The 57,671-nt window shown below is 66.3% G+C and carries 46 protein-coding genes (1 of these 46 running past the window's edge); 28 read left to right on the forward strand and 18 right to left on the reverse strand.

The features are described 5' to 3' along the window. The first annotated feature begins 115 nt into the window (after positions 1 to 115). Together JNB89_RS00005 and JNB89_RS00010 are read left to right on the forward strand one after the other, a co-directional pair. On the forward strand, positions 116 to 832 hold the full coding sequence (locus tag JNB89_RS00005; protein WP_220360788.1) for a DUF3455 domain-containing protein: 717 nt from the start codon (positions 116 to 118) through the stop codon (positions 830 to 832). A 96-nt stretch (positions 833 to 928) separates the two neighbouring features. Beyond that, positions 929 to 4,810 (forward strand): hypothetical protein, encoded by a 3,882-nt coding sequence (locus JNB89_RS00010; RefSeq protein WP_220360789.1) that lies wholly within the window; start codon positions 929 to 931, stop codon positions 4,808 to 4,810. 80 nt (positions 4,811 to 4,890) lie between these two features. Here JNB89_RS00010 and JNB89_RS00015 read toward each other — a convergent pair whose 3' ends face one another. Continuing rightward, complete coding sequence (locus JNB89_RS00015; protein WP_135892151.1) at positions 4,891 to 5,961, reverse strand: aromatic ring-hydroxylating dioxygenase subunit alpha; 1,071 nt, start codon at positions 5,959 to 5,961, stop codon at positions 4,891 to 4,893. A gap of 630 nt (positions 5,962 to 6,591) precedes the next feature. On the opposite strand from JNB89_RS00015, the gene JNB89_RS00020 reads away from it, so the two are divergent. Next, positions 6,592 to 7,635 carry a response regulator transcription factor gene (locus JNB89_RS00020; protein ID WP_220360790.1) on the forward strand — a complete coding sequence of 348 codons (1,044 nt, stop codon included), beginning with the start codon at positions 6,592 to 6,594 and terminating at the stop codon, positions 7,633 to 7,635. 95 nt (positions 7,636 to 7,730) lie between these two features. Here JNB89_RS00020 and sctC read toward each other — a convergent pair whose 3' ends face one another. The 9 genes from sctC to JNB89_RS00070 form a co-directional block, all read right to left on the reverse strand. Beyond that, positions 7,731 to 9,563: a type III secretion system outer membrane ring subunit SctC gene (gene sctC / locus JNB89_RS00025; RefSeq protein WP_220360791.1), complete on the reverse strand. Its 1,833-nt coding sequence runs from the start codon at positions 9,561 to 9,563 to the stop codon at positions 7,731 to 7,733. 193 nt (positions 9,564 to 9,756) lie between these two features. Next, positions 9,757 to 10,572 carry a type III secretion system export apparatus subunit SctT gene (gene sctT / locus JNB89_RS00030; protein WP_220360792.1) on the reverse strand — a complete coding sequence of 272 codons (816 nt, stop codon included), beginning with the start codon at positions 10,570 to 10,572 and terminating at the stop codon, positions 9,757 to 9,759. A 39-nt stretch (positions 10,573 to 10,611) separates the two neighbouring features. Next, entirely contained in the window at positions 10,612 to 11,151 is a 540-nt protein-coding gene (locus JNB89_RS00035) for a type III secretion protein (protein WP_223216658.1), read from the reverse strand. Positions 11,152 to 11,155: 4 nt separating this feature from the next. Beyond that, positions 11,156 to 12,559, reverse strand: a complete 1,404-nt coding sequence (gene sctN, locus JNB89_RS00040) for a type III secretion system ATPase SctN (RefSeq protein WP_220360793.1) — start codon at positions 12,557 to 12,559, stop codon at positions 11,156 to 11,158. After that, a complete protein-coding gene (sctL, locus tag JNB89_RS00045) occupies positions 12,556 to 13,548 on the reverse strand; it encodes a type III secretion system stator protein SctL (RefSeq protein WP_220360794.1) in 993 nt (330 codons plus the stop codon). The genes sctN and sctL overlap by 4 nt, the downstream gene beginning before the upstream one ends. After that, the gene (locus JNB89_RS30945) at positions 13,533 to 15,086 is read right to left on the reverse strand and encodes a type III secretion protein HrpB4 (protein ID WP_346656175.1); all 1,554 of its coding nucleotides are present in this window, start codon (positions 15,084 to 15,086) and stop codon (positions 13,533 to 13,535) included. Before JNB89_RS30945 ends, sctL begins: the two co-directional genes overlap by 16 nt. Continuing rightward, positions 15,053 to 15,859 (reverse strand): type III secretion system inner membrane ring lipoprotein SctJ, encoded by an 807-nt coding sequence (sctJ, locus tag JNB89_RS00060; RefSeq protein WP_220361241.1) that lies wholly within the window; start codon positions 15,857 to 15,859, stop codon positions 15,053 to 15,055. The genes JNB89_RS30945 and sctJ overlap by 34 nt, the downstream gene beginning before the upstream one ends. A gap of 57 nt (positions 15,860 to 15,916) precedes the next feature. After that, entirely contained in the window at positions 15,917 to 16,306 is a 390-nt protein-coding gene (locus JNB89_RS00065; protein WP_220360795.1) for a type III secretion protein HrpB2, read from the reverse strand. Between the two features lie 87 nt (positions 16,307 to 16,393). Beyond that, positions 16,394 to 16,969: an HrpB1 family type III secretion system apparatus protein gene (locus JNB89_RS00070; RefSeq protein ID WP_220360796.1), complete on the reverse strand. Its 576-nt coding sequence runs from the start codon at positions 16,967 to 16,969 to the stop codon at positions 16,394 to 16,396. A gap of 374 nt (positions 16,970 to 17,343) precedes the next feature. On the opposite strand from JNB89_RS00070, the gene sctU reads away from it, so the two are divergent. The 11 genes from sctU (at position 17,344) to JNB89_RS00125 (ending at position 27,485) form a co-directional block, all read left to right on the forward strand. Further along, a complete protein-coding gene (gene sctU / locus JNB89_RS00075) occupies positions 17,344 to 18,444 on the forward strand; it encodes a type III secretion system export apparatus subunit SctU (RefSeq protein ID WP_220360797.1) in 1,101 nt (366 codons plus the stop codon). Next, the gene (gene sctV / locus JNB89_RS00080; protein ID WP_220360798.1) at positions 18,428 to 20,524 is read left to right on the forward strand and encodes a type III secretion system export apparatus subunit SctV; all 2,097 of its coding nucleotides are present in this window, start codon (positions 18,428 to 18,430) and stop codon (positions 20,522 to 20,524) included. The genes sctU and sctV overlap by 17 nt, the downstream gene beginning before the upstream one ends. A 28-nt stretch (positions 20,525 to 20,552) precedes the next feature. After that, positions 20,553 to 21,257 carry a type III secretion system protein SctP gene (sctP, locus tag JNB89_RS00085; RefSeq protein WP_220360799.1) on the forward strand — a complete coding sequence of 235 codons (705 nt, stop codon included), beginning with the start codon at positions 20,553 to 20,555 and terminating at the stop codon, positions 21,255 to 21,257. A gap of 58 nt (positions 21,258 to 21,315) precedes the next feature. Next, positions 21,316 to 22,851 (forward strand): type III secretion system cytoplasmic ring protein SctQ, encoded by a 1,536-nt coding sequence (sctQ, locus tag JNB89_RS00090; protein WP_220360800.1) that lies wholly within the window; start codon positions 21,316 to 21,318, stop codon positions 22,849 to 22,851. Then, the gene (gene sctR, locus JNB89_RS00095) at positions 22,835 to 23,485 is read left to right on the forward strand and encodes a type III secretion system export apparatus subunit SctR (protein ID WP_013341120.1); all 651 of its coding nucleotides are present in this window, start codon (positions 22,835 to 22,837) and stop codon (positions 23,483 to 23,485) included. Before sctQ ends, sctR begins: the two co-directional genes overlap by 17 nt. Positions 23,486 to 23,524: 39 nt before the next feature. Beyond that, positions 23,525 to 23,788 (forward strand): type III secretion system export apparatus subunit SctS, encoded by a 264-nt coding sequence (gene sctS / locus JNB89_RS00100; protein WP_220360801.1) that lies wholly within the window; start codon positions 23,525 to 23,527, stop codon positions 23,786 to 23,788. Further along, a complete protein-coding gene (locus tag JNB89_RS00105) occupies positions 23,785 to 24,714 on the forward strand; it encodes a hypothetical protein (protein WP_220360802.1) in 930 nt (309 codons plus the stop codon). Before sctS ends, JNB89_RS00105 begins: the two co-directional genes overlap by 4 nt. Positions 24,715 to 24,859: 145 nt before the next feature. Further along, positions 24,860 to 26,242 carry a secretion protein gene (locus JNB89_RS00110; protein WP_220360803.1) on the forward strand — a complete coding sequence of 461 codons (1,383 nt, stop codon included), beginning with the start codon at positions 24,860 to 24,862 and terminating at the stop codon, positions 26,240 to 26,242. An 8-nt stretch (positions 26,243 to 26,250) separates the two neighbouring features. Then, on the forward strand, positions 26,251 to 26,511 hold the full coding sequence (locus JNB89_RS00115; RefSeq protein ID WP_135892138.1) for a type III secretion protein: 261 nt from the start codon (positions 26,251 to 26,253) through the stop codon (positions 26,509 to 26,511). Between the two features lie 107 nt (positions 26,512 to 26,618). Further along, positions 26,619 to 26,783: a hypothetical protein gene (locus tag JNB89_RS00120; protein ID WP_006047110.1), complete on the forward strand. Its 165-nt coding sequence runs from the start codon at positions 26,619 to 26,621 to the stop codon at positions 26,781 to 26,783. A gap of 234 nt (positions 26,784 to 27,017) precedes the next feature. Next, positions 27,018 to 27,485: a CesT family type III secretion system chaperone gene (locus JNB89_RS00125; protein WP_013341125.1), complete on the forward strand. Its 468-nt coding sequence runs from the start codon at positions 27,018 to 27,020 to the stop codon at positions 27,483 to 27,485. A gap of 119 nt (positions 27,486 to 27,604) precedes the next feature. On the opposite strand, the gene JNB89_RS00130 is transcribed toward JNB89_RS00125, so the two are convergent. Further along, positions 27,605 to 28,057 (reverse strand): hypothetical protein, encoded by a 453-nt coding sequence (locus JNB89_RS00130; RefSeq protein ID WP_346656176.1) that lies wholly within the window; start codon positions 28,055 to 28,057, stop codon positions 27,605 to 27,607. Positions 28,058 to 28,610: 553 nt separating this feature from the next. Here JNB89_RS00130 and JNB89_RS00135 point away from each other — a divergent pair. The 4 genes from JNB89_RS00135 (at position 28,611) to JNB89_RS00150 (ending at position 35,247) form a co-directional block, all read left to right on the forward strand. Next, positions 28,611 to 29,309 (forward strand): GNAT family N-acetyltransferase, encoded by a 699-nt coding sequence (locus JNB89_RS00135; RefSeq protein WP_220360805.1) that lies wholly within the window; start codon positions 28,611 to 28,613, stop codon positions 29,307 to 29,309. A 95-nt stretch (positions 29,310 to 29,404) separates the two neighbouring features. Next, positions 29,405 to 32,863, forward strand: a complete 3,459-nt coding sequence (locus JNB89_RS00140) for an autotransporter (protein ID WP_220360806.1) — start codon at positions 29,405 to 29,407, stop codon at positions 32,861 to 32,863. Between the two features lie 620 nt (positions 32,864 to 33,483). Continuing rightward, the gene (locus tag JNB89_RS30950; protein ID WP_223216659.1) at positions 33,484 to 34,179 is read left to right on the forward strand and encodes a hypothetical protein; all 696 of its coding nucleotides are present in this window, start codon (positions 33,484 to 33,486) and stop codon (positions 34,177 to 34,179) included. A 105-nt stretch (positions 34,180 to 34,284) separates the two neighbouring features. Next, positions 34,285 to 35,247 (forward strand): alpha/beta hydrolase, encoded by a 963-nt coding sequence (locus tag JNB89_RS00150; RefSeq protein WP_220360808.1) that lies wholly within the window; start codon positions 34,285 to 34,287, stop codon positions 35,245 to 35,247. Here the strand turns inward: JNB89_RS00150 and JNB89_RS00155 are convergent. Beyond that, positions 35,227 to 35,802: a lytic transglycosylase domain-containing protein gene (locus JNB89_RS00155; protein WP_220360809.1), complete on the reverse strand. Its 576-nt coding sequence runs from the start codon at positions 35,800 to 35,802 to the stop codon at positions 35,227 to 35,229. The genes JNB89_RS00150 and JNB89_RS00155 overlap by 21 nt on opposite strands. Before the next feature lie 226 nt (positions 35,803 to 36,028). Here JNB89_RS00155 and JNB89_RS00160 point away from each other — a divergent pair, with 226 nt between their 5' ends. From JNB89_RS00160 to JNB89_RS00170, 3 genes are all read left to right on the forward strand, one after another. Then, the gene (locus JNB89_RS00160) at positions 36,029 to 37,015 is read left to right on the forward strand and encodes a sulfonate ABC transporter substrate-binding protein (protein WP_220360810.1); all 987 of its coding nucleotides are present in this window, start codon (positions 36,029 to 36,031) and stop codon (positions 37,013 to 37,015) included. Positions 37,016 to 37,252: 237 nt separating this feature from the next. Beyond that, positions 37,253 to 38,659 (forward strand): selenium-binding protein SBP56-related protein, encoded by a 1,407-nt coding sequence (locus JNB89_RS00165; RefSeq protein WP_220360811.1) that lies wholly within the window; start codon positions 37,253 to 37,255, stop codon positions 38,657 to 38,659. Continuing rightward, a complete protein-coding gene (locus tag JNB89_RS00170) occupies positions 38,656 to 39,333 on the forward strand; it encodes a hypothetical protein (protein ID WP_220360812.1) in 678 nt (225 codons plus the stop codon). Before JNB89_RS00165 ends, JNB89_RS00170 begins: the two co-directional genes overlap by 4 nt. Positions 39,334 to 39,480: 147 nt before the next feature. Here the strand turns inward: JNB89_RS00170 and JNB89_RS00175 are convergent, their stop codons facing one another. Next, on the reverse strand, positions 39,481 to 39,714 hold the full coding sequence (locus tag JNB89_RS00175) for a DUF2795 domain-containing protein (protein ID WP_135892128.1): 234 nt from the start codon (positions 39,712 to 39,714) through the stop codon (positions 39,481 to 39,483). Positions 39,715 to 39,864: 150 nt separating this feature from the next. Between JNB89_RS00175 and JNB89_RS00180 the strand changes: the two genes are divergently transcribed. The 4 genes from JNB89_RS00180 to JNB89_RS00195 all read left to right on the forward strand — a co-directional run bounded on the left by JNB89_RS00180 (position 39,865) and on the right by JNB89_RS00195 (position 45,628). After that, positions 39,865 to 41,895 (forward strand): hypothetical protein, encoded by a 2,031-nt coding sequence (locus tag JNB89_RS00180; protein WP_220360813.1) that lies wholly within the window; start codon positions 39,865 to 39,867, stop codon positions 41,893 to 41,895. 209 nt (positions 41,896 to 42,104) lie between these two features. After that, positions 42,105 to 44,309, forward strand: coding sequence for a VTT domain-containing protein (locus JNB89_RS00185; protein ID WP_220360814.1), 2,205 nt, complete (start codon positions 42,105 to 42,107; stop codon positions 44,307 to 44,309). Continuing rightward, positions 44,306 to 45,082: an endonuclease/exonuclease/phosphatase family protein gene (locus JNB89_RS00190; protein WP_013341138.1), complete on the forward strand. Its 777-nt coding sequence runs from the start codon at positions 44,306 to 44,308 to the stop codon at positions 45,080 to 45,082. Before JNB89_RS00185 ends, JNB89_RS00190 begins: the two co-directional genes overlap by 4 nt. 216 nt (positions 45,083 to 45,298) lie before the next feature. Next, the gene (locus JNB89_RS00195) at positions 45,299 to 45,628 is read left to right on the forward strand and encodes a hypothetical protein (RefSeq protein WP_013341139.1); all 330 of its coding nucleotides are present in this window, start codon (positions 45,299 to 45,301) and stop codon (positions 45,626 to 45,628) included. Between the two features lie 57 nt (positions 45,629 to 45,685). Here JNB89_RS00195 and JNB89_RS00200 read toward each other — a convergent pair whose 3' ends face one another. The 3 genes from JNB89_RS00200 to JNB89_RS00210 form a co-directional block, all read right to left on the reverse strand. After that, positions 45,686 to 47,812, reverse strand: a complete 2,127-nt coding sequence (locus tag JNB89_RS00200; protein ID WP_220360815.1) for a DNA-binding protein — start codon at positions 47,810 to 47,812, stop codon at positions 45,686 to 45,688. A gap of 139 nt (positions 47,813 to 47,951) precedes the next feature. Further along, on the reverse strand, positions 47,952 to 49,298 hold the full coding sequence (locus JNB89_RS00205; RefSeq protein WP_220360816.1) for a PQQ-dependent sugar dehydrogenase: 1,347 nt from the start codon (positions 49,296 to 49,298) through the stop codon (positions 47,952 to 47,954). Positions 49,299 to 49,335: 37 nt separating this feature from the next. Beyond that, complete coding sequence (locus JNB89_RS00210; protein WP_013341142.1) at positions 49,336 to 51,000, reverse strand: alpha-amylase family protein; 1,665 nt, start codon at positions 50,998 to 51,000, stop codon at positions 49,336 to 49,338. A gap of 48 nt (positions 51,001 to 51,048) precedes the next feature. On the opposite strand from JNB89_RS00210, the gene JNB89_RS00215 reads away from it, so the two are divergent. After that, the gene (locus tag JNB89_RS00215; RefSeq protein ID WP_220360817.1) at positions 51,049 to 52,623 is read left to right on the forward strand and encodes an alpha-amylase family glycosyl hydrolase; all 1,575 of its coding nucleotides are present in this window, start codon (positions 51,049 to 51,051) and stop codon (positions 52,621 to 52,623) included. A 3-nt stretch (positions 52,624 to 52,626) separates the two neighbouring features. Here the strand turns inward: JNB89_RS00215 and JNB89_RS00220 are convergent, their stop codons facing one another. Beyond that, complete coding sequence (locus tag JNB89_RS00220; protein WP_220360818.1) at positions 52,627 to 54,384, reverse strand: ATP-binding protein; 1,758 nt, start codon at positions 54,382 to 54,384, stop codon at positions 52,627 to 52,629. 31 nt (positions 54,385 to 54,415) lie between these two features. After that, on the reverse strand, positions 54,416 to 55,558 hold the full coding sequence (locus tag JNB89_RS00225; RefSeq protein WP_220360819.1) for a substrate-binding domain-containing protein: 1,143 nt from the start codon (positions 55,556 to 55,558) through the stop codon (positions 54,416 to 54,418). 363 nt (positions 55,559 to 55,921) lie between these two features. On the opposite strand from JNB89_RS00225, the gene JNB89_RS00230 reads away from it, so the two are divergent. Next, positions 55,922 to 57,340, forward strand: a complete 1,419-nt coding sequence (locus tag JNB89_RS00230) for an ATP-binding protein (RefSeq protein WP_220360820.1) — start codon at positions 55,922 to 55,924, stop codon at positions 57,338 to 57,340. Between the two features lie 9 nt (positions 57,341 to 57,349). Next, a protein-coding gene (locus tag JNB89_RS00235) for a response regulator (RefSeq protein WP_013341147.1) crosses the window boundary here: on the forward strand, positions 57,350 to 57,671 show its 5' portion. 47 nt of this gene lie beyond the right edge of the window; 322 of the gene's 369 nt are visible here — the first part of the coding sequence; its start codon is at positions 57,350 to 57,352; its stop codon lies off the right edge, out of view.

Raw genomic sequence — 57,671 nt, forward strand, 5'->3', positions numbered from 1 at the left:
CCCTCCCCCCCGCATCGAACCGGTTCTGCGCAAATCCATCCAGCACTTCGCAGCGCATAGGCGTGCCCGTTGTGCTTCGGGTCTACTGGCGCCATTGCATCGTGTCGAGACCGCCGTGCCGAAACATGCCCTTGCCGATCCGAGTCCCGTCGCCGCCCCGCTCGTGCGCCCTGCTCCCGCTGCGACCAACGTTGCCAATGTCGCGGTGCGCGCGGCCCTTGCGCTTGCGCTGGCGAGCCTCATGGCCGCCTGCGCCGATCCCGCGCCAGGCGGCGCGCAACTGAAAATCGCGCAACAGCAGAAACTCGTACCACCCGCCAATGAAACCTTGCCGCTGTCGCTGCGGGCCGATTCGCAGGAAGTCCTGCAAGACGTGCTGAGCGCAGTCGGCGACGAGGTGTGGAACTGCCGCCGAAGCGACGCCACGCTGCAATGGACCTCGGCAGGCGCCGAAGCTACGCTCGTCGACCAGGCGCGCAAGAGCGTCGGCACCGTCATGCCCAATCGCATGTTCAGCGCGTATGACGGCAGCTATGTGATCGGACGCGTCACGGCCGACGAAACCGTCACGCCCGGCGCGCTGCCGTGGCAACGCGTGACCGCGCGCTTCAATGCCGGCGAGCGCATGGGCGACGGACGCTTCGCGCGGACCACGTCGGTGCAGCGCGTGCTCACCTCGGGCGGCCTTCCGCCGAACCCGCTTTGCACTCAGGAAGGCGTATCGCTCTTCGTGCCGTATTCCGCGACCTATCTGTTCTATCGCGCGAGCGACCCGGGCGCGGTCGTGCCCGCGCCCGAGCCGCCGCTGGATGCCGCTTCCGCTACGCAATAGAGTCGCGGCGCTGCGCGCGCTTTAACAGCGCACGCCAGTTCGCCGGCGACTGGCTGCCGGCCGTGCGCAACGCCGCTGCACGCTTCGGAGGACCCGATGAACTTTCGTCTGACCGCGCTCGCGTCGCTCCTGCCGGGACGCGAGAGCGCCGCTGCACCCACCGCTCATCCACAACAGCCGGACGAGGCGCCACAACCCCAGCCGGACCCAAGCGCCGATTCAGAAACGCCGCTCAGCGGTCTTGCGCGTCTGTCGGATCGCGTACGGCACAACCCCGTCACGCGGATGTTCCGCGCGTCGAACACCACGGTCACCGTACTCGAATCGACGCTGAGCGCGGCCGGCAGCGTCGCCAACCCTGCCGGCGATGCACGCTTTCCGCGCCCGCCGCAACGCAGACCGCCGCAGCCGGCAGCAGCGCAAGCCGGGGAGCATCCGACGTCGATGGAAAACGAACACGTGACGAACGTGCCGGAAATAGCGATAGGCGCCCACGGTGCAAAGCTCGCCGACGCCTCCATAGCACGCACGACCGCCTTCCTCGCCGCGGGCGATGCAACGCGCGGGGCGCTGCCGGTGCCCAAGTTCATGAATCCCCGCGCGATTCGCGACACGCTGCGCCGCCTGCGCAACCGCGAGGCAAACGCCGCCGCCCGCGAATGGGCCGACACGCTCGATGAGCACTTCATGCAGCCGGTGATCGCGGTGAACCGGCTGTTTCCGGTGCCTGCAAATGCAAGCCGAGAAGTCGCGGATGCACGGCAGGCCGCCATCGACAGCCTGCTCGACGGTCTCACGCTGCGCAGGCCGCGGCCCGCCCAAGCTGATCCGTCGTTGCCCGTAACCGTCGAGCGCCTGCCGCAGGAGTGCGTGGTGCCCGTCGCCGACGCGCTCGCCGAGGCAAGCGGTGGCGACCCGACATTGGCCGCGCGAATTCTGCACCGCTTGCAGCAGCCGCTCGACATCAGCGGCTTGAGCGGCGTAAGCGCTATTGGCGACACAAGTAGCGCTCGCGACACTGCCGGCACCGCCGAGACTAGCGGCATTAGCGGCATTAGCGGCACGAGCGGCACCAGCGGCACCAGCAGCACCAACAACACCAACAACGCCAGAAACACCACCAACACCAGCAACACCAGCAACACCAGCAACACCAGCAACACCAGCAACACCAGCAACACCAGCAACACAACCAGCATACGCGCCGCGCGAGCCCAACACCCATCGCAGGCGGCGCCCGCCGATCTGGAACAGCGCGCCTGGCGCTGCGCGCAAAACCTCGCGCACGCACGTTGCGCCGCGCTCGAAGGCTTGCTGCGCCTGCAATATGGTGACAGCGCGCGGCACGCGGAGCGCGGCAACGGCATGGCCGCACGGCTCGTGGTCTATCTGCAGGCCGCCCACAAGCTGCGTTCGATGGACGCCGATCTCGGCGCCACACCCGCCGATCTGAACGACGACGCCACCTACCGCATGTTCATCGACGACCCATATGCCCGCCATGCGCTGCTCGCGCTCGACGCGGCCCGCCGTCTGCCGCCCGACGCCGCGAGCGTTCACGACACCGGCGACTGCGAAATCGAAGCGAGCACCGCTTACCGGTTATGGCAGATGGGGTTCGACGAAAGCGGCCCAGGTTCGGATCTGGAGCGCGCGGCGCAATTGCTGTTCGACGGCGGGACCACGTGGGTCGCGCGCGGCGCCGAGCGGCAAGCTCGGAAGGACCGCGCGCTGGGACCGATCGACGGCGCCCCGCCGGCCCAGCGCTTCGCGCAGGCGCGGGCGCGCGTCCGACTCGCGGTGCACGACGTGCCGCGCGCGTTCGGCAGGAACCGCACGCCGATCGACACGTCGAGTCTGCTTGGCGCCGACAGGCCGTTCTTCGACACCACGCGCGGGCAATATGACAGCGCGCTGATCGCCGCGCGCGAAGCGCTGCTCGACTACAGCAACGAGCAGTTGCCGTGCGCCGCGACACCGGGCCGTATGCTGACGCACGCACTGAATGCGCAGCGCCTGCAGGCCTGGACCGATGCGCGCCCTGATGTCCCGGCGCACGCAAAACCGCGCGAGCTGCAAAAACGCCGGCCCGAATCGTTCGCGCCCGAGCGGCGCGAGGCCCGCCGCATGTGGGACGCCGCGCGCGCCCGCGTCGCCGGTTTGCGCTCAGAAGGCGATCAGCGCACGCAACGCAACGTCGAGCGCGCGTTGCGCATGTTCGACGATCCGCAGCGCCGCCGCCGCTTCGTAGACGACGTGACAAGCGGCGGCTTCACGCTGGCCGCGCTGGAGCGCTGCTTCAACGCAAGCGGGATGGCCGCCGACCACCCTGTCCGCGCACAGCCCGCGCAGCGCAATCTGCAGGCAGCGCACGATCTGCTGGGCAACCCCGGCATTGCGCCGCTGCAACGTATCACGACGCACAACCTGCGCGAACAGCATCTCGCGTTGATGGCGCAGAACATTCCGGGCACGGGTTTTACGTCGTATGACGGCAATGCGCTCGGTATCGACGCGAGCGCGTGGGGCAACCTGCCTGCACGGCTGCTGGTGTCGGCGGGACCGATCGTCACGGTGCTGGGCGGGCGCGATTCGATGTATTCGATCGGCACCGCGTACGAAGGCGGACAGATGATGTTCGGCACCCGCAGTCGCGTGAACGGCACGCTGGGCGCACAGGGCTTCGTCGGCGCGACGCTGGACGTGGCCGGCGTCGCGGGCATGGCGGGCGCGTGGGCCGCGTCGAGCGTGGGCGGTTATCTGGCGCGCGAGGAGTCGGTCGTACTGCGGGCGCGGCGGCTCGCGCCCACGCCGGCCACCGCCGAGCTCGAAGCCGAGCTCTGGCACAAGGACAGCCAGCAGATGGTCAACGCGTACTGGGACGCAGCCGAGCAGGCGCAAACGCCCGACGAGTTCATGCAGATTCTGGCCGCGGGCATTGCGGATAACGAACGGATTTCGCTGTCGTCGCAGAACAATAACGCGACCACGGTGACGGCCACGCCGCTTACCGTGGGCGGCGTCGCGCGCGCGAACGTGCCGGGCGCGAATTCGCCCGAGCGTGTCGGCGCATATGCGGGCGTGAGCTCGGGGGTGACGCTCTACTCCGCCGCCGATCTCAACGAGAGCGGCGCGCTCGCCAGCACGATCGGCGCGACCGCTGTGCAGGGCACGCTGAGCGCCAGCGCGGGCACGCAGTTCGCGCCGCGCGCGCTCATGCTTGGCGACGGTGCGGGCGAAATCGGATCGGTGAGTCCGGGCGCGAAGACGCTCGCGGGCGCGGCGGTCGAAGCGACGCCGTTTGGGCGCTCTTCATTCGTGTTCGCCATGCGCGATAACCGCGGGTTCGTCGCGGAATACACGATGCAGGACCGCATGTTCCGCAATGCCGACGACTGGGCCCGCTCGGTTCGCGCGAACCCCGCGTGGGTGCAGGGCATCGGCGCGCAACGTCTGCAACAGGTGATCGAGCAGACGCAGCTCGAATCGTCGGGCGAGTTTTCGTTCGGCGAACGCTGGGTTATCGCGGACGAATACGTGCCGCGCCTGAATCAGTATCTAACGCTCTCGAATCAGTTGAGGGCGCGTCTCGACGATGCGTCGCCGCCTGCGCCGACTCGCGCCGAACGCGCGCTGATCGAGGCCAGGCTGCGGGTGCTCGAGCGCAAGATGCAGCGCACATTCGAGGATCCGTCCGCCTGGCGACCTCTCGGTCTCTTCGGTCTACGCGAGGTTTCGCGCAGCAGCTCACAAGGCTGGAAGTATGGCGTGCGCGCTTCGCACGAACAAAGCCGGATTGGCAGGAGCCTGACGTTCTGGACGCCGCTGTCGGAGCCGGAGCTTGAATCGACTGGGACGGCAGGCGGCAGCGCGGCTACGGGCAGCCTTGCTTCGGAGATGAACGAGGCTCAGAAGCTGGCAGGCGCAGGCGCTGTAGGCAGCGCGGCCTCATCAGCGGGGCCTGGCGGCGGCGTTTGAATGCGGGCAGCGGTTGGTTGCCTGAGCCGCGAGCAACGGCGGCGTCCCGCGTGCCGCTGCCGCCCTCCGGCTGCCCGCGACTACGACGCCTGCTGCACGGAAGAGACGCCCTCGCGGCCGCCCTGCCGTGCTTCGTCCGCGATCAGCCGCTCCATGATCCGGCGGGCGTGCAACGCGCCCGCGTCGATAGGCAACATGGCCGGGCGCAGCGACCAGAAATCGCGCTCGCCGATCATACGTTGTTGCGCTTCCAGCATGGGAATGTCTTCGTCGCGAAACGGCGCGAGCAGACTCTGCGCGGTGCGGTTCACAAGCTCCGCTCCATGCGCGCCGATAGCGCGCGGCAAACCGAACGCAAAAAAGTAATGCGAACTCGCGGCGGTTTCCGGCGTGAGCCAGTGCGCCGAGACCGCTTCGCGCGTGGTCTCCGGCCAGCCGCTTTCGCAAACCCGCACGGCGATAGTGAGTAGCCCCGGCGGCATCCACTGCACGTCGAGTTCGCGGTCGGCGCGCTCGCCGTACAGCAGCTCGAAGCTTTGCGTGAGCATCGGCCGCAACAATTCGCCCTTCATCTCGCGATGCACCGACACGGTGTCGCCCGCAACCGTCGCGCGTACCACGCCGCTCGCCATCTGCTCGCTGCCGAGCGTGTCGGGATGCAGATACTGGAAATGGCTGAGATCGAGAAGATTGTCGGCGCTCAACTGGTAATTCGCACGCGTGTGCAAATAGCGCTCGCTCGTGAAGTGATCGCGTGGATCGAGATAGTCGAATGCGGGCAGCGGCGTGCTGAGCGCGCGCTGTGGATCGCCCGGCCAGAACCAGACCGCCCCATAACGCTCGTGCACCGGATAGCGACGCGCCTGCGCGCGCGCCGGCACGCGCCCGTCGCCGTGCGGGTTGAACACGCAATGCCCGTGCGCGCCGAAACGCAGGCCGTGGTACGGACATTCCAGCGTACCGTCGACAATGCGGCCGCTCGACAGCGGCGCAAAGCGATGCGGACAGCGGTCTGCGAGCGCGACGGCCTCGCCACCGGCAGTACGGTAAAGCACCACCGGTTCATCAAGCAAAGTGCGGCCGAGCGGCGCATGCGCCGTAACCTCGCTGGACAGCGCGGCGACATACCAGGCATTGAGCAGATAAGGCACGGCGAGACTCCCATCGAACACGGCGATTCAGCGCGGCGGCGTGCCCATATTAGGCAATACACAAATAAGCACGCTCAACAATCCTCATAGCGGTAAATAGCAGCATTCTTGCAATTGCATTCGCGGGAATCGGAAATAAATGCGAATTCCTAATAGGGCGAGCATGCGGATGGAAATTTGCCGACAGATGCGTGCGAAGTCCGCGAGCCGTTCTTCGCAGAAGCACACGGCAACATTACATTATCATTACTTTACTGTAAGGTTGGCGGAGAGAATGCCGAAAATATTGGGATTCCGGCGGTTCGCGCCGCTTCGCATCTGTAAGGTTAGGCGCCTCTCATACCTGCATTATTTTTTCGACGCTGTGCAAAAAACGTCTAATGCACACGGCGACCTACGAAAAACAGGTGGAAGAAAAATGTCAAATTCGTGTTCCATTTTTCAATCAGCCGATTGAATCCCGATGACGAAACAAAACGTTACATCCTTGATGGGCCGCGCCCTCTACTGTCGAGTCATTCGAAATGCGTATTCGCATCCACGCGCAGACGCATCGACCCACCGGTTCCACGAATAACGTTCGCCCTACGTTCGCACTCTCGCGGGCGCCCGGCATCGCACGGAGGAAAAATGAAACTTGCAGTGATGACCAGAAGCGCAACACTGTTCGGGTTGATCTGCCGTTGTTTCGAAGCCGACGGCGCCGTCTGCCACCGGTTCGCCGATGACGTGGCCTTCGCGCGCGCAATCTACCGCGACGAATACAGCGCGATCCTGATCGACGCCGACACTGGGCTCAATCCGCTGCGCCCCGTGCTCGCGCGGCGCGCCTGTTACGCGGACCGTCGCGCGCCGTTGATCGTGATCGGCGCGGGTCACGATCGCGAAGCCATCGGGCGTCTGTTCGACGCGGGTGCGGACGACGTAGTGCTCTCGCCGGTCGACGCCCGCGAGGTGATGCTGCGGGTTCATCTCGCACTGTTGCGTGCGCAACTACAAAGCGCGGATTCCAGCGACATGCTCGAATGCGGAGTATACCGGCTCGATCGCCGCACCTGCACGGTCCACGTGGACAGCCACGCGGTGCGGCTCACGCCGCGCGAATTCGCGATTGCGTGGCTGCTGTTCTCGCGCCGCGGCGAATATGTGAGCCGACGCCAGATTGCCGGCGCGGTATGGAGCCGTTCCGAGGACATCATTGGCCGCACACTCGAACAGCACATCTACAAACTGCGCAAGAAACTCGAACTGAACGGCCCTTGGGGCGTGCATCTGCGTACGTTGTATGCGCATGGCTACCGCATAGAGATGGTGGACACAGCGGATGCCGCGCTCGACGAAAGCACCCGGGGCACACAGAGCATGCAGACGATGGAAAGCCTGGATAGCCCGGCAAGCGTGGAAAGCATGGAAAGCACCGCGTTCGCCCCGCTGCGCGGCGAGGCGCGGGCAGCGGCGGCCGTGCCCTGCATCGGGCCCATGCCGCGCGCCTCTGTGCCGGTCTCGCCGCCGCGTGCCGAAGTGCATCCCGCTGATAGCGCCGTGGCGCGCAATGCGCCGTCCTGGGGCGAGTCGCAAGCGGCCTTCGCCGCCTCCGCGGGCGGCGTGCCGAATACGCCGTATGCGCTGCTGAGCGCGGCCGCCCTCGCCGCGCGCACGCGCGGCAATGGCTAAGAACTCGTGAGACCCGTGCGGCGCGCCTAAACACCGTTGCGCGCCGCTTCCCCAACCGCTATGGACCGATGAACCGCCCGCCGGCACTCGCGCGCTCAGAACTCGATAATGCGCGGCGACAGCAGAAAGAGCCGCTCCATATGGCTGCGCTGATCGTCGCGATAGCGGAACAGCGCGCCGATCAGCGGAATCTTCGACAGACCCGGCACGCCGGTTTCGCCGTTCGTCGACGTATCGACACGATAGCCCGCAATCAGCAGGCTCTCGCCCTGGCCCACGAACGATTCGGTATTGATCGTGCTCGTCGTGATCACCGGAATGTTGTCCACCTGCTGCGATGTAATTGCGCCGTCCTCGATATGAACGTTCAGCTTGATGTCCGTTCTGCCGTTCTCTTCGACCACGAGCGGCAGCACGCGCAGCGACACGCCGGTCGACACGCTGTACAGATCCGCCGACGTGTAGCCCGACACGCGCACGAAAAAGCGCGTTTTCTGGTCCATCACGGCCTCCACGTTGTTGAGCGTGGCGACTTTCGGGCTCGCGTCGATCTTCGCGAGATTGCTCTGTTGCAGCGCGTTCACGCGCGCGAGCAGATAGCGGCCCGCGTTGCCGAGCACGGCTGTGAGCGAGCCGCCGACCGGCGTCGTGTTGATGACGGTCGTGCCGTCCGCAAGCGTCTGCGTGCCGAAAATCGGATCGATGTTGCCGTTATAGCCGTTCTGCTGCGTGGTGCCGTTGCCCGTCTGGATGTCGATGTGGCTGTTGTGCGCGCGCCAGTCCACGCCAATCTGCTTGAGCGCGTTGTCGTCGATTTCGATGATATGCGCTTCGATCTCGATCAGGCGCGGCCGCACGTCGAGTTTGTCAATCAGGCTCTGGTATTGCGCGAGGCGTTGCGGCACGTCGCGAATCAACACGGAGTTGGTGCGCGGATCGGCTTCGATCACCGGCAGTGTCTGGCTGCCGCTCACCGACGTATCGGCAGCGCTGTCGCCGTCGCCGCTACTGGAGGAGCCGATCGACTGCATGCCCGGTCCACCGCCCGCCGCCATGCCGTTGAGCAATCCGCCGATGCCGGGCGCCACGCCGCCGTTCGCGGCAATGCCGGCCGGCAGCGGCGGATTCACGCCGCTCTGATAACCGCCGCCGTCGGTGCTGCCGGTCACGTCGCGCATCGGCTGCAGGCGGCGCATTGTCGGTTCGCGCGCGGCGCGGTTGGCGGCCTGCTCGTAGCTGTCGGCGCCGTTACGGCCGCGCTGATCGCGCGGATGGTACATGGCCGACAGCACGTTTGCGACGCCCGACACCGTCACCGTCTTGCCGTCTATCTCGACGTTGTGATCCGCCGCCCACGCGTGATGCAGCTGGAACACGCGGATCATCGAGCCCGAACGCTGCGCGGCGTTGTCATCGAGACGGCGCGCGACCTCGGACACGAGCTGCACATACGCTTGCGGCCCGCTGACGAGCGCGGTTCCCTGGGTCTCGTCGTAGGTGATCGGAAAGCGCGCATTCTCGATGCGCAGTTGCGTGAGCGCCGAGCGCAGGTCGGCGGCACTCGCATGATCGAGCTTGATCACGCGCCGCGTGACGGTGTTGACGTCGCTGATGGACAGCACGCTGCCGTCGTAAAACCACACGAAGCCGAAGCTCGACGCCAGCGTGTCGAGAAAGCGCTGCGGCGGCATGTCGAAGCGGCCGCTCACGCTGCCGTGCACGTCGCCCGAAATGGTTGTGGGCACACCTTGTCCAGCGGTGAAATCGCGCAGCACGTCCTTCACGTCCTGCCCTTCGGCGCTGACGTGAACCACCGAGCTGCGCCAGTGAATGGCCGCGGCTTCGGCGGGCGACGCGAGCAGAGTGGGCAATGCGAAGGCAAGAGACGCTGCCAGCCGGGCAGCAAGCAAGAGCCGTTTGTTGTTCATGGGTTGCACGATGTCCACGATGGTCAAGGAATGGGCCGCGCGTCATGCAACGCGAGCCGGCGATGCCCAATGTATCGAAGCGTGTGAAGCACATCCTCAACAAATCTGACGGTTCGCGCGCATTTGAGGAGTGTTGAGAATTGGCGCGGCCTGCATGGGCACGGCCTGTATTGGCGCGGCCTGCGCGCCGTGTCTATTTGCGCACTGCGCCGGCAATGGCGCGCAACTGCTCGCCGAGCCCGGTGAGCACCAGCTGGTCACGCACCTGATCGACAAAAATGCCGACGAAAAGCGCGAGCATCATCACCGTGAGCGCGCCCTTCACGGGCTGACTGAGCGTCATCAGTTCGAGCTTTTGCGCGGACTTCGCCGCAAAGCCGAATGCAAAATCGACCAGCAGCAACATCAGCATCATTGGCGCAGCGAGCTTGGCGGTGGTCTGCATCAGCGAGTCCGTCTGTTGGAGCACGAAGCTCTCCAGCACGTTCGCGGGCACCGGCGTGGCCGACGTAAGCGGCCACCAGTGGTACGACTCGTAGAGCGCGCCGAGCAGGAAGGTCATGCCGCCGAAGGTCCAGAACGCGACGCTTGCCACCTGTGCGAGCAGCGTGCCGGTCGGCGTGGATTGTTCCTCGCGCAGTGGATTGGTGATCTGCACGTTGTTGTAGCCGGCCAGATCGTCGACATAGATGCCCGCGCCTTCGGCCACCCAGAATACCGTGGATGCCGCGAATCCAAGCAACAGCCCAATGGCCGCCTCGCGCAGGCCGATTACGACCAGCGCGGTGCCGCTCAGCGACGTGTACAGCGAAACCGGCTGGCCATAAGCGATGAACGAGCTGAACAGCAACACTACGCCGTTGCGCACCACGCCTTGCAGGATACCGTCTGCGGTGGGCGGAAACAGGTAAAGCACCACGAAAAGCCGCACGGAACACACGCCGAGCACGGTCAGCGAGCGGATCAATGTGGCGCCGAACTGCGGCAGCGTGCTGATGGTGTCGTACATTATGGAAGACTAATCAAATCACAAAACGTTGCCGCCCTGTCATGCCGCTGGGCGCTGCGCCCGAGCAGAGAAGCGCAAACGTGCGAGCGCCGCTTCTTCCGCTTCCTCGTCGCCGGCGTCGGCTGCCTCGCGCTCGAGGGCCGCGCGCAGGCCGGCCATGCGCTTGCTACATAGATCGATGCGTCCGCGGTTTTGCGCAAGCGCGTGAGTCGCAGCGGCGAGTTGATCAGCCTTGCCGCGCAAGGCTGCCTCCAGCGCCGCGAGTTCGTTTTCCATCTGCGAGACCCGCACGGCGACAACTTCCGCATAGCGCATCGTCGCATTCAGTTCGGCCAACTGAAACGCGGTGCCGGCCGTCATCATCTTTGAGATACGGGTGTGAAAACCGTGCAACTGGGCCCGCTCCGCATCCGTGCGCGCGAGTTGCGCGTCGCGCTGCGAAAGCGCCGCGGCGTGCGCTTCGCGCGCGGCAACCACGCCTGATTGCAGACGGCGCTCCAGCCGTTCGCGGCGGCCAATGGTCAACTGCAGCGCGGCCATGCGCCGACGTGTCGTCTCGGGGCTTTGCGTCGTGGTCATGGGTTCAGCCGGTCGCCGCTTGCGCCAGTTCAAATAACCGCGCCTCGGTGTCCTGCGGCGCCGCCATTTCGTGGGTCGCCTGATTGAAGAATGCGCGCATCGCGTCGATCTTGCGGATCGCCTCGTCCGCAAGCGGATTGCCGCCCGGCTGATATTCGCCTATCTGCAGCAGCAGCTCGACCTCGCGATGCTTCGCGAGCAGTTCGCGCAAGCGGGCCGCCGCGCGCACGTACTCGGGCGTCATGACCTGCGGCATCACACGCGAGAGGCTCGCAAGCACGTCGATGGCCGGATACTGGTTTTTGGCGGCAATTTCGCGCGACAGGATCATGTGCCCGTCGACAATCCCGCGCACTTCCTCGGCAATCGGATCGTTGCCCGATTCGTCTTCAGCAAGCACGGTGTAGAGCGCGGTGATCGAGCCGTGCTCGCCCATGCCGGCCCGCTCCAGCAGGCGCGGCAGCTCCGCGAAAATCGACGGCGGAAAGCCGCGCCGCGCGGGCGGCTCGCCGGCGGCAAGGCCGATCTCGCGCTGCGCGCGCGCAAAGCGCGTGAGCGAGTCCATCATCAGCAGCACGCGCTGCCCGCGGTCGCGAAAGTGCTCGGCAATCGCGGTGGCCACATAGGCCGCCTTCGCGCGCTCGATCGACGAGCGGTCCGAGGTTGCACACACCACAACGGAGCGCGCCATGCTCTCGGGCCCGAGGATCAGTTCGACGAACTCGCGCACCTCGCGGCCGCGCTCGCCGATCAGCGCGATCACGGCCACGTCGCATTGCGCGCCGCGCGCGAACATGCCGAGCAAGGTGCTTTTGCCGACGCCTGCCGGCGCGAAAATTCCCATGCGCTGCCCTTCGGCGAGCGTCATCATGCCGTCGACCACGCGCACGCCGGTGGCAAGCGGCGTGTCGATCATGCGCCGGCTCATCGGCGAAGGCGGATTCGCAAACACCGGGCGTTGTTCGGTCGCCCCGAGCGGCCCGAGTCCGTCAATCGGCTCGCCGAGGCTGTCGATCACGCGGCCGAGCAACGTGTCGCCGACCGGCACAGTCAGCGAACGGCCAAGCCCCACGACGCGCGTGGAGCGCGAAATGTCCGCGAGCCGCGAGAACGGCGAGAGCAACGCGACGTCGCGGGTAAAGCCGATCACTTCCGCGTGCTGAAGCAACGCGCCGTTCGCCGCGCGCAATTCGCACAATTCGCCGAGCGTCACGTCGAGCCCGGCCACCTTAACGAGCGTGCCGATGACTTCGAGCACCTTGCCGGTTCGCGCGATGCTCGGCGTCGACAGAATCTCGTGTTCAATCGCATCGGCAAGGCGCTGTGCATCGAAGAGCGGAAGCAGCGCGTCATCCGGCTCGCTCATTTCGCGGATGCGGGGCATGGTGGCCGCGCGCGGCGAACTCATTGCCAGCCCTCGTTGTTCGAGGCGCCTGCATCCGCGAGTTCGGCGGCGTGGCGGTCCAACGTTTGCGGATTACGTGCGAGCGGTTGCATGGCTTCGTCCGCCTCGTCCGCTTCACCCACCTCGCCAGCTTCGCCGCTATCGCCCATTTCGCTCGCTGACTGCTTGAGCGCGCGCGACACCGCGAGCCGCATCGCTCGCATTTGCGTGGAGAGGCTCGCGTCGATTGCACCGAAGTCGGACTCGCACAGGCAACTGCCCGGCGCGAGCCGCTTGTCCGCGACAACCGAGAGCGGGAACGGCCGGCCGAGATCGCGCCAGCGAGTCGAGAGCCGATCGAATGCAATGCACGCCTTGTCGTAATCGACCGGACTCACGGCGACGCGCAGCCAGGTCGCGCCCTCGACGATGCGGTCCACCGTCGAAAGCGCCCGCTCGAACAATTGGTCGGCCTGCTGCACCTGAACGATCTGCTCGACGGCCACCGTTACGATGCTTGCAATGCGCTCGCGCATTTTCAGTTGCGCCCTGCGTTGTTTCGCGCCCGCGTCAGCAAGACGCGCCATCCAGTCGGCGAGTGCGCGCTGTTCGCCGTCGCGATAGCCGCGCGTGGCCGCCTGCTCGTATTCGTGCTGCGCGGCCTCGCGGATCGCATGGGCCTCAGCGTGGGCCGCGGCGACAATCGCCGCCGCTTCATCGTGGGCGGCGGCAAGCGTGGCGTCGCGATCGGCGGCTAGTTGTGCGTACGCAGCGTCGAGTTCCAACAACGCGCCGAAGGCGGCACGCGGCACCACGTCGGCATGCGCGCCCACCTGGCCAAGGCCGTTCGGTTTGCCTGGCAGTTTGCCACTCGGTTTGCCACTCGGTTTGCCGCTCGGTTTGCCTCGCGGTTCGCCGGACGTTTCGCCAGGCGGCTCGCCGTCGCAGAGGACGTCGCTGATGCCCTCGCCGACGGCGGGCAGCAGCCGGTCCGATCTCAGCCAAATAGCCATGCCCACTCCGGAAGCAGTTCGGGAAGTTGCGCGAAAAGAAGCGCGGTGCCGCCCGCGTCGAGTTCGCGTGCGCTTGCGCTCGGCCACGGCGGCGGCAGATCGCGCGGCAGTGCGAGGCGCAGCAACGGACACGGGCGCGCCGCGGGTGTGGGGTAATGGTGCGGGTGGCTCGCATCGTAAGCGTGCTTGTGGTGGTGCGCTTCCTGCGGTTCTTCGTGCAGTCCTCCATGCCGACCTTCATTTGGGCCTTGGGGCGGCCCTTCATGCGGGCGTTCATGCGGGCGTTCATGCGGGCGTTCATGCGGGCGTTCATGCGGGCGTTCATGCGGACGTTCATGCGGACGTTCATGCGGTCCTTGATGCGGTCCTTCATACGGTCCTTCATGCGGTCCATCGCGAAGACCTTCGCGCAGTCCTTCATGAACACCTTCGCGCAGTCCTTCATGAGGACGTTCGTGCGGTCCTTCGCGAAATCCTTCGCGCAGTCGTTCATGCAGCCCTTCGCGCGGATCGTCACTGGATCTGTTGCGCGCGCCTTGCCGCTCTGCCGCGGCCAGCTTCTGCGACCATGCCGCCTCCTGCATATCTCTCGCGAGCAACGCATAGCCTTCATAGGCAAGCCGCTCGTCGTCGATCTCGTCGAGCGGAGGCAAATCGCCTCGCGCGACGAGGCGCCCCACATCTGGCGCATTCGCCGGTACTTGACGGGGCGCCTTGGCGGACACCTTAGTGGGCAGATCAGCGGGCATATCGGCGAGCAAACGGGCCAACTCGTTGCCGGGCGCGGCTTGAGCCCACTCGTTGACCAGCGCCGCATGAGCCGCGCCCTGCCCAGGCGCGAACGCCAGCCGTTCGAGCGGCACCCCGACCCAATGCGCGAGACGACGGCGGCTCTGCTTGTCGATCAACCGCCGCACCTCGGCGCGGCGCAACAGCAACGCGCGCATGCGCAGCACACGCAGACCGACCTCGACCGGCAACGCATCGAGCACGGCAGGGTTCGGCGCGCGCAGGCTGTCGAATCCCGGCAGCGCCACATCCGCGGCGCGCAACAGCGCCCGCGAACAGACGGCCAACGCTGCGGCGCGTGTGCTTGCAAGCGCATCGCGCAGCGCGTCGAAGGCGGCAGACGCCGTAGCGGGCGACACATCGAGCGCCGACGCCCACCACGACGGATGCGCCCAGCGCGCGGCCTCGCTCGCATTGCGCTGCCACGCGGCAAGCGCGGCAGCCGTGCGCGAAAACGGAAACGCAGCGGGAGGCGCAGAGCGAAACGCAGGGGCGGACGTAGAGGAAGGCGCAACGGCGGGCGCGGTTGAAGAAGGAGCTGCGGCCAGCGTTGAGGAAGGCGCTAAAGGAAGCGCTGCCAAACACGCCGAGCCAGGCCCAGCAGCCCCCGAGGCAAGCGCCGAGGCAGACCCCGAACCAGGCGCAGGTGACGTTGCGGGAAACGCCGAGGCACCCGACGCCGCAACCGCGGCCAGGAACACGGTGGACGCCGCCATCACGCAGCCGACGAAGGTTTCGCCCGTCGCCATTTGCCGACGAGCGCATGGACCCGCGCATGTACCCGAGCATGAATCCGCGAATACAGCGAAGCGGCCGTGCGTTGCGCGGGCATGCCGCGCCGCAGCCACAAGAAGAGGCTTGCGGCGCCGACCAGAAACACCAGTGTGGCGGCAACAAGCGCGGGCAGCGGCGACGTCTGCATCGGCGCAACTCTCGGCAGATCCACGGGATCGGCGGCCACGGCTGTTACGCTCACCGCGTCGTAGGTCAAGCCCTCCACGCTGTGCATCACGAGCGTCTTGATTTGCGGCACTAGCGCGTTCGCGTCGGAATCCGGCCGGTACTTGATGAACACCGACGCCGACGACGGCTTCATCTGCTGCGCAAGCGGATCGTTGTTCGGCAGCACGATCTGCACGCGCGCGACGATCACGCCGTCGATCTTCGAAAGCGTCGCGGACAGCTCCTGCGACAAACCGTAAATGAACCGCACACGTTCCTCGGTCGGCGTCGACACCAGGCCGTCCTTCTTGAAGAGGCTGCCCAGATCGTCGTAACGGCTGTGCGGCAGGCCGCGTTCGCGCAGCACCTGCATCGCGCGAACCAGTTGCTTGTCGTCAACTTCGAGCGTCCAGCTCTTGCCATTGTCGACCGTGCTCTTCGACGCATCGACGCCCTGCTCCAGCAGCGCCACCACCATCTCGTTCGCGTCCTGTTCGGTGAGGTTGCGGTACAGCTCCTTCTGGCAGCCCGAGACGAGCATGCAGCCGGCCATTGCGAGTCCGAGCAGAGCCGCGCGCATCGCATGGGCGCGCGGGCCGGCTGCGGCACGCAGCGCTTGCGTTGTATTGAGCATGGCCTATTGATTCTTCATCAGGGTTTCGACCGACGACTTCGACGAGTTGACCACGCCCATCTTGGCCTCCATGTCGAGCTGCGTGCTCGCGAGTTCGAGCGTCGCCTTCATCGCGGCAGCGGTCATCTCCTGCACCGACATGCTGTTCGCCTGACTGGACAGCGCGACCACGTCGTTCACCGACTTCTGGATCTCCGCATCCTGCGACGCCGCCATCTGCGCGATTATGTTGTTGCTCATGTCGTCCCCGCGATTGGGCGGCGCCATGCGCGGGTTCTGCATCATCGCCTTGAAGCGGTCTCCGGCCTGTTGCAGCGACGCGTCGCCGCCCGCGGCCGGCGCGGCCGCCTGCAGCGCGGCCACAATCTGCTGGTTGGTGACAGAAAGTGCCATGGTGAGCCTCTTGCCGTGGATGGGTTCGGGCGGCGTCGCCCAGATTCCAACGCGCTGATTCAAGCGTGCCGATTCACATGCGCCGGTTTAAATCCGCAGATATCCCTGCTGCGCGAGCGCCTCGTGGTGACTGGCCGGCGGAGGCGGCGTCGTGACGACAGGCGGCTCCTGCGGCAACTCGTCGTTGAGCGCGGTGATCGACAGCGGCACTTCGAAAGTGCCGCCGTTGCGATAGACGCGAATCGCCTCGCGCAGATCGTCGCGTGCCTCCAGCGCCCGCATGAGTTGCCGCGTGTCGCGATCGGGATTTTGCGCAAGCGCCGCGCTCGCCCACTGGCGCCAGCCCGCATCCCCTTTCACGGAAAGACAGAACGCGAGCAGCGCCTTCGCATACGAGAAATGCGGCGCGCCCTCGATCACGCGCGAGAACACGCGGATCGCGTCGTCCCAATGGCCGCGCTGCATGTACAGCACGGCTTCCATCGTGTCGAGCTCGGCCATGCGCGGGCGCAATAGACGCAGCGCGTCGAGTGTCAGTTCGATGTCGTAGGGATCTGCTTCGAGCGTCGGAAAGTTGTTGAGCAGCGCGCAGGACAGCGTGTCGATCAGACCGCCCACAATGGCCTGACTGCAGTTGAGGTAATCCGGCGTGGTGGTACTCATGGCGAGAACTCCTGCTGATGGCCTGGTCGACGAAGCACTGCGGCGCGACGCCGATCGAGGCATCGGCACGCGGCGCGCAGCGATGCACCAGGATACCGTCCGGCTCGCTCAGCCACATGCGCGATACGAAGCGAGCGCGATGTATGCGAAGTGCGAGCACGGCGGGACCGACGATACCGCGCGTGCGCGCTCTTCGTCGCTCGAGCTGACACAGCCCCTGCCCACCCCGCTCGCTTCGCTTCCCACACGCAGGCTTCGCATTCGCTGCGCCCTGCGCCGAGCGGCCCGCTACCGTCGGGCTACGAAGGCATGGGCGTCGCGTATCGGCATCACACGCGCCGGGCCGCGCGCATTTGGTGACGAGCGGAAAGGTCATGAGCGAAGAGAAAACCGAGCAGCCCACCGACAAGCGGCTGCGCGACACGCGCAAGGACGGCGAAACGTCGAAAAGCGCCGATCTGGTCGACGCCGCGACGATGGCCGCGGTGCTCGGCGTGCTCGCGTTTGCGGCAGCGCACTTTGGCGGGGCGCTGCGCTCCATTGTGAATATTGCGCTTGAATTCGTGTCGGGCAGTCACGATCAGCCGCTCATGTTCGGCAAGCTGTTCGATCTCGGCAAAGAGGCGCTGATCGTGATCGTCCCATGCGTCGGTGCGGCGGCGCTCGCAGCAGTGGCCGCCTTGATGCCGCAGGTAGGTTTTCAGATCGCGACCAAGCCGGTCGTGCCCGATCTCAAGCACGTCAGCCCCGTGGACGGCGTCAAGCGGATTTTTTCGTGGCGCACGGTAATCGACCTCGTGAAGATGATCGTCAAAGCCGCCATTATCGGCGCGGTGATGTGGTTCACGATCAAGTGGATCCTGCCGTTGATCGTCGGTTCGCTGTATCAGCCGCTGCCCGAACTCTCCAGGTTGTTCTGGTCGCTGCTTGTCAAACTGTGTGCCGTCGCCGTGACGGTATTCATCGTGATAGGGGTCGTCGACGTGAAGCTGCAACGCGTGCTGTTTCTGCGCAAGCTGAAGATGTCGAAAGACGAAGTAAAGCGCGAACGCAAGCAGATGGACGGCGACCCGAAAATCAAAGCCGAACGCAAGAAACTCGCGCGCGAGTTCGCCACCTCCGCCGCGCCCGCGCAGCGCGTGGGCTTTGCGAACGCGCTGATCGTCAACCCGACGCACTATGCGGTAGCCGTCCGGTATGCACCAGCCGAACATCCGCTGCCGCTCGTGATCGCGCGCGGCATGGACGAAAGCGCCGCGCAATTGCGGCGCTTTGCGCGCGACGCCAATGTGCCGATTATCGGCAATCCGCCGGTTGCGCGGGCGCTTTACAAGGTTGGAATCGACGAGCCGATTCCGCAGGAACTGTTCGAAACCGTCGCCGCGATCCTGCGCTGGGTCGACGCAATCGGCGCGCGGCGGATCGAGGGCCGCGAGGACCACAACGTCGGGAGCCGCGATGTTCAAGACACTTAAGCTGCCCGCCGGCGGTGAGATCGGCATTGCGTTGCTGGTGGTCGCCATCATCTCGTTGATGATCCTGCCGCTGCCGCCATTTCTGATCGACATTCTGCTTGCCATCAACATCACGATAAGCGTGACGCTGTTGATGGTGACCATGTATGTGCCGAACGTGGTGTCGCTTTCGGTCTTTCCCTCGCTGCTGCTGTTCACCACGCTGTACCGGCTGTCGCTTAACATCGCGTCGACCAAATCCATTCTGCTGCACGCGGATGCGGGCAATATCATCGAGAGTTTCGGCGAACTGGTGGTGGGCGGCAACCTCGTGGTCGGCATGGTCGTGTTCGTGATTATCACGACCGTGCAGTTCATTGTGATCGCGAAAGGCTCGGAACGCGTGGCTGAAGTCGGCGCGCGCTTCACGCTCGACGCGTTGCCCGGCAAGCAAATGAGTATCGACGCCGATCTGCGCGCCAATCTGCTCACGCCCGAAGAGGCGCGCCGCAAGCGCGCGACGCTCGCCGTCGAAAGCCAGTTGCACGGCGGCATGGACGGCGCAATGAAGTTCGTCAAGGGCGATGCGGTGGCCGGGCTCATCATCACGCTGATCAACATTATTGCGGGCATTGCAGTGGGCGTCGCGTATCACGAGATGTCGGCGGGCGAAGCGGCAAACCGCTTCTCGATTCTCTCGGTCGGCGACGCGATGGTTTCGCAGATTCCGTCGCTGCTGCTCTCGGTCGCGGCGGGCGTCATGATCACGCGCGTTTCCGACGAGCGCGACGCGCGCCCCCTCTCGCTTGGCGACGAGATTGGCCGGCAGTTGTCCGCAAGCGCCCGCGCACTTTACTTCGCGAGCTTGCTGCTGCTCGGCTTCGCCGCCGTGCCGGGCTTTCCGAGCGCACTGTTCCTGCTGCTCGCGGCGATCCTCGCGTTCTGCGGCTACCGCCTCGGCAAGAGCAAACCCGCGGCGACCACGCATGCCGGCGAAGCCGTCAACGCAATGCAGCGCGCCGGCTCCAAGGCCGAGACACCGGCCATTCTCACGCGTGCGCCGCAATTCACCTGTCCGCTCGGCGTGCGTATTTCGCCCGACCTGGTCGCGCGTCTGTCGACCAGCGCGCTCGACCGCTCGTTCGAAACGGAGCGCGCACGTCTGCAGGAATATCTCGGCTTGCCGTTTCCCGGCATCACCATGTGGACGAGCGACGCACTCCCCGCGTCGAGCTGCGAGCTGCTGATGCACGACGTGCCGTACTGCGCGATCGAACTGCCGCCTGGCAAGGTGATGCTGCCCGACCCGGCGCTCACCGGCTCGCACGACGCGGCTCGCGCCGACGCAGAAACGCTCGCCGCGCGCGGCGACCCGCGCGCGGAAAAACGCCGGGGACTCGACGGCGGCCCGGGACCCACGTGGTGGCTCGACGAAAAGAGCCTGCCGCCCAAACAATCGGCGTGGCGCGCGGAACAGGTGATTGCGCATGCGTCGGTAGCCATGCTGCGCAAGCACGCATCGCTCTTTCTCGGCATTCAGGAGGTGCAATGGATACTCGATCAGCAGAATGCCGAATATCCGGGCCTTGTCGCCGAGGTGCAGAAAGTCCTGCCGCCGCAGCGTATTGCCGACGTTCTGCGGCGCCTGCTCGAAGAGCAGATTCCGATCCGCAACGTCCGCAATATTCTGGAGAGCCTGGTGGTTTGGGGCGCGAAGGAAAAGGACATGCTCATGCTGACCGAATATGTGCGCGGCGATCTCGCGCGCTTTCTCGCGCATCGCGCGGCAGGCGCGGGCCGGCAATTGCCCGCGGTGCTGTTCGATCTGCCGGTTGAACAGCACATCCGTCAGGCGATCAAGCAGACGCCGACCGGCAATTTTCTTGCGTTGCCGCCGGACGAAGTGGGTTTTCTGATCGACCGCATTCAGTCTTTTGTCGGCGATACGCCGCGTGACGGCGTCGCGCTCGTCACGTCGATGGATATTCGCCGTTACGTGCGCCGTATGATCGAGGCGCGCCTTGGCTGGCTCGCCGTCTACTCGTATCAGGAACTGGGCGAGCACGTCGAGTTGCAGCCGCTTGGCCGCGTGACGATCTAGCCAATTCATCCTCGCCACTGTCACGCTCATGACCCTCATCGACTCGCGGCCGCTGCGCATCATTCCTGCCGATTCCGACCAGCGTCAGGCTGACCGCACCACGCGGGCACGGCGTTTCGATTACGCAGCGCTGGTTCGCCGCACGACGCGCTCGCCGCGCCCGCCGGTGTGCTCCAGCGAAGCCGCAGACGCGGCGCAAGCCGACTACGTGGCTGGCACAGCAGGCGGCAGCAATCGCGCCGCACATGAGCGCAGCTCCGACGACGCACAACCACGCGACGACGCACAAGCGCGCGATTCAAGCGCCGACACCGAAGTCGCTACGGCAGACGAAGGCGCACGCGCATCGGCAGCGGCGCTCGCCGCACACGACGCGCTCTTGCAGCGTCTGCCCGCGGCGACAATGCCCGCCGTCGACGCCCTGTTTCGCACGCAAGGCCACTTTCTCGAGCTGGCGCGCTCGCTCGCGCGCGAGGTCGCGGCCTTCTGCGCGGACCCGGCAATTGGCGAGGCGGGCAACTGGGAAGTGCGCATGGCGCTCGACGAGCGCATCCTTCCGCACACCACGCTTTATCTCTCTCTTTCGCGTTTCTGGTTGTCGCTTCGGTTCGACACGCGGGGTATCGAAACGCGCCAGTTACTCTTCGACCACAGTGCGATGCTCGAACGTGAGCTCGCTGCGCTGCTGAACGCGTGGGGCACGCCGCGCGACATCGAGCTGACGGTGTGGTGAGCGCACCGTCCATCGTTTATCCCGGCCGATGCTGGCCGCATCCTTGAACCGACGCTGCATGGCTTATTCGACCGCCGAACTGCGAGGGATGGAGGCTGCCGCCGAACATGCGGCGACGCATGACGCAGCGCATGGCGTTGGGCAGGCCGCTCTACGGGTTGAAGAAATTGGCGATGCCCAAGAGCTTCGCGAAGGCGACCGTGCAGGCGGCGTGAGCGAAGCCGACACTGCCAGTGGCCACCGCACCGTTGCGCGCGCGAAGCATGAAGCCGCCGCCCCAGCCGCGCAAACCACATTGCCTCGCGTCTCGCCCGCCACTACGCACACGGCAACAGCAGCCACTACGCCTAACGCGCCGATCTCCGCTTTGCCGCTTCGCGCCGTTGCGCCGCTGGCCGCGCGTGTCACGCGGCTCGTCTGCGATGCAGGCACTGCGCGACGCCTCGGGCGTGAGCTCGCCATTGCTGCATGGCAAGCCACGCTCGAAGCTTCATCCGACAGCAACAGCGACACCTTCGAACAACCGGGCGTGCTCGATCTGGCCCACCCGGCCGGCCCGATTCGCGTGCTGTTCGATCTGGCTGAGTACCCCGCGCTTCACATCGCCGCGCTGCCCGACGGTCTGCGTCCGGCCACGCCCGGCGACACGGCGCGCGCGTTGCGCATCGCGGTCGCGGGTGTGCTGCTCGAACCACTGCTCAAGCGTCTCGAAGCGCTCGGCCTTGCAGGCATGCACGTCACGCAACTTGCGCGGGGCATTCCACCCGCGTTCAATGAGCCTGATCCCCGGAATTGTGCTGCGTTCAGCGTGACTTTCTCGCTCGACGGAACACGGCATTGCGCGCGCGTGTTGCTCACCGCACCTGTGATTGACGCGCTCGAAGCCCTGCAAGCCGCATGTACGGTCCGTCATACGCCTCGTGCATTCGCGACGCACGCCGCATCGCAAGTGACACAAAGCGCGCCTGCATTTGCCGACTGCATGGTGCCGGGTCGTCTGATACTCGGCTCGCGACGCTTGCCAGTCGACACCTTGCGCGCGCTCGAAGCGGGCGACGTGCTGCTGCGTTCGCTGCCCGCCAGTCTGCGCGCGCTGCTGCCGGGCAGTGGCCTTGATGCCGATGAAGCCGACGAAGCCGGCGCCGCCCCCGCTGCGGCGGGTCACGTAGCGCCGTTCGCGCAGCCTGCGAACGCCACAGTGGCCTGGGGCTCGCCCGGCCTGATGCGCGTGCATGCGCCAGTCAACCTGGAAGGCCGCAGGCTTTCACTCACGAAGGAGCCCATCATGACCGATGAGCTGGACCCCGTTCGTCCGGACGACCTGCTCGCGCCAGATCAACATTCGAGCCCGATCGAAATCGGCGAACTCGATCTGCCCGTGCAGTTCGAAGTCGACACGGTCGCGTTGCCGCTCTCGCAACTTTATGCGCTGCGTCCCGGCTATGTGCTCGAACTGCCGACTCCGGTTGCCGAAGCGCAGCTCAAGCTGGTCACGCACGGCCAGACCATTGGCTATGGCGAACTCGTGACCGTGGGCGATCATCTCGGCATTCGCATACTGCGCATGGCGCACGGCGATGGTCCAGTTCAGTGACATTACCGGGCTGCTGATCGTCATTGTCGCGATCAGCCTCGTCCCTTTCGTTGCGATGGTCGTCACCTCGTACGCGAAGATTGTCGTCGTGCTCGGCCTGTTGCGCAACGCGCTCGGCGTGCAGCAGGTGCCGCCCAACATGGTGCTCAACGGCGTCGCGATCCTCGTCTCCATCTATGTGATGGCCCCCGTCGGCATGCAGGCCATGCAGTCCATGCAGGGTCAGGCGATAGCCGGCCAGCCGACCCAGGCGCTGATCCAGGTGTTCAGCGCGGCGCGCGAACCGTTCCGCACGTTTCTGCAAAAGCACACCAACGAGCGCGAAAAGCGCTTTTTTATCCGCTCGGCAAATGTGGTGTGGCCGAAAGAAGCCGCGTCGAGCCTGCATGAGAACGACCTGATCGTACTCGCGCCCGCCTTCACGCTCACCGAGCTCACCGACGCATTCAAGATCGGCTTTCTGCTTTACATTGCGTTTATCGTCATCGACCTGATCATCGCGAATGTGCTGCTTGCAATGGGTCTGAACCAGGTGACGCCCACCAACGTGGCGATTCCGTTCAAGCTGCTGCTGTTCGTCGTGATGGACGGCTGGTCGACGCTGATTCACGGCCTCGTGATGACCTATCGCTAGCGCGGCCCGCGCGCGCGAACCACTCGGGACAACCGGCACATGGATATCGACACGCTCGTTCGCTTCACGACTGAGGGCATGCTGCTGTGCATGTACATCTCGCTGCCTATCGTGATCGTGGCCGCGCTCGTCGGGCTCGGCGTATCGTTCCTGCAGGCGATCACGTCGATGCAGGACCAGACGCTGTCGCACGGCGTGAAGCTGATTGCGGTGACTATCGCCATCGTGATCGCCGCGCCGTTTTCCGCGGCGGCACTGCTGCACTTTGCCAACGAGATCATGCATACGGCGGTGCCGCAATGACGCGTGTCGGCGGTCACAGCCATGCGGCGTCGCTCGGCGCACAGGCACAGACGGTTCGCGAGCGTTCGCAGCAGGCCACGCTCGCGCGCTTTGCGGTGCTGTATCGCGGCACCGCTACCTTCGGCTATGCCCGCACCCAGCAGATGGCGATGCGCGGCTCGCTACTCGCACGCAAACTCGCGGCACTGAACGCACGCAAGCGCAATGCGGCACGCCGCACGGGCATGAGGCGGCCGCTCGTCGTGACTGGCAACGATGCACACGAGCATGCCGCCGACAGCGGCGACTCCGGGCGCATCCAACGCGACGGCGGCGGTGGTGGCCGCGGTAATGACCAATCGCCGCATGACGGTCGTGACGGTGCCGACCGTAACGGGAACATGCCGCGCGCGCAAATCCGCACGCGTATTGGACACGCGGTGATCGCGCCGCCCGCGCCGGGCGCGCTGCAAAAATACCTCTCTGCACAGGGGCTCTGTTCGGACCGGGATTTGGCGCAGGCGCTGCCGCGCCTGTGGTGCGAGACGCTGCTGGCGTTGCGCGATGAAGCCGCTGCGCGTCCGCAAGCGCGGCTGGATGCGCTGCTGCATGAGCACTTCATCGATCTGCTCGCCGTACAGCAGCAGACCGGAGCAAGCGGCGGTATAAGCGGCGGTATAAGCGGCGATGCAAGCAGCGGTACAAGCGGCGATGCGAGCATGGGCGCATGGCGGCAGCGCCTGATCGACGCATCGGGCGAGCGCGATGCAGCTCCGCAAGCCGGCACATCGGCGGAAAAAATCAGCCGCGCGGGCAGGCTCAATCTGCTCATGCCGCTCTTGCTGCTCAGCTACGGCAGGCCCTCGACACCGGCCATGCGCGAGCGCGCGATGAACGTCCGCATCGTGCAACGCGGCGCCGCGCTCACAGCCGCCCAACGCGGCTGACGCAGCCCTCTGCCCTGACGGGCGCGCGCGGTTTCGCTTTGCAGGTATCTGCTTCGCATTGTGTGCCGGAAGGTAATTGGCGGCGGCTAGAGTGAGTGTCGAAGGCGTGCCGCTGCACGCCGCATTATCTTCCAACGGGCTTTTCATGACGAAGCTGCTGCGTATCCTGACTGGCGTGCATGCCGGCGCGGAACTGCGTCTCAGCGCCGGCATTCACCGGATCGGCGCGGACGACGACGCCGATATCCGCATCTCCGACTGGCGCGGCGACGACGTGTCGCTTGTCGTCGATGCAAGCGGCGTGGTGAGCGCGCGTCGCATGCTGCCGGTCGTCGCGCTCGCGGAGGGTGAGCCCGACAGCGAGCCTTTATCCGACGCGGACACCGGCGCACATAACAGCACCCGCACTCACGCAAACGAAGGCAACAACGACGAGCAGGGAGCGCGCCACGCAGCGCAAAACGACGACGAACCGGGCACCGTCATCCTGCTCGAATTCGTGCCGATGCAGTTCGGCGACACCGTCATCTGCATCGGCTCCGACGACGCCGCGTGGCCAAGCGATCTCGAGCTGCTCTCCACGCTGCTCGTCAAGCCCGATCAAACGCGGCGCGCCGCCGAGCGCTCGCGCCGCCGCAAAATGACAGGTGTCGTCTCCGCTTGTGCAATGCTCGGCGCGGTACTGGTAATCGGCTCGGTCATGCTGACGACGGCCGTGAGCCGTGCCGCGTTGCCGCGCGACGCGGGCGACCTCGCGCAGCGCGTCAATCTCGAACTGGCTGCCGCGCATATGAAGGAACTGCATGCGCAGGTGCGCGGGTCGACGGTAACCGTGAACGGCATGGTGGCGACAGCCGACGAGGACACGCAAGTGCGCAAGATGCTGATGCGAATCTCGCCGGACCGTATCGTGCGGCACTATGACATTGCGCAGAACGACGTGCGCAACATCGCCGATTCGCTCGCCATGCAGGGGCTCAAGGTGACGTACGCGGGGCGCGGAGTCTTCGAGATCAGCGGCAAGGCGGCCAATCCGCGCGACGTCGAGGCGGCCGTTGCGCGAATGCGCCACGATCTCAGCGACAACGTGAAGAACGTGCGGGTGAGCGTCGCGCAAGCGGAAGACGCATTGCCCTCGGCGCCGTCGTTCTCTTTCCTGATGTCCTCCGACGACGTGCGCTACGGTCAGACGCCCGACGGCGTCAAGCATATCTACACGGTGCCGGAAGACCCGGCTTCGTCGGCGGCGACGGCGGCCGCGGCGAATGGTCTTGCCGGTTCCAGCGCGAACGGCGCGGCAAATCTCGCAGCCAACAGCGCGAGGAGCTTCGACACAAGCGCGACGGACAGCGCCGGCGAAGCACCCGGCGTGCATTCTCTAACGCCCGCACCGGCGGACAGCCCGGGCCTGGTTCGCAGCGGCGCCGCGCGCGGCGTGATGCAGCCCGTCGAGGACATTCCCGCGACGCCGCCCTCGCCCGCGACGCGCTCCGCGAACACCACCGCTTATCTGCCGCTACCGAAGTGAGGTTTTCCATGACGCAGACAACGAACATCTACGCACCGCTCGAAGCGTGCGCCACCGACTTCAACGATCTGCAGAAGACGCTCGCGGATCCCGCAGGCGGACCGCGTCTTGCCGCGATACGCGAGGCGCTGGAAGCGACCGCGAAAAACGTCGGCGAAGCACAGGGGGCGACCGAGTTGGACCGCAACGATCTGGCGAGGCTGTATCGCGGCCTGCTTGCCGCGGGCCGTATCGTCGGTCAGCTCGCGGACAAACGCGGCGCGGCCTGACGGCGCGCCACCGGCGCGAGCGCCGGGCACGAGGCTCGCCCTGTGCGGCGGCGGCTGGCTGTCACACAGGGCAGCATTTCTTTTTAACCGGAAAACGAGGAGGTCTTATGTCTATCGGTCCAGCAATGGGTGCGATCACCGGCATGGCCGCGCAAGGCAGCACGGCGGCCATCGGCGCGGCGCAGGCCACGCTGCAGATGTCGCTGGCGGGTGCCGTGGCCAACACCATGAAAACCGCGGGTCAGACGATCCAGGGCGGCACTGGGCACTAGCGCGCAAGCTTCGCAGCCCCACGCGTGCCGGTTCGCGAGGACCGGCCGCGCCGGTGCCGGCAGGCGCTCACGGCAGGGCTGCGGCCTACCGGTGTGGTCTGCCGCAGGCCGCCGGTTGCGCGATTGCGTCATTTGCGGGGCTGCGTCATCTTTTGCCGGCCGGCTCGCGGTTTTCCGCGCGCCGGCTTGTTGCGTCGTCCGTATGGTTTTTTGTGAGTTGCGCGGGCCTTTCAATTGGATACCCACGATAGTTCGGATCGCTATGCATCGTTGGTGCGCGACCTGTGCGCGACGGTCGGTCTTGCGGATGCCGAGCATGTGTTGCGCACACGCGCGGTCGAGGTGGAAGGCTTCGACGTGCGTCTCGAACACTTCGAGAACGATCTCGACGCGCTGTACGCCAACTTTCATTACGGCACCGTCACGGCTGGCCGCACGCTCGTCGTGTTCCGGCTGATGCTCGAGGCCAATCTGCTGATCTACGCGCAGGACCAGGCGCAACTGGGACTCGACACCGACACCGGCGGAATCGTGCTGGTGCTGCGCGTGCCGATGACGCACGACGTCGACGGCGCCGCGCTTGCCGACCTGCTCGCGCATTACGCCGAGCACGGCCGCTATTGGCGCAAGAGCATTATCGAGTCGACGGATGAAATGTTCGAAGGGATTGTGGCTGGCGAGTTTACGTGGCTGCGGGCTTGAAGTGAGTCGGGCGTGCGAAGGACGGCTTCAGCGGCGGGCGTGCACGAGCGAACCCGCGCCATGTGGCACCTGGACTGCTGACTGCAGCGCCGTGGCAGCGCCGCGGCGCCGCAGTCGACTCAGGTCGCGCCATGAATGACGTGGCCGACGTGCTTGGTAAATTCGACCAGCGCCTGAAGATTGTCGAGCAGTTGGCGCGCTGCCGCCGCGTCGAAGGCGCTGTCGCCGGCTGGCGGTGCCTCGGAGAATCGCGTTTGCACAGGCGGAACCGGCAACGTCCGCGCCCATGACGCAACGTCGTCGCGCTCGCGCGCGGCGCCCGGCCCGATCACCACGACGCTCGACTTGCGCAGAACGGGCAGCCTGTCGGCCTCCTTGCGCGATAGGCTGAATTTGACCGGGCCCTGCGGCGGCGGTATGTCGCGCAGCGGCACGAGTTCCCCAGCGAGCTTCGTGCTCGTCGGCACGAGCGCTGCGCGGCTGGCGGCTTTCTCGTGCGTCGCGCGGTTGTGCGTGCCTTCCATACCGCCCACGCTCGCCGCCGACCATCCGGCAATGGCTTTGCTGTTCACGGTCACAGTCTCCCAGGTTCGGCGCGGCAAACCGACGTGTGCCGCCATCGACGCACCTTAGCGCTCGCTGGCGCGCCGCGTTTCCCGTCGCGCGAAAAGGGAACAGGCGATGCGAAGCTTGAGCATTGCGTTGGGATGTTTGTGCGGATGCCTTTCTTTGGGGTTAGGCCGGCTGGTAGCAGTGGCAGTGGCTGGCGCCTTGTGCCTTGTGCCTTGTGCCTTGTGCCTTGTGCCTTGTGCCTTGTGCCTTGTGCCTTGTGCCTTGTGCCTTGTGCCTTGTGCCTTGTGGCTTGTGGCTGTGGCTATGGCTGTGGGCCGTGGCCGTGGCTGAAGGCCATGGCCGCGGTTGCGGCTGCGAGCCGTGGGCTGCGCGCTGCAGGCAGTGGCAGCAACCGCACGCCGCGCCCGCCCCATTCCGCACTGGCGTTAAAGGCGATGCACGCCTCGGCCTGCGCCGACACCTTCGCATAGGCGCGCGCACCTTCGCGCGGGCCGCTGCGCGCTCGGCCCGCGCATCGACAATCGCATCACATGCCGTGCGTGGAGGTTGCCGATGTCGCCATTCCGCTTTCCAGCCCTGATCGAATCCGCCGACCTGTTGATGCGGCCGCCCGAGCCGCGCGACGCCCAAGCGCTGTTCGACGAAATGCTCGGCGACGTCGAGACGACGCGCCATCTCAGTTTCAAACGCCACACGCAGTTGGACGAAACCCTCGCGTTCATCGACGATTCCACCCACGGCTGGCGCAGCGGTGAACTGATCCGCTGGGTTCTAGAGGACCGCGCAAGCGGCCGCCTCACCGGCATGATCGAACTGCGGCCGCATCCGCCGCGCGTCGAAGTGGGCGTGATGATCAGCCGGCGCGGCGGTGCGCGCCGCCGGCGCGCGGGGCTGCATGCACTGCGCAAGCTGCTTGCGTGGATGCTCGCGCAGCCGCCGATTCTACGCATCTACGCGTATTGCGCCGTGGACGGAGACGCGCACAGCAGCATGGAAAAACTCGGTTTCACGCTCGAAGCAAAGCTGACCAATTACGAATGCCGGCCGAATCTCGGCGTGCTCGCCGGCGACAGCTATCTCTACGCGATGACGCGCCCGTTGCAGGCGCCCGACGACACGCCCGCCACACGCTGGCTCGCCGAATACACGGCGCTCGACGCCGACTTCGAGCCGGGCGGCATCGACACTGCCTCGCATGCGCATGCACTCGCGCATGGTCACGCGAAGGGTCCGCAAATCGCTGCTTCGTGAATCGACGCCGCGCTTCGCATCGCGCGGCGCTGCATCAACCTGGCTGTCACATAGCGAGGACATAGTGCAACGCGGTCCACCTCTGCCGCGTCGACATGTTCCGCTATCGTCCGCTCGATGTTTCGTCCACCGACAACCTGCTGGACAACTCACCCAGCGCGGGGCAACCGCACGAAGCGCCCGCGCCGGTGCAGCCGACGCAGCGGCGCATGCCTGAGTGGATCCGCGCTTCGCTCGCGCGGCCCGCGCGAATCGTCGGCGCGCGGCGCGTCGAGTTGAGCACAGCGCTGTTTCAGCACAGCACGCATGGCGGCGCGTCCGGGCCCGAACATCACGTGCCGGGCGAGCGCCGCTTCCCGCCGGCCCACACCGCGCGACATGCGCGGCGCGAACCCGGCCCACTCGCGGACACAGGGCTGTTGGCCGCGCGCGCCGCGTCGGCATCGGCTTCGGCTTCGGCTTCGGCTTCGGCTTCGGCTTCGGCTTCGGCTCCAAGTGTGCTTGGGGCCGGGTTCGGCGTCGACGCGAAGTCTGGCGGCAACGCACACGGCCTGCCGGCTGCGCGTGAAAGCGGCGAACATGATGCAGCGGCATCGCTGGGGCCGTGCCTGGATGCTGTCGTGACACGAGCGGATCTCGCGGCCTATGTGCACAGGCGCTTCAATGCCCGCCCCGATCAGACCATCGATGCAGCAGCCCTCGCTGACCGTCTGTACCGACTATGCGCCACTGCTAGGCCTATCAACACTGCTGCGCCTCCGGGCAACGACGCCGCGCATGCCGACGCCGGGCATGCCGACGACGCCCAGGCAGCGCTGCGCGGCGCACTGCTCGCCGACGCGCTCGCCCGTGCAGGCGCGGCCGATTGCCGGGCAGCACATCTGACGATCGAGCGCATCGGCATGCTCGACTTCGCCGCGCCGAACCAGCGTCGCTCGGAAAGCAGCGCGGAACGCGACGCATGGCGCGCGGCGCGTGTGCTCGCGCGCTCCGGCGAAGGCCGCGAGATACTCGCGGCACTGCGCACGGCAACGCTCAATCCGTACCGCGATGAATTGCAGCGCTTTGGCATCGAGGTTCTCCTCACCAGCGCCAATGCACTCGAGCCGGTTGCTATCGACGACCCGCTCGCGGCCAGCGACCCGGCGTGCGCCCCGCTCGCCGCCCGCGCCTTCGATGCCGCGTCCACCCTGCTCGCATTCGGACGCGACGCGTTAAGCGCCGATCAGCACGGCGCGCTGTTCGCGTGGCGCCAGTCGTTCGGCGAAGACAGCCGCCATAGCGAGCTCTCGCAAACAAGGCAACGCCTCGCCCGCTTCGTCGGCAACACCATCCCGCGCGTCGGCGAAAAACGCTGGAAGACCTTGTTGCCGCGCATGTTCCGCGGCCGGCACGGCTCGCCGCTGTCGGCGCTGCGCTTGGGCACGCAGGGCGTGCCGCGCAAAACCATTGCCGCCGAACAGGCAAAGGTGCGCAAACATCTGCAGGCAGCGTTACCGCAATTGCTGCAAAGCCCGGCGCTGAGCCCGCGTGCCGCGCTCGCTCACGCGCGTCCGGAGGCCTCGCTCGCAGAACTCGCCGCGCTGTGCGTGTGGCTCGAACGCGGCGGCTTTCCGCCCGGCCGCCTGGACGACGACGCACTGCGCGCGATCGCCCAGCGCGCGCATGCGCTGTGCGAAGAAGCACTGCTGCCGCGGTCTGCCGACCAGCATGGCGCAGCCGCCGCGGCACACGTCGACGTGCCGCGGCGTGTACGCGCGCGGGCTCGCGAGGCGACCGTCAACTGGCTCGCGATGCCGCCGCAACAACTCGCGCGCACCAGACCGTTTCGCTCGATTGCGAAGCGGCCGTTCACCGTCGAGCGGCTCGCCGTGTGGGGCAAAGTCGCCGGCCTGCCGCACGACGCGCCGTTCTGGCACACGGTGAACGAACTGCGCACGGCCACACGGCACGAGCAGGACGCACGCGCCGCCAACAATGTCGACGACGTGCGCGAGACGCTGCTCGACGTGGCCGCGAACCTGCAATCGGGGCAGCGTCTGCGGCTCACGGACGGCGGCAGGCAAGGCATCAGCACGCGCGGTCTGAACCTGACCGTGGAAACCGTCCTGCGCGGCCACGGCGTGCCGGTTTCGCCGCGCCTCGATTTGCGCGCGTCGCGCACGCGCGAGGCGGTGGTGGACATCAGCCGCTCGACGCATGGCGCGGCGATTTTCATCGGCACTGCCAGGTCCAGCATGCGCCACGTCGGCGCGGGGCTTCTCATCGGCTATGACGTGAGCACCGCATTGACGGCGCTGCGCGCCGGCCTCGTCGCGAACGCCACGCTGCATGCGCGCGAACTGAGCGAGCCGCGCGGCGTCACGCTGCGCGTTGCACGCCGACCATTGCCCGACGGCAGCGGCTACGACGACGCGACGCTGCGCGCGAAGCTTGCGGGCGTCGTCGAGCATCTGTTCGACGAGTCCGGTGCAGCGCACGGCGACGGGCCCGAGGGCGTCTGGAACCGCCTTGCGTCACGCTACTGGGACGACCCGGATGTGTCGGTGAGCTGGACGGATGCGCACACGCTGGTTCGGCGACGCGGCGTCACCCTCGACGCAAACGCCACAGTCAAGGTAGCGACCTTTGGCGGCGAAACGCTGGTGGACCCGCATAGCGGCGAGCGAGCGCGTGCGTTGTCGGTACGCACCGGGCCGTCGGCGGGCGGCGGCTGGCAGCGCTCGCGCCAGAGTGCGGAAGTGGTCGAGAGGAGCGGCCGCGTGCAGGTCGAGGAGCACCGCGTCGGGATAGGCAGTCACTGGCAGTTGCGCGGCGGCATCGCGCCGGGCTTTTCTCATCCGCTCAATGCCGAGGGCCGCCACACCGTGGGGCTTTTTTCGATCGACGCGCCCGCCGCGACCGTGGCGCTGCGCGAACGCAACCGCTCCGCCAAGCTGCTGCTGGTGCGCGAGGACGGCCGGCTCAATCATCGCGGCTCGATTCTGGATATCGAGTATCAGGACGCGCGTACCTACACGCGCGCCGTCGACGCGGCACGCGGCGAACTGATTACGCTTTTTGCGGCGGAGGCCGTCGCGCGGAATCAGCGCAACGAGGCAGCGGGCGCGCGGCGGCTGGCGCATGATGCGCGTCATGCGCCCCATACCCCTCATGCGCCTCATGCGCCTACCCCCGAGGCGCAAGCCGCCGAGCGCATAGACGAGCATCTGGCGAACGTGCGCAGAAACCAGCGCCCCAATCTGACCTATGTGCAGCGCTACCGGCTGCGCCGGCACGCGGCGCTGCGACTCGACGCCAATCATGCGGCGCTCGCCCAGGCTGACGGCGACCCACGGCTGCAGGCAGAGATCGCCCAAGCCAACGCGCGCATTCTCGACGACCCGGCCACGTGGATGGCCACTGAACTGAAGGTGAAGGAGCGCAACGCGAGCGCCCGCAGCTTCGGGCCAAACGTCATGCTGCAACTGACGACGCGCACCGGCGCGCTCGGCGATCGCGAAATCGTGACCGAGGGCGTGCCGTTCGCGGTGCTCGAGACGTTGGATCGGTAAGCACCGTTGCGCTTCGTGCGTGTGGCGCGGGGTTCGCATGATCGGGCGCCGCTGCGCTTCCAACATACGACAATCGACTGATTGAGCCGTTTGGCGGCACAGGAGGAATCATGTCGACTCCGGTTGGCGGCAGTGCGCAAGCGCCCGATCCGCGCATCGAGCATGGGCAATATGGTCCGCCAGAATCTGAAGATGGCCGTTCGTCGCCCGGTGCAAAGTCAGCGGGTGGGGCGCAGGCCCAGCCGGGCTCCCATTCGCCGATTGACGGCCTGCCACGTGCGCAAAGCGGGCGGGCCGCAGGTGGCGCGCACAGGGTGCAATGGGGTATGGGCGCGAATGGCGGTCCTGCTAGCGCCGGCAGGCCCGCCGCCGCTGGCGGGCCATCTGCTGGCGGGGCCGGCGCATATGAATCCGGCGCCGCAGGACAGCCGCATCGTGCGCCGCCGCCTTATCCACCTTATCCACCCTATCCACCTCATGCGTCATATGCGTCATATGCGTCTCCTCCGCGGAACGCACAAACCGCGCAGAAGGCACCGAACTACCAGGCGCCTGGGCCAAGCCTGACGCCATCGTGGCAAAGCAGTACGAATCTGAAGCGATGGGCGATGGTAGCGAGCGTGATGACGATACCTTTGTTGTTGCCGCTCGGCATGATGGGCGGCGGCATGTCCTACGGTGCGATCTTCGGCCTCGGTTCGATCGCGGAAATGGGCCTGCTCGGCATGCTGCTGTTTCGCGGCAGCCGCGGCGCGGGCCAGTTCGCCGGGCGTTGGGCGCAACCTGGGCAGCAGACGGGTCCGTACGCCTCGCCGTGGCAAGGAGGACCGCAGGCGCCGTATGCGGGCGCGCCGGGCCCGGCGCCGTATGCGCCTCCGTATGCGCCTCCATATTCCCCTCCGTTTGCTCCTCCGTTTTCGCCTCCGCATGCCGGGCCGACGGGTTGGCAAGACACGGGTTCGCAACCCACGGGTTGGCCATCGAACGCCGCGGCACAAACCTCGCCTCCCGCGGGAACGCAGGGCGGCTCGTGGCAACAGCCGAACCCGGCATCGTCATTTGGCTGGGGGCCGCCGTTCGCGCCGCAGCCGCCGGCGTACCCTACTGCGGCACCTCCATCGGCAACGGGCGCCGGCTGGGCGCAACACCCCGCTGCCAACAGCGAGCCGCCGGCAATGCGCCCGCCGGCTCCGCCCAGGCCCACGTCGCCGCCTGCGGGATGGTCGACCGTCACTGACGACAGCGGCTTGGGCGCACGCCCTTCGCGCGGATGGCCGGCCGGACCCGAGGGGACCGGCAACGACGGGCATCGCTGAGCCCACTGCCCCACTTCGCTTGCCCGCAAACCGTTTCGCGCCTGCAAGCTTGCTGCATGGACGGATTTTTACGCTCGATCGGGTCAACCCCAATCGGACGCAGCCATGGCGCTTGCTCCCAGCGTGCAACAATTTCTCCTGCGACGCGCGAGCGCCGGCGCGCAACGCTTCGACGCCTTCGAGGTGGCCCACGCGCGGCAGCGCTTTGCTTACTACACGCCGCTTGGCGATGTCCCGCCGCGCGCGCTCGCAGCCGTCGAGGACCTCAGCATCGAGGCGCGCGACCATGCCCGGCTCGACGCGCGCATCTACTACCCCGCGCCGCCATGCTGGGCCGATCCGCAACCGGCGCTGCTGTTCTTTCATTCGGGCGGCTATGTGGTCGGCAGCATCGCGACCGCCGACGCCCTGTGCCGCACGCTTGCCGACGAAGCCGGTTGCGCAGTGGTCTCGGTCGGCTATCGGCTGGCGCCGGAAAATCGCTTCCCCCGCGCCGTCGACGATGCGCTCGACGCGCTCCACTGGCTGCATCGCAACGCGGCTTCGCTCGCCGTCGACGGCACCCGGCTTGCCGTCGGCGGCGAAAGCTCGGGAGCCACGCTCGCGGCGGTCTGCGCGGTCCACGCGCGTGACAGCGGCATTCGCCTCGCGCTACAACTGCTGGTCTATCCGGCGCTGTCGGCGGGAATGGAGACGCCCGCGCATCGCCGCTACGGCGATGGCTATTTCCTGTCGCTCGACATCATCCGCTGGATTCAGCGGCATTACCTCGCCGACGCCGACGACCGTCACGACTGGCGCTTCGCGCCGCTCGACGGCGAGCGCGACGCGCCGCGCGACTGGAGCTCACTCGCGCCCGCGTGGCTCGTCTCGGCGCAATACGACCCGCTGCAGGACGAGCACGCGCGTTACGTCGACAAGCTCAGGCGCTATGGCAACGAAGCAAGCGTTGTCTATTACCCGGGCATGATTCACGGTTTTTTCTCGATGGGCGGCATGATTCCGGAGGCATCGCTTGCACATCGCGACGCCGCCCGCATGCTGCGCTCAGCGTTGCACATTCCTTGACGCGGACACGCGTTCAATTCCGCCAGCACCTGTGCCCTGCTCGGGCAGCACGTTCCACGACCGCAGGATCGCCGCGATCTGCCGCGCGTAGCGGTCGCGCAGTGCGGGCGTCGCCGAATGGTAGGCGCCCACCGCCGCCCACGTGTTGCCGTACTTGACGATCATCCGGCGCAATTGCCAGGCGGCGATGTAGATGTTCTTGCACGGCGCCATCAGTTCGGCCCGTGTAATGCCGTAGCGCGACAGCGCGGCAAGATGAATCGAGTTGATCTGCATGACGCCGTAATCCGTCGAGCCGTTCGCGTTTGCATGCGTCGCCCCCGGCTGGTTGCGCGACTCCTGCCACGCGATCGCGCGCAGTATCAGCGGGTTGACGTGCTGATAGGCGGCGGCATCGTCGAAACAGTTTGCCCGCGCGGGCGTGGCGGCGCTCGCTGCGCAGGCGAGCGCGATCCCGGCGGCATACGCATGCACGCGCGATGCGCAACGCCCGCGCAAAGCGCGCGCGTCGACGCGATCACCCGGCCGGAAGGAGGAAAGAATCAGCGTTGCCATGAGAACGCGCATTGCGAATGGGGCCCTCATCTTGCCGCGAGCATTGCGCGCGACGCGCGCTTCGCGCGAACCGGGGCGCGCCCATGCGAAGCGCGGTGCGCTATTTTCCGTCCGGTATTGCCTATTCCATCTGCGCAGATTTGCTTACGGCAAAAGATCGGTTCGTCCAGTCCGCGCCCGCAGGTACGATGGCCCGGCGTATGCGTTCCCCACTTTTCCGCCTGCCATGTCCACGATCAAAACGCCGAACCACCGCCGCTCGTTCATCCAACTTTCGCTGGGCGCCGCGGCTGCGGCAGCCGTCGCCGCCACGCCGCTCGCCTTCGCGCAGACGCCGTCGAAAGGCGCCGCGCGCTCGTTGCGCATCGGAAATCAGAAGGGTTATCTGAATCTGCTGAAGGGTCGCGGCACGCTTGAGAAGCGGCTTGCGCCGCTCAACGTTTCGGTAAGCTGGACGGAGTTTGCCGCGGGCCCGGTGCAACTCGAGGCGCTGAACGTCGGCTCGATTGATTTCGGCGATGTGGGCGAAGCGCCGCCCATTTTCGCGCAGGCTGCCGGTGCGCCGCTCGCCTATGTCGCGGCCACGGTGCCGCGCCCGCAATCCGAAGCCGTGCTGGTGCCGCCGGGCTCGCCCATCCAGACGGTGGCGGATCTGAAGGGCAAGAAGATCGTTCTAAACCGGGGCAGCAACGTCCACTACTTTCTGGTCAAGCTGCTCCAGCAGCACGGCCTGCAATACGCCGACGTGAAAACCGTCTTTCTCGCGCCCGCCGACGCGCGCGCCGCGTTCGAGCGCGCCTCTGTCGACGCATGGGTGATCTGGGACCCGTTCCTTGCGGCCGCGCAGAAGACGCTCGGCGCACGCCTGCTCGCGGACGCGAGCGGCGTGGTGGGCAATCGCGGCTACTACTTCTCGTCGCAGAGCTATGTGGCGAAGAATCCCGACGTGATTGGCATCGTGATCGAGGAAATCGAAAAGATCGACCAGTGGGGCAGCCGCAACAAGGATCAGCTGTCGAGCGAACTGGCGCAGCTGTGGGGCCTGCCCAAAGGCGTGGTGGATGCCGCGGTGGCGCGCCAGCGGTTCGGCACGGAGCGCATTACGCGCGCCATTCTCGGCGAACAGCAGCAGATTGCGGACGCGTTTCTCGACCTCGGTCTAATCCCGAAACACGTGGACGTGCTGCGGGCCGGACCGCCGAATCTGGCCTGAGCGGCGGAATTCGAGCACCGCCGGGTCCGTGCTGCGGCCAGCCGCGAATCATGCGGCTGGCGCTTAAAAGCGCGTTGCATCTAACGCGCGGCAGCCGTGTCAATGAAAGGCCCGAGAAACCTCGGGTTGCTCTCGGAAGAGCCGTGAACTACATCTAAAGCCGGGGCGCGTGCGGTGCGTTCAGCGCGGCCTGGCTCGCGAGGGCCGCGCCCCGGCCACACAAAAGGAGACACCGTCATGGGTATGCGCCCCGATCCCACCTTCCATGCGTCGCCCCGGCTCGCTATGGACGCACCGGCGGAAGAATACGCGTACACGCTGTTGCTCAGCCCCGATTTCTCGCAGCCGGACGCGCTCGCCGTGATCGACGTGAAGCCCGGCTCGCCGACCTACAGCCAGGTGGTTCACACCGTGCCGGTGCCGAACAAGGGCGACGAATTCCACCACTTCGGCTGGAATGCGTGTTCGTCGGCGCTCTCGCCGCTCACGGGCCACGCCTTTCTGGAGCGACGCTATCTGATCATTCCCGGCATGCGCTCGTCGCGCATTTACATCGTGGATACGAAGCCGCATCCCACCGAGGCGAAGATCCACAAGATCATCGAGCCCGAGGAAATTTTCCGCAAGACGGGCTATTCGCGTCCGCACACGGTGCATTGCGGACCAGAAGGCATATACGTCAGCACACTCGGCGGCGCGGGGCCGGACGGCACCGACGGGCCGCCGGGCATCTTCATCATGGACTGCGAAACGTTCGAGGTGCTCGGCCGCTGGGAGATCGACCGGGGTCCGCAGCAGAAGCACTACGACTTCTGGTGGAACCTGCCGCGCGACTACATGGTGTCGAGCGAATGGGCGCTGCCGCCGCAATTCGAGAACGGTATCGTGGCCGAGGACCTGCTGGCGAACAAATACGGACACGCGGTGCACTTCTGGGACCTGCGCGCGCGGCGCAACGTGCAGACGATAGATCTCGGCGCGAATCACCAGATGGCGCTGGAGGTGCGGCCCGCGCACGATCCGAGCCGCGAGTATGGCTTTATCGGCGTGGTGGTCGACACGACCAACCTGGAAGGCTCGATCTGGACGTGGTGGCGCGAAGGCAGACAGTTCCATATCGAGAAGACGGCGACCATTGCGCCCGAGCCCGCCGACCCCGCGCAACTGCCGCCGTTGCTGCAAGGCTTCGGCGCGGTGCCGCCGCTCGTCACGGACATCGATCTGTCGATCGACGACAAATTCCTTTATGTCGCCTGCTGGGGCACCGGCGAAATGCGCCAATACGACGTGACGGAGCCGCGCAAGCCGAAGCTCGTCGGCTCGGTGCATATTGGCGGGATCGTGCGGCGTACGCCGCATCCGAACGGCGAGTCGTTCGCGGGCGGCCCGCAGATGGTGGAAATCAGCCGCGACGGCAAGCGTGTCTACTGGACCAATTCCCTCTACTCGACCTGGGACAACCAGTTCTATCCGAACGGCGTGCCCGCCGCACAGGTAATGGCGCATGCGGACCCGGCCGGCGGTCTCACGCTTGCCGACGATTTCTGGGTCAAGTTCCCCGACGGCTATCGCGCGCACCAGATTCGCCTGGAAGGCGGCGACTGCTCGACCGATTCGTTCTGCTACCCATCGGTGGGCGTTTGAGCGCAGGGTGGTCGCAGGCGGGACTGTGGCTCGCGGTCGCGGCAAGCGGTTGCTATCACGGTGTCAATCCGGCGATGGGCTGGCCGCTCGCCGTATCGAACGCGCTGTTGCAGAGGAAAGCGTCCGCGCTGCTGAGTGCGCTTTGCTGGCTCGCTGCGGGGCATCTGCTCGCCATCGTACTGATGATGCTGCCGTTCGCGCTGCTTGGCATGCTGCTCGCGTGGCAGCGCGAAATCCAGGCGGGTGCGAGTTTGCTCGTTATCGGCTTCGGCGTTCTTCTGCTGCTGTGGCGGCGTCACCCGCGGGTGCTCGCGCGCATTGCGCCGTCGCGGCTTGCGCTGTGGTCGTTCGCGATTGCGCTCGCGCACGGCGCCGGACTCATGCTGGTGCCGATCTACCTCGGCCTTTGCCGGGGCGAGCAGCTTGACCGCGCGCACCAGGCTGCGCAGGCTCTGATGCAGTCGCGGCTCGGCATGGCGCTCGCCGTGTCGGGCGTGCATGCCGCCACGATGATGCTGGCGGGCGGCGTCATTGCGTGGCTGGTCTACCGTTATCTGGGGCTCAGATTCGTGTCGCGCAGCTGGTTCAATCTGGACACGGTGTGGGCCTGCAGTTTCATTGTGGTCGGCGCGCTCGCGCTACTGCTCAATGCCAGCGATTTTTCGCGGTTCTGAACGGACAGGACGGCTGCGCGCGCCGCCCTGTGCGCCCGGTTCAGCGAACTTCGCGGCCCCCCGCCGCGTCCTGCGCCATACGTGCCATACGTGCCATACGTGCCATACGTGCCCTACATGCGGCATGTCCGATTTGCGCGATGCGCGCTACTCCGCGTTCGACGCTTCGCGCACGACAGCCGACACGCTGTCGAAGTTCCGGTCGCCCATGCGTTTGAGCACGGCGAGCACTTCGCCGTCCGCGCCGTTGCGTTGCGCGAGTTCGACCAGCTTGTCGCGCGTGGTCGGAAACTGCGCGCCTTCCAGCGCACGCGCGATTTCGTCCGGACGCGGTTCGTCGGGGTGGCGGTGGTTCTGCGAGCGAGCGGGATGCTGAGCCATATTCATCTCCTTGCCGGTGAAAAATGCTTCGTCACCGTGATTTCGCATAATGTGTGCCGCGCTCGTTTTTCCGCATCAAGTTGTTATGTAAGCTGCCGTTAATCTTGTCGATGTTCCAGGACAGATTCACGCGAACCTACAGAGACAACCATGCACTTTCTGCGCGCACCGGGCGCTTTTACCGCCTTTCTCGCCGTGTTGCCGATTACCCTTGCCGGCTGCGGCGGTGCAGCCAACCAGCAGCCTTCCATTAGCGGCAGCGTCTATCTCGGGCCGGTTGCGGGCGCGAACGTCGCGGCCTATGCGATCGACGCGAACGGACACGCTGCGGCGACGCCCGTTGCCACCATCGTCACGGACGCCAATGGTCACTTCGTGTTGCCGCGCGCGCTGCACTGGCCGCTGCTGGTGCGCGCGAGCGGCGGCAGCTACACCGAGGAAGCGACCGGCGCGAGCGCCTCTGCCGGCCAGACTGAGTTGACGGCGGTATATGTCCGCGAACCGTCGAGCATGGTCATCACGCCCTATTCCACCGCCGTCGTCACCGACGCGATGGCAGCCGGCGGCCTCACCGCGTCGAACGTGGCAGCAGCATCGGCGCGCGTGTCCGCGTTCCTCGGCGGCATCGATCCGCAGCAGACGGCGCCCGCGTTCGTCGCGCCCGGCGCCACTGCCGGTGCGCTCACGGATGGCAACCGCATGGCGCTCGCGCTTGGCGCGGAGTCGCAAAGCCGGGCCGACAACGACACAAGCGTCGCGGCCAGCGTCCAATATATCGTCGCGCAGGCCGCAAAAGGCGACACGCTCGCCGCCTGTCACGCGGGCGCGGGCGACGTTGCCGCGGACGGCTCGCTCGCCGCTCCCGCCGACGACACCTGTCATATCAGCAGCGGCGCTGCGAACTTCGCGGCGAATCCGCTTAACCGCTCGGGCGTCACGACGCTTTCCATGCTCGGCACCACCGCGGCATCCGGCCCGCAGACGGCAAGCGCGTCGGCCAATGCCTGCGGCGACCGCGTCGCCCTGCTCGAGCAGAACCGCTGGCTTTTCGAGGGCCGCAAGAACAGCGTGCAGGCGTCGCTCGTACCGGGCATGACGAGCAGCAACTGGTCGACCTATCCGACCACCAGCACGTGGGGCCCGCATGCGGCGATCTATGGCACGATCTCGGCGCCGTCGGCCTGCACGAATCTCGACACGTTCCGGCGCGAACTCGTGATGGCGATCGAGAACTACTGGGTCGACCAGAATCTCAACTACTGCCACCACCACATACCGGGCTGGACGCCGCCGGAAAACACCGCGAGCACGGACTATCGCGATTCGTCGGCGGGCAGCACGAGCGGCGGCTCGTCCGACCCGCATTCGCCGAAAATGACCTGCACCGCGCAGCGCGGCGCCGACGGTTCACAAAGCGTGCAGACCTCCACCGCGCAAACGCCGGCTGTGATCGGCACGGCGCTCATGTGGAACGGCGCGGACTGCTCGAACTTCACGTCGTGGGTGTACAACTTCGCGGGGCTCGCAACCAATCAGTTGTCCGGCGCAATCGGGGTGCAGGCATGCAGCACGCCGGCTTCGGGCACCGACCCGCTGACGGGCGTGCTGCTCGACATCAATCGCGGCAATCTGTCGAGCATGGAGCAATACCTGCTGCCGGGCGACCTGCTCTACATCACGCAAAAAGACACGGTGGGCAGCGGCAGCTTCGCCGCCGACTACAAGCTCGCGCACGTGATTACGTGGACCGGCAAGCGCTTTAGCGACCTGCAGGCGGGCGCGGACCGCGCGAAGTACGACCTGAGCCGCATAGGCCAGCCGGATTCGCGCCTGGGCGGCGACTTCCTCGCGCTACTCGGCCCGACCGACACCGCAGCCAACCTGGGTCAGCCAGGGCACGATCCGTGGATGATCATCGACAGTCACTACGCCGGTCCTGCGTATCGGCCCTTCCTCGGCTGGTATGCGGAGCGCCTGTCGCACGTGCGCCGCATCGTCGGTGCGGATCAGGTCGCGAGCGACCCGCATCTGGCCGACTACGTGATCAAGCCTTTGCCGCCGACTCGCAAGGGCTGGCTGACGCTCGCCTCGAAGCACGCCAACGCGAGTTCCACAAGCGGCTTCCGGCTCATCTACCAGACGGGCGGCACGCAGGCGTGCTACCAGGCGGGCACGCCTTGAGGGCGTAGCGCCTCACGCCGACGTAGCTCGCATCGTCTGACGATTGCGGCGTTACGTCGGCGAAAAATTTCAACCGGCGTAGAGCAAATACACGCCGCGCGGCGCGTGACCAAGCGACAAGCGCTGTCACGCGCCACGCGACGCGGGGTTGCGGCGGTCCGTGGAACGGCATTTGCATGCCGGTTGCCACTGACTTCTGCCGAATCGATATGCGTGAACCCGACCCCATGCAACCCGCCCTGCTCGATCCGCCGTCGCGCGACACCGCCGACGCGCCGCCCGTCGTTCACGACGGCGAGGTGATGGACACGAGCTCCACTTGCGAATGGATCCTGAAGGCGCATCGTGCGAGCGTGCTGATCGACGCGGCCTCGTATTACGAGGTGCTGCGCAAGATGATTCCGCGCGCGCGGCATTCCGTCTTCATACTCGGCTGGGATATCGACAGCCGTATCGAACTGGTGCCGGGCGGCGTCGATGACGGTTTTCCAGCCAAGCTCTCCGAATTCCTCTGCGCGGTGCTCGACGAAAATCCGCACCTGCGCATCTACCTGCTCGGCTGGGATTTCGCAATGCTCTACGCGTTCGAGCGCGAGTGGCTGCCTTCCTACAAGCCGGCCTGGCACGCGCACCGGCGTCTGTGGTTCCGGCTCGATGGACGGCATCCGCTTGGCGCGTCGCATCATCAGAAAATCGTCGTGATCGACGACAGCCTCGCGTTCACCGGCGGCATCGACCTCACCGGTTCGCGCTGGGACACGCCGGAGCATCGGCCCGACGATCCGCTGCGCAAGAACCTGGGCAAGACGAGCTACGAGCCGATGCACGACGCCCAGTTGATGTTCGACGGCCCGGCCGCCGCCGCCATCGCGCATCTGGCGCGCGAGCGCTGGCGCCGCTCGCGCCGCAGCGGCAAGGCTGGCCGGCCGTTCAACGGCAAGCCGCCGCCGCGCACCGATTTGTGGCCGGCGGACATCGAACCGGATTTCGTCGACGTCGACCTCGGCATTTCGCTCACCGAACCCGCCTACGACGGCAGGCCGGCCATCCAGCAGGTGAAGGCGCTGCATCTGGCCGCCGTGGCCGCCGCGCGCCGCAACATCTATATCGAGAACCAGTACTTCACCGCGAATTCGGTCGGCTCGGCGCTGCAAAAACGTATTGCGGAGCCGGACGGCCCCGATCTCGCCGTGGTGTGCCCTTACCGCCAGAGCGGCTGGCTCCAGGAGGCGACGATGGGCGTGTTGCGCGCCCGTCTGCACAAGCTGCTCGCGGCGGCCGACAGCAACGGCCGCTATGCGATGTACGCCCCTGCCGTGGACGCGCCGAACGGGCGGTACATCAACGTGCACAGCAAGATCATGATCGTCGACGAGCGCCTGCTCGTGATCGGCAGCGCCAATCTGAACAATCGCTCGATGGTGCTCGATTCGGAGTGCTGCATCGTGATCGACGGGCGCGACAATCCGCAGCGCCAGGCCGCGATTGCACGCATTCGCAATCGCCTGCTCGCAGAACACCTGGATTCGAGCGAGACCGACGTCGAACAGGCGCTCGCCCGACATGGCCGGCTGAACGCGGCGATTGCGAGCCTGAAGGGCAACTCCGCGCGCACGCTGCAACCGTTGACGCCCGAGGTGCCGCCCGAACTGCGCGACATTGCCGACAGCGTTCACGTGCTCGATCCAGAAGCGCCGATTGCGGCCAACGAACTGCTCGCGCAGTTTCTGCCCGAGCCCACGCACCGCCCGGTGATCGCCAAACTGCTGGTGCTCGGCGCGCTCGCGCTCGGCGTCGTCGCCCTGACCATTGCGTGGCGTTTCACGCCGTTCGGCCACGAACTGAGCTTCGCGAAGCTCACCGCCGAAACGCAGCGGCTCGCCGCCACGCATTTCGGCCCGCTTGCGGTGGTGGCGATGTACGCGCTCGCCGCGCTGCTCTCGGTGCCCGTGACCTTGCTGATCGCCGTAACGGGTCTGGTGTTCGGCGCGGTAGCGGGCGCCGCCTATGCGCTCGCCGGCACGCTGATCGCCGCGGCGGCGGGCTGGGCCGCGGGCGCCTGGCTCGGCCGCGACGCCGTGCGCGAGCTGGCCGGCGCGCGCCTGAACCAGTTGAGCGAGCGCCTGCGCAGCAAGGGACTGGTTGCCGTGATCCTGTTGCGGCTGGTGCCGGTCGCGCCGTTTTCGATTGTCAATCTCGCGGCGGGCGCCTCGCATATCCGCTTCAGGGACTTCATGGCGGGCACGGCTATCGGCATGACGCCGGGCGTGGTGCTCGCGACCTCTTTCGCGCGCCAGCTGGTAAGCGCGGTGCGCCATCCGACGCCGCTTTCGCTGCTGCTCGTCGCTGTTATCGGCGTGGCGCTGGTGTCGATGTCGCTCGTGTTGCGGCGCATGCTGATGAGGCGGCAATGAGCGGGCGCGCGAACGAAACCGTCGCCCTCGAAGAAGCGCAACCCGCGCCGCGCGTGCAGACGCGGCCGGCACACGCGAGCCATGCGGGCGAGCCGCTGCGCATCGTCACGTACAACATTCATGGCGCGGTGGGCACGGACGGCAAGCGCTCAGGGGCGCGCATCGCCGAGGTGATCTCGGCCCTGAACGCGGACGTGGTGGCGTTGCAGGAAGTGCCGTTGGGCGGTGCCGCGAGCATCGACATACTGCGCGAATTGCAGGACCTGACGGGCATGCATGCGGTGCCCGGCCCGACGCTCGACGGCCCGGACCGGCGCTTCGGCAATGCGGTGCTCACCAACCTGCCGGTGCGCGCCATCCGCACGCTGGATCTTTCGTTCGGCAGCCGCGAGGCGCGCGGGGCGCTCGACGTGGATATCGACACCGGCAACGGCCTGATGCGGATTGTCGCGACGCACCTCGGACTGTCGGCGCGCGAACGCCGCGCGCAGGTGAGGCTGCTGCTCGAAGCGTTCGACACGCCCGAGCTTCCGGTGATCCTGCTTGGCGATCTGAACGAATGGTTTGTCTGGGGTTGGCCGATGCGGGCATTGCTCACGCGTTTTGGCCGGGTCGCGGCGCCGCGCACCTTTCCGTCGCGGTTTCCGACCTTTGCGCTCGACCGCGTGTGGGTGCATCCGGCCGCACGGCTCGTCGATATCCAGGTGGATAAAAGCCGGCCGGCGCGCATTGCATCGGATCATCTGCCGCTCGTCGCGCGTGTGCTGCGCTAGAGGCGCGGTTTGCCGGTTCGTTCTGCGGGTTTGGCTGTCATGTAGCCATACCTGAACGCGGGGACGGCAATGTTGGAACGGCGCGTGCTGAGTATGTGGGATGCGCCGCGTGCGCTATGTACGCCTCGTGTAGCGGGTGTACCGCGCGTACCGCATATGCCCGACAGTTCGCGCGCGAAATGCCGTTCGCTACCGCCCCCAGCCAGGAGATAACTCATGACCGAGCAGCAAAACACCTCTTCCAGCCCGGCTTCCAACCCGAGTTCCAACGCGACCCCGGAGCCTGCCGCGCCGCCCTCGCCGTCCACGCCCTCGCGTGAAGGCTTGTCGGGCCCGGGGCCTGCCCAGCCGCAGCCGATCCCTTCGCCCGCGCCGGGCACGCCGCGCACGCCGGGCGGCAACCAGCTCGACGCCATCGACGAAAAAGACGCCGACAAGGTCGTGCCGAAGGATTCCAAAGAGACCCAATTGCGCGACCCAAGCTCTGCGCCCGGCGCCGGCAGCCATAGCGTGGACGATGCGGGCTCGCCGCCGAAGCCGCTCTGAACACCGGCGGCTTGCGCCTGCCCGGCAAAGCGGCAAACCCGCAGACCTGCGAAGCCGTCAGGCGTCGATCTTCGACATCACCGCAGTGGCCGGATCGTACCGATACCCTTTCTGCTCCAGACGTTCCGCGAGCGTCGCGCTAATGAGCTTTTGCTGCGCGTCGCGCGAGATCAGATCGTGGTCGGGTTTGAGCCGTTCCAGTTCCGACGAGAGCCTGCGCAAAAGCGCGACCTCGGCCGCGCTGCGCGCGTCGAGGAACGTCACTTTCTGATTGGTCGCGCCAAGCCGCTGCTTCAATTCCTTCGCATGCGCGATCCATTGCTCGGCAAGCGTGCGCAATTCGGCGTAGGCCTTTTCGTGCGCCTTCGCCTGACTGGCCATCTGACGGCGCAGCGACGCAAGTTCCTCGGCCATCGCGGCTTCCTTCGACTCCTGCTCGGGAGACGGCGTCTCCACCGACGCGCTCTGTTGCTGAAGCTCCTGTAGCCGCTGCGCATGCGTGCTTTCGGTTTCGGCAAGCCGACGCTCGAGCTCCGCCACGCGTTGTTCAGCCGTCTGCGCACGACTTGCAGCCGCCGCTGCATCTTGCGCGAGGCGGGTGGTCTCAGCAGTGGCGGCCGCGTTCGCTTCGCTCATCTGCGTAAGCTGTTCGCGCGCGCCGGCCAGTTCGTGCTGCACGCGTTCGAGTTCGGCGCGCGAAGCGGAGGCTTCGTCGCCGCGAGCCGCATGCGCGTCGCGTTCGGCCGCCAGTTCCGCGCGAGCCTGGTCCAACTCGGTTTGCAACGCGGCGAGCTGCGCGAGGTTTTCGCTGGCCTGCATTGCGGCGTCCTGGGCACGCGACGACGCCGCGCTCGACTCCTCGGCCCAGCGTTGCACTTCGCGCGCGTGCGCTTGACCGGCCTCGCCGAGCGCCGTGGCCTGTTGCCGCGCGGCGTCGCGTTCCTCGACGAGGCGCGCGATCTCTTCGTCTTTGGCAATGGCCGCGGTGCTCAACGCTTCGCGCGCCTGACTGTCTTCAGCCGACGCGGCTTCAGCGGCTTGCAGCCGGGCTTCGGCAGCGGACGCGCGCTCGTCGGCTGCGGCAATGCGCGCTTCGGCGGCCGTCGCGCGTTGCTCGAACTCGGCAACGCGGGCATCGGCAGTCGCTGCGCGTTCCTCGAACTCCGTCACGCGAGCTTCAGCAGCCAGCGCCCGTTGCTCGAACTCCGCGCCGCGGCCTTCTGCAGTCGCTGCGCGTTCCTCCAGTTCCGTCACGCGCGCTTCGGCGGACAACGCCCGTTGCTCGAATTCCGCAACGCGGCTTTCCGCACTCGCTGCGCGTTCCTCCAGCTCCGTCACGCGCGCTTCAGCGGACAACGCCCGTTGCTCGAACTCCGCGCCGCGGCTTTCTGCACTCGCTGCGCGTTCCTCCAGTTCCGTCACGCGCGCTTCAGCGGACAACGCCCGCTGCTCGAACTCCGCAACGCGGCTTTCCGCACTCCCTGCGCGTTCCTCCAACTCCGTCACGCGCGCCTCGGCAGCCAACGCCCGTTGCTCGAACTCCGCGACCCGCGCCTGTGCAGTCGCCGCCCGCTCCTCGGCCTCGGCAATGCGCGCCTCGCTCGCGGCATCCCGCTCCTCGGTTTGCGCGACGCGCGACTCGGCTGCCGCCGCGCGTTCCTCGAGCTCCGCAACACGGTCCTCGGCGGCCTTCGCGCGGTCGCGCAGCGCCGGCTGCTCGTTCGCGAGGCGATTCAGGGCTTCTTCCGAAATGCTCAGCGCGTTCGTGAGCGTGGCGACACGCTCGCGCGCCAACTCGGCTTCGGCGAGCGTGTTCTGGTATTCGGCCAGCGCCTCGTCGCGCTCGGCGGCAAGCGCATCCGCGTGGCCGCCCGCCAGCGCAAGCCGCTGATTGACGACGCGCTCGGCTTCCTCGCGCGCGCTCGCCCACAGCGCGCCGGCGGCGCTCAGCATGGTTTGCGCGACGTCGTCCGGCAAGCTGGTCATGACCGACTCAGGCGCCTGCGCCGAAGCGGGCTGCCGTGCCTGCCGCCAGCGCTCCAGTGCCGCGGACACCGCGACGATCGAACCGCTGCGGACTTCCCCCCAGATCGCCAGCGCGGACACCTTCTTGCCTTCGCCGGCCATGCGGTCCGCTATTTGAGCCACCCGTTCGTCGGTGACGGTGTCTGTTTCCATGGACATGAACGCCTCGAGATTCAAAGTAAGCAGGCGGGAACCGAGCCTTCCGCGCCGTCGTGAGTGGCAGGTATTTTACCGGGCAATTCCGCGGGCTCGCGGCGGCGCGTCGCGCCGCGCGCGCGAGCACCGACAGCGCGCGTCTTCACTTGCCGCCGTAGACGACTTTCCATACGACGTTGCCCACGTCGTCGGCCACATACAGCGCGCCCGCCCTGTCGACCACGACGCCCACGGGCCGCCCCCATGCATGCCCGTCGGGGCTCAGAAAACCGCTCAGGAAAGTCTCCGGCATGCCGACGGGTCGCCCTTGAGCGAACGGCACGAAAATGACCTTGTAGCCGCTCGGTTCCTTGCGATTCCACGAGCCGTGCTGGCCGACAAACGCGCCGCCCCAGTAGTGCTGCGGAAAGCTCCTGCCGGTATAGAACGCGAGTCCGAGCGACGCAGTGTGATTGCCGAGCGCATAGTCCGGCGTGAGCGCGCTCGCCACCTTGTCGGGCTGCTGCGCCTTCACGCGCGTGTCGACGTGCTGCCCGTAATAGCTATAGGGAAAGCCGTAGAAACCGCCGTCTTTCACCGCGGTCATGTAGTCGGGCACGAGGTTGTCGCCCAGTTCGTCGCGCTCGTTGACGGCGGCCCACAATGCGCCGCTCTCGGGTTGCCAGTCCATGCCGTTCGGATTGCGCAGTCCCGAGGCGAACACGCGCGAGCGCCCGGTCGCGAGCGTGTATTCGAGAATCAGCGCGCGGCCCTCTTCCTGCTCGAGACCGTTTTCGCCGACGTTGCTGTTCGAGCCCACCGTCACATACAGGCGCTGCCCGTCGCGGCTCGCCACCACGTTCTTGGTCCAGTGATGATTGATGGGCCCTGCCGGCAGATCGGCGACCTTCTCGCCGGCCGCCGTGATCTGCGTGTCGCCGGGACGATACGGAAAGCGCAGCAACGCGTCGGTATCGGCAACGTACAGCGAGTCGCCGACGAGCGCCATGCCGAACGGCGAGTGAAGGCCCGCAATCAGCACGCTGCGGCTTTGCGCGCTGCTGCCGGCGCCGCGCAGCAGCACGATCCTGTCGGGGCTCGGCACGCCCGCGCCGGCGCGCTTCATCACGAGCTTCATTACCTGCTTGCGAAACCAGCCGACGATGCCCTGGTGCTCGTCGTGCTGCGCTGGCGCATTGCTTTCGGCCACCAGCAGATCGCCGTTCGGCAGCGCGTAGAGCCAGCGCGGATGCTCGAGACCGGTAGCGAAGGCGCTCACCGTGAAGCCTTCCGGAGCTGTCGGCATGTTCTCGCTCGCGCGCTTCTGCACGGGCGCTATGTTGATGGTCGGCAGTAGCGAAGTTTGCGGCGCCGGCAGTTCGGGGTGGGGGCCGAGCCCGGTGTCGCCGATATCTTCGGCAGTCGACGCGCAGGCCGTGAGGCTGAGCGCGAACAGCACCGCTACGGCGCCCACGCGCGCCTCGCGCAATCCGGCGTAAAGCTTGTTCATTGCATGGTCTCGCAGGTTGGCAAATTCACGGGCTTGTTCAGATTTCGCTGCGTCTTAGCAGATAGTCGAGCCCGCCCACGCGATACCAGCGGTATCCATAAGGCTCGAGCACCACCGCATGGCGGCCGTCGTCGTTCTCCTCGCTGTGATCGTCCGAGAGAAGGTTGATGAGCCGGTTCTGGCCAGGCTCCGTGCAGCCCGAGCGAAAGCGCACCGTGCAGGCCTCGGCGCCGAAGTTATGCAGGCACAGCACCGAGTTGTTGCGCCAGTCGTAACGAAGCGCGAGCACATCGCCGCGCGATACGCGCAACACCTCGAAGTCGCCCCAACTGATCTCCGGCACTTCGCGGCGCATGCGGATCATGCGCTCCATCCAGTTCAGCATGGAATTTGGATCGCGCCGCTGGGTCGCCACGTTGATTCTCTCAAAGCCATAAGCGCCGCCTGTTATCACGCGGCACGGCGGCTTGGGGTTCTTGGTGAAGCCGCCGTGCGGCTCCGTCGACCATTGCATCGGCGTGCGCGCGCATTCGCGCTCGGGCAGGCTGAGGTCGTCGCCCATGCCGATTTCGTCGCCGTAACGGAAGACCGGCGTGCCGGGCAAGGTCAGCATCAGGCTGTATGCGAGCTCGAGCCGGCGTCTGTCGCCGGCGAGCATCGGCGCGAGGCGGCGGCGGATGCCGCGCTCGTAGAGCTGCATGTCCGGCTCCGGCGCGAACGCGGCGAACACGGCCTCGCGCTGCTCGGGCGTCAGGCGGCCCAGATCGAGCTCGTCGTGGTTGCGCAGGAACACGCCCCATTGGGCAGTCGGCGGACGCGGCCTCGTTGCCGTCAGTGCTTTCTTCAAGGGTGCCGTATCGCCGGTTGCAAGCGTGTAGAAGGTGTTCTGGTTGAGCTGGAAATTGAACATCATCTGCAGACGCTCGCCCGCGTCGCCGAAATAGTCGAGGTCCGTATTGGGCAGTACGTTGGCCTCGGCGAGGATGATCGCGTCGCCCTGACGCCACTGCAAAAACTCGCGAAACGCGCGCAACATGTCGTATTGCTCGACCGGCTTGCGCACCTTGGGGCCTTTCGTCGCGATCACGAAGGGTACGGCGTCCATGCGGAACCCCGACACGCCGAGCTGGATCCAGAAGCCCATGATCTTCAGCAATTCGGCCTGCACGTATGGGTTGCTGGTGTTCAGGTCGGGCTGGAAGTCGTAGAAGCGGTGGAAATACCAGCGCTTTGCCTGCTTGTCGAAAGTCCATGTGGACTTCTGCACGCCGGGAAACACCACGCCGTCTTTTGCATTGGGCGGCTGGCGGTCGGACCACACGTACCAGTCGCGATACTGCGAGCCGGGATCGCTGCGTGCTTGCCTGAACCAGGGGTGCTGATCGGACGTGTGATTGACGACCAGATCGATCATCACACGCAGGCCGCGTTCGCGGCACGCATGCGTGAATTCGGAGAAGTCGCCGAGCGTGCCGTATTTCGGGTCGACGTTGTAATAGTCGCAAATGTCGTAGCCGTTGTCGCGGCCCGGCGAAGGCTGGAACGGCATGAGCCAGATCGTCGTCACGCCGAGGCCTTGCAGGTAGTCGAGGCGGCGCAACAGGCCCCTGAAGTCGCCCACGCCGTCGCCATCGGCGTCCATGAACGTGCCTACCGAGAGGCAGTAGACAATGGCGTTCTTGTACCAGAGGTCATTGAGCATGCGATCCGCGCCTCGCGCCTTGACAATCGATCGTTGAGAGGACTTGCAATGTCGGAACTGGCATGGTGGCAACGCGGCGTGATCTACCAGATCTATCCGCGCTCGTTTCAGGACAGCAACGGCGACGGCATCGGCGATCTCGCGGGCATCACCTCGCGTCTTTCGTATCTCGCCGAGCTGGGCGTGAACGCCGTATGGATTTCCCCCATCTATCCGTCGCCCATGGCCGACTTCGGCTACGACGTCGCGGACTACTGCAACATCGACCCGATGTTCGGTACGCTTGCCGACTTCAAGCAATTAGTGGACCGGGCCCACGACCTGGGGCTCAAGGTGCTGCTCGATTTCGTGCCCAACCATTCGTCGGACCGCCACCCCTGGTTCGAGGAAAGCCGCGCCTCGCGGGACAATCCGAAGCGCGACTGGTATCTGTGGCGCGATCCGGCGCCCGACGGCGGCCCGCCCAACAACTGGCTAAGCCGCATGGGCGGTTCGGCGTGGGAATGGGACGCGCGAACCGGCCAGTACTACTACCACGCGTTCCTGCGCGAACAGCCGGACCTGAACTGGCGCAATCCGCAGGTGCGCCGCGCGATGGACGACGTGCTGCGCTTCTGGCTGGATCGCGGGGTGGACGGCTTTCGCGTCGACGTGCTGTGGCTGCTCATCAAGGACGCGCAGTTCCGCGACAACCCGCCCAACCCGGCGTATGAGCCCGGCCAGCCGGACCATCACCTGCAAGTGCAGCGCTACACCGAAGACCAGCCTGAGGTGCACGAGATCGTGCGCTCGATGCGCGCCACGCTCGACGCCTACGGCGAGCGCGTGCTGATCGGCGAAATCTACCTGCCGGTGCCGCAACTGGTTCGTTATTACGGCGCGAACGGCGACGGCGCCGACATGCCGTTCAATTTCCAGTTGCTCAACGCGACATGGCATGCAGGCGACATCGCCCGCATGATCGCCGATTACGACAGCGCGCTGCCCGAACACGCATGGCCCAACTGGGTGCTCGGCAACCACGACAATCCGCGCGTCGCCTCGCGCGTGGGCGCCGCGCAGGCACGCGTAGCCGCCGTGCTGCTCCTGACGTTGCGCGGCACGCCGACGCTCTACTACGGCGACGAGCTAGGTATGACGGACGGCGTGATCTCGCCGGATCAGGTGCAGGACCCGGCCGAACTGCGTCAGCCAGGCATCGGCCAAGGGCGCGACCCGGAGCGCACGCCGATGCAATGGGACGCGGCGCTGCCCAATGCCGGTTTTACAACCGGCAGGTCATGGTTACCAGTCGCGACCGAAACCAGCGTGCAAACCCAGGACGGCGACGCGTCGAGCATGTTGTCGCTGTATCGCCGGCTGCTGGAGTTGCGGCGCAGCAATGCGGCGCTCGTGCAAGGCTCGATCGAGCATGTCGCCGCCTATGGCGACGTGCTTACTTACGAGCGGCATTACCGCAACCAACGTTTGTGGATTGCGCTGAACATGGGTGCAGCGGATGCGCAAGTGCAGTCGCCCGCAGGCATCGTGCTGTTATCGACGCTGCCAGGCCGCGACGGCCAGCGGCTCGTCAACGGCATGAACCGTCTGGCGCCCGCCGAGGCGTTGATCGCCTCGATCTGACGGCTAGACGCCGCTTGACGTGAGCGCCTCTGCGGGGCTTTTCGGCAGTATCACGCGGAAGGTCGAGCCCTGTCCGACCTGCGAGCGCACCTCGATGCGCCCGCCCTGCTTGCGGACAATGCCGTAGGAGATCGACAGGCCGAGCCCAGCCCCGGTGCCGACCGGCCTCGTGGTAAAGAACGGGTCGAAGATGCGGTCGCGATGTTCCGGCTTGATGCCCTGGCCGGTGTCCTCTATCTCGACCCACACGGTGCTCTCGTCATGACCGGTGCGCACGGTAATACGGCCGTGCCCTTCAATGGATTGCGCCGCGTTCATCAGCAGGTTCATGAACACCTGGTTCAACTGCGACGGAATGCATTCCAGCTCGGGAATCGCGCCGAACTCGCGCTCGAGCTCCGCCTTGTACTTCAACTCGTTCCAGACGACGTCGATGGTCGTATCCAGATTGCTTTCGAGATTGGCCCACTGCTTTTCCGCCTTGTCGACATGCGAGAAGTCCTTCAGGCCCTGCACGATGCGCTTGACCCGCTGCAAGCCTTCCACGGACTCGGACAGCAGCGCGGGAATATCGGTGCGCAGATAGTCGATGTCGATCTCGCGTTTCAATGCGGCGAGCGTGGCGCGCGATTCGGCAATCAGTTCGGCCTCGGTGCGCTCGTAAGCGGCAAGCGCGGTCAGGAGGTCCGCTACATAGCGTTGCAGCGTGCCGAGATTGGCGTTCACGAAGCCAACCGGATTGTTGATTTCATGCGCGACGCCCGCCGCGAGCTGCCCGATCGAAGCGAGTTTCTCCGACTGCAACAACTGACTGTGCGCCTGCGCGAGTTCGTCGATGAGCGCCTCCTGGCGGATTTTTTCTTCGCGCAGCGCGGCATATGCGCGGGCCAGTTCGCGTCTGTCCTGCTGGAACTGCTCGACGGCGCGCGCCATGTCCCCGATCTCGTCGCGGTCCGTCAGGACGCGCGCGGCGCGGGCCTCTTGCGCCGCTTCGCCGCTACGCAGATTGCTGCTGACCACTTCGAGCCGCGCGAGCACATGCTTGCCGAGAAACGCATGCGCGACGAGCCATGCGAACAGCAGGCTCACTGCAACGAGGCCCGTAATCCAGCGCTCGTTTCGCGCGGATGCCCCGGCGAGCTGCTGCACGGCCTGCTGGAACTCCTGCGTGCATCGATCCGACTGAAGCTGCGCCGACGCCACCATTGCGCTCGCCTGCTGGCTCAGACGGTCGCTGAAGGTATCGCGCGATGCAGGCGGCCGCGAAGCAGCGCGCGCGCCTGCGCCGCTCTGCCCTGCCGCCGCACGCGGCGCGGGCTGAATGGCCGCGCGCAGTTCGCTCTCGCGCAACTGCGCGACGATGTTCACCGTGTTGCGGAACAACTGGCTCGCCTGATGAAGGTCGAGCACGCTGAGGTCGTCATTAGCGGCGGCCAGCCGATCCGACAGGCGGTCGAAAGTCTCCAGTTGCCTGAGGATGTCGGCATAGCTCGCACGCATCGCGTCGAGCGAGCCGGCGCTCGCCAGCCGCGATGCTTCACGCTCGATCAGCAACGTGTGCTGCACGAGCGTGTCCGCGGCCTGCATGCGGGTGAGCTCGCCGGTGGCGAGCAGGCGCGTCTCGTTCGTCGTCACACGCAGCGTGTAGACGGCCGTGAGGCCGCCCGTCGCGATCAGCAGTGTGAGCACGACGGTCGCGAGCGTGAATTGCCAGCGCAACGAGCGCGGCAATCGCGCGAGGCGTGTGAGCGCTAGGCGCATGTGCCCGTTCCTGCGGAGTTGTTCATCGCCGTCACCGCTTCCAGATGCCGCGGTAGATGTCGCGATAGCCGTTGTCGGGATCGAACTGGCCTTGCAAGCCGCCGTCGAAGCGAATGTTCGCCGCCGTCACCAGATGAACCGGCGACACATAGCCCGTAACCGGCTGATGCGCGAGCAGGCGATTCAGTTCGTCGACCAGTTGCCAGCCCTGCAGATTGAGCGGCTCCGCGACCGTGCCGGTCTGGAACGTGCCCGCCTGGATGCGCAGGAATGCCGCCGCGCTGCCGTCGCCCGCCGACAGCATGCTCAGGCCCGGGTTGCGTTCGCCGGCCCGGGTCAGCGCGGGCGCAGCGTAGTCGAAGTAGATATCGTTGATCGCGAGTGCATAGTTCCAGCGCTTGCCGTATTGCGCGAGCAGTTCGTCGGTGAGCGCGGGCATCTGCTCGGCGCTTTTCGAAATCGCCACATCGTGCACCGCGAGCAGCCGGCAATCGCGGCATGCGCGAATCACGTCGAGCATGGCATCGGTCTTGGCTCGCGCGATCTGGAAATTGCCGTCGGTAAACACCACCACGCCCGCGCGCCCGCCTGACTGGATCACGGCTGCCATTGCGGTGATACGCGCAACATCCAGCGGATTGGTGGATACGTTCATCGCCACCGGAGCGTTCGTCATGGCGCCCGCAACCGGGCCGACGTGCCAGCCGACGAGCGGAACCTTGCGCGCGGCGAACGGCAGCAAATCCGGCTTCATGTCGGCTGCGTCCACGCCGACGAGAATCACGCCGTCCGGCTGCAACGCGAGCGCAGCCGTTGCGGCCTTGCTGCGGCCCGCGGCAGTTCCGCGCGCGTCGTAGACGCGGGTGTTCCAGCCGATCGCGTTGGCGGCTTCCTTGATGCCTTTGGCGACGCCCAGCACGCCGCCGTTGCGCAAGTCCTCGCTGATGATTGCAATCGTTGCGCCGCGCACTGCCGCCGGGCCCGACCTCGGCCCGCTCCAGCGCGACGCCGGCTCGCTCGCGCTATCCACGGCGCGCTGCATCGCGGCGAGATCGAGCTGCGCGGCCCCTGCCGCGCGACCGGCGCGCTGTGGCGCATTCTGCGCGCATGCGGGGCGCATGCCCAGGCCGCACAGCACGAGCAGCGTGACTATGAGCGCAACGCGTGAATGCATGACTCCTCCTGAACGTTGCCGGACGATGGGCCTCGCGGCCGGTAGAGGCAACCGGATTGTGCGCGGCGAGATGTCCCTCTTCATGCTGTTTACGGCGGATTCGCGGCCTGCTTGATACGCCGCGCATGACGGAAAACCCCTGGTCGCGGGCCGCTTGCGCGGCAGCGTCGGCCGCGGCTGTGAGTGCACGCGCGCCCGTGCGCTCGTACTCATGCGTTCTGAACCAGGGTAAGTACCGCTCCGTGCCAAGCCCTTGTGCTCCGTTAATTGATTCATGGCGGCGACGCCGGGCCACCACGCAGCAACACTCACAGGCCGGGCGATGAGAGCGCTGCCTGCTTTGTCATTTCACGGGCCATTTCGGTGAAAACCAAACTGTCGGAAGCTATTGTCGAGCGGGTGAATTGCGGGGTCTTCACGGTGGATCGCTCGCTGCGCATTCTCACGTGGAATCGCTTCATGCACTCTCACAGCGGACGGTCGGCCGAGTCCGTAGTCGGGCAAAACCTGCTCGACGCGTTTCCCGAGTTGCCGCGGCAGTGGCTGAGCCGCAAGATCGAGGGCGTGTTCGTGCTTGGCACACCGGCGTACTCGTCGTGGGAACACCGCCCGTATCTGTTTCGCTTCGAGCATTCGCGGCCCATCACCGGCACGATCGACGCAATGCGTCAGAACTGCAGCTTCATTCCAATCGAGGACGATCAAGGCGAGGTGTTCGCGGTCGGCGTCACGATTGTCGACACCACCGACGTCTGCATCGCCTACGGCGAGCTTCAGGACCGGGAGAAAGCGGTGACCAGCGCGCTCGCCGAACTGACCGTGCGTAACGAGCAGCTGACTTCGCTTAACGAAGCGCTTGCGCACGCGCATCAGCAGTTGCTGCAATCGGAAAAGCTGGCCGCGATCGGGCAGCTTGCCGCGGGCGTCGCGCATGAGATCAACAATCCCGTTGGGTTCGTGCTGTCGAATCTGAACACGCTCGACAACTACGTGAAGACGCTGATCCGCTATGCCGCCGACGTGGAACGCATGGTGAGCGAGGCCACGCCCGCACTGAAGAAGGACATTGAGGCGCTCGCCGAACAGGCCGACCTCGAGTATCTGGTCGGCGACGCCCCCACGCTCGTGAACGAATCGAAGGAAGGACTCGCGCGCGTGCGCACCATCGTGGTCGATCTGCGCGACTTCTCGCGCGTGGACAGCACCCATGTGTGGGAGCTTGCGGACATTCATCGCTGCATCGAGTCCACGCTGAACATCGTGCACAACGAGGTGAAGTACTGCGCGCATCTCGTGCGCGACTACGCCGAAATACCGCTCGTGCGCTGCATCCCCTCGCAGATCAGCCAGGTCGTGCTGAATCTGGTCGTCAACGCGGCGCAGGCGTATGGCGCCAACCACGAGCAGCACGGCGCGCCGCGCGGCACCATCACCGTGCGTACCGGCATGGACGCCGCCGATCCGTTACACGTGTGGTTTGAAATCGCCGATGCCGGCTGCGGCATTCCGCCCGAGCACCTGAAACGTATCTTCGACCCGTTCTTCACGACGAAGCCGGTCGGCCAGGGCACCGGCCTCGGTTTGTCGGTGACCTATGGAATCGTCAACGCGCACCGCGGCACGATTTCCGTGGACAGCACCGTCGGCAAAGGTACGACGTTCCGCGTCACGCTGCCTGTCGACGCAACCCAGTTTGAAGAAACCAGCAGAACCGAAGCGCTCGCGCCAAACGGCTCGCTGGATGCAATCGCGTTGCCGGCGCAGTCGCCGGCAGCCATATGAGGTAGACCTATGCCATTGCCCGTACTGGTTGTCGACGATTCGACACTCGCCCGAAAACTCTTGATCCGCTCCCTGCCGGAGGAATGGGACGTCGAGATCACCCAGGCATCGGACGGCGCCAGCGCGCTCGAGCTGTATCGCGCCGGCAAGGGCGCCGTGATCTTTCTCGATCTGACGATGCCCGTCATGAACGGCTTTCAGGTGCTCGAAGCAATCCAGCACGAAGGCCTGAATACATTTGTGATCGTCGTCTCGGCGGACGTGCAGTGCGGCGCCGTCGAGCGTGCGAAGGCCCTCGGTGCGATCGGCTTCATTTCCAAGCCGGTCTCGC

Origin of the sequence: Paraburkholderia phenoliruptrix (assembly GCF_019511605.1) — a bacterium.
GTDB classification, from domain to species: domain Bacteria; phylum Pseudomonadota; class Gammaproteobacteria; order Burkholderiales; family Burkholderiaceae; genus Paraburkholderia; species Paraburkholderia phenoliruptrix_A.

Excerpts from the sequence above, each read along its gene's own strand:
- sctQ (WP_220360800.1), top strand. The coding sequence starts at position 21,316 with ATGGCTTATTCGACCGCCGAACTGCGAGGGATGGAGGCTGCCGCCGAA.
- JNB89_RS00065 (WP_220360795.1), bottom strand. The coding sequence starts at position 16,306 with ATGGCACTTTCTGTCACCAACCAGCAGATTGTGGCCGCGCTGCAGGCG.
- JNB89_RS00010 (WP_220360789.1), top strand. The coding sequence starts at position 929 with ATGAACTTTCGTCTGACCGCGCTCGCGTCGCTCCTGCCGGGACGCGAG.
- sctL (WP_220360794.1), bottom strand. The coding sequence starts at position 13,548 with ATGGCTATTTGGCTGAGATCGGACCGGCTGCTGCCCGCCGTCGGCGAG.
- sctN (WP_220360793.1), bottom strand. The coding sequence starts at position 12,559 with ATGAGTTCGCCGCGCGCGGCCACCATGCCCCGCATCCGCGAAATGAGC.
- JNB89_RS00070 (WP_220360796.1), bottom strand. The coding sequence starts at position 16,969 with ATGAGTACCACCACGCCGGATTACCTCAACTGCAGTCAGGCCATTGTG.
- JNB89_RS00035 (WP_223216658.1), bottom strand. The coding sequence starts at position 11,151 with ATGACCACGACGCAAAGCCCCGAGACGACACGTCGGCGCATGGCCGCG.
- JNB89_RS00175 (WP_135892128.1), bottom strand. The coding sequence starts at position 39,714 with ATGGCTCAGCATCCCGCTCGCTCGCAGAACCACCGCCACCCCGACGAA.
- sctS (WP_220360801.1), top strand. The coding sequence starts at position 23,525 with ATGGATATCGACACGCTCGTTCGCTTCACGACTGAGGGCATGCTGCTG.
- sctR (WP_013341120.1), top strand. The coding sequence starts at position 22,835 with ATGGTCCAGTTCAGTGACATTACCGGGCTGCTGATCGTCATTGTCGCG.
- JNB89_RS00210 (WP_013341142.1), bottom strand. The coding sequence starts at position 51,000 with ATGCTCAATGACCTCTGGTACAAGAACGCCATTGTCTACTGCCTCTCG.
- JNB89_RS00155 (WP_220360809.1), bottom strand. The coding sequence starts at position 35,802 with ATGGCAACGCTGATTCTTTCCTCCTTCCGGCCGGGTGATCGCGTCGAC.
- sctT (WP_220360792.1), bottom strand. The coding sequence starts at position 10,572 with ATGTACGACACCATCAGCACGCTGCCGCAGTTCGGCGCCACATTGATC.
- sctJ (WP_220361241.1), bottom strand. The coding sequence starts at position 15,859 with ATGCGCGCGGCTCTGCTCGGACTCGCAATGGCCGGCTGCATGCTCGTC.
- JNB89_RS00160 (WP_220360810.1), top strand. The coding sequence starts at position 36,029 with ATGTCCACGATCAAAACGCCGAACCACCGCCGCTCGTTCATCCAACTT.
- JNB89_RS00215 (WP_220360817.1), top strand. The coding sequence starts at position 51,049 with ATGTCGGAACTGGCATGGTGGCAACGCGGCGTGATCTACCAGATCTAT.
- JNB89_RS00020 (WP_220360790.1), top strand. The coding sequence starts at position 6,592 with ATGAAACTTGCAGTGATGACCAGAAGCGCAACACTGTTCGGGTTGATC.
- JNB89_RS00220 (WP_220360818.1), bottom strand. The coding sequence starts at position 54,384 with ATGCGCCTAGCGCTCACACGCCTCGCGCGATTGCCGCGCTCGTTGCGC.
- JNB89_RS30945 (WP_346656175.1), bottom strand. The coding sequence starts at position 15,086 with ATGGCGACGGGCGAAACCTTCGTCGGCTGCGTGATGGCGGCGTCCACC.
- JNB89_RS00185 (WP_220360814.1), top strand. The coding sequence starts at position 42,105 with ATGCGTGAACCCGACCCCATGCAACCCGCCCTGCTCGATCCGCCGTCG.
- JNB89_RS00140 (WP_220360806.1), top strand. The coding sequence starts at position 29,405 with ATGTTCCGCTATCGTCCGCTCGATGTTTCGTCCACCGACAACCTGCTG.
- JNB89_RS00190 (WP_013341138.1), top strand. The coding sequence starts at position 44,306 with ATGAGCGGGCGCGCGAACGAAACCGTCGCCCTCGAAGAAGCGCAACCC.
- JNB89_RS00150 (WP_220360808.1), top strand. The coding sequence starts at position 34,285 with ATGGCGCTTGCTCCCAGCGTGCAACAATTTCTCCTGCGACGCGCGAGC.
- JNB89_RS00105 (WP_220360802.1), top strand. The coding sequence starts at position 23,785 with ATGACGCGTGTCGGCGGTCACAGCCATGCGGCGTCGCTCGGCGCACAG.
- JNB89_RS00195 (WP_013341139.1), top strand. The coding sequence starts at position 45,299 with ATGACCGAGCAGCAAAACACCTCTTCCAGCCCGGCTTCCAACCCGAGT.
- sctU (WP_220360797.1), top strand. The coding sequence starts at position 17,344 with ATGAGCGAAGAGAAAACCGAGCAGCCCACCGACAAGCGGCTGCGCGAC.
- sctP (WP_220360799.1), top strand. The coding sequence starts at position 20,553 with ATGACCCTCATCGACTCGCGGCCGCTGCGCATCATTCCTGCCGATTCC.
- sctV (WP_220360798.1), top strand. The coding sequence starts at position 18,428 with ATGTTCAAGACACTTAAGCTGCCCGCCGGCGGTGAGATCGGCATTGCG.
- JNB89_RS00180 (WP_220360813.1), top strand. The coding sequence starts at position 39,865 with ATGCACTTTCTGCGCGCACCGGGCGCTTTTACCGCCTTTCTCGCCGTG.
- JNB89_RS00205 (WP_220360816.1), bottom strand. The coding sequence starts at position 49,298 with ATGAACAAGCTTTACGCCGGATTGCGCGAGGCGCGCGTGGGCGCCGTA.
- JNB89_RS00200 (WP_220360815.1), bottom strand. The coding sequence starts at position 47,812 with ATGTCCATGGAAACAGACACCGTCACCGACGAACGGGTGGCTCAAATA.
- JNB89_RS00135 (WP_220360805.1), top strand. The coding sequence starts at position 28,611 with ATGTCGCCATTCCGCTTTCCAGCCCTGATCGAATCCGCCGACCTGTTG.
- JNB89_RS00120 (WP_006047110.1), top strand. The coding sequence starts at position 26,619 with ATGTCTATCGGTCCAGCAATGGGTGCGATCACCGGCATGGCCGCGCAA.
- sctC (WP_220360791.1), bottom strand. The coding sequence starts at position 9,563 with ATGAACAACAAACGGCTCTTGCTTGCTGCCCGGCTGGCAGCGTCTCTT.
- JNB89_RS00225 (WP_220360819.1), bottom strand. The coding sequence starts at position 55,558 with ATGCATTCACGCGTTGCGCTCATAGTCACGCTGCTCGTGCTGTGCGGC.
- JNB89_RS00165 (WP_220360811.1), top strand. The coding sequence starts at position 37,253 with ATGGGTATGCGCCCCGATCCCACCTTCCATGCGTCGCCCCGGCTCGCT.
- JNB89_RS00115 (WP_135892138.1), top strand. The coding sequence starts at position 26,251 with ATGACGCAGACAACGAACATCTACGCACCGCTCGAAGCGTGCGCCACC.
- JNB89_RS00110 (WP_220360803.1), top strand. The coding sequence starts at position 24,860 with ATGACGAAGCTGCTGCGTATCCTGACTGGCGTGCATGCCGGCGCGGAA.